58 protein-coding genes, 1 tRNA gene and 1 other RNA gene (1 of these 60 only partly in view) are annotated in these 53,615 nt (G+C 69.7%); 30 read left to right on the top strand and 30 right to left on the bottom strand.

The annotated features are described in order from the left end of the window. A protein-coding gene (miaA, locus tag FVE89_RS24070; RefSeq protein ID WP_161392715.1) for a tRNA (adenosine(37)-N6)-dimethylallyltransferase MiaA crosses the window boundary here: on the bottom strand, positions 1 to 807 show its 5' portion. Its footprint begins 114 nt before the window's first position; 807 of the gene's 921 nt are visible here — the first part of the coding sequence; the start codon lies at positions 805 to 807; its stop codon lies beyond the left edge, outside the window. A 14-nt stretch (positions 808 to 821) separates the two neighbouring features. Here miaA and serB point away from each other — a divergent pair, with 14 nt between their 5' ends. Continuing rightward, positions 822 to 1,715, top strand: a complete 894-nt coding sequence (gene serB / locus FVE89_RS24065) for a phosphoserine phosphatase SerB (RefSeq protein WP_161392714.1) — start codon at positions 822 to 824, stop codon at positions 1,713 to 1,715. A 4-nt stretch (positions 1,716 to 1,719) separates the two neighbouring features. Here the strand turns inward: serB and FVE89_RS24060 are convergent, their stop codons facing one another. The 7 genes from FVE89_RS24060 to FVE89_RS24030 form a co-directional block, all read right to left on the bottom strand. Beyond that, entirely contained in the window at positions 1,720 to 2,094 is a 375-nt protein-coding gene (locus FVE89_RS24060; RefSeq protein WP_161392713.1) for a hypothetical protein, read from the bottom strand. Between the two features lie 143 nt (positions 2,095 to 2,237). Next, positions 2,238 to 3,770 carry a DegQ family serine endoprotease gene (locus FVE89_RS24055; RefSeq protein ID WP_161392712.1) on the bottom strand — a complete coding sequence of 511 codons (1,533 nt, stop codon included), beginning with the start codon at positions 3,768 to 3,770 and terminating at the stop codon, positions 2,238 to 2,240. A gap of 109 nt (positions 3,771 to 3,879) precedes the next feature. Further along, positions 3,880 to 4,845: a protease modulator HflC gene (locus tag FVE89_RS24050; protein ID WP_161392711.1), complete on the bottom strand. Its 966-nt coding sequence runs from the start codon at positions 4,843 to 4,845 to the stop codon at positions 3,880 to 3,882. Continuing rightward, a complete protein-coding gene (gene hflK, locus FVE89_RS24045) occupies positions 4,842 to 6,017 on the bottom strand; it encodes an FtsH protease activity modulator HflK (protein WP_161392710.1) in 1,176 nt (391 codons plus the stop codon). The genes FVE89_RS24050 and hflK overlap by 4 nt, the downstream gene beginning before the upstream one ends. 295 nt (positions 6,018 to 6,312) lie before the next feature. Next, the gene (locus FVE89_RS24040) at positions 6,313 to 6,801 is read right to left on the bottom strand and encodes a dihydrofolate reductase (protein ID WP_161392709.1); all 489 of its coding nucleotides are present in this window, start codon (positions 6,799 to 6,801) and stop codon (positions 6,313 to 6,315) included. Next, the gene (locus tag FVE89_RS24035) at positions 6,798 to 7,592 is read right to left on the bottom strand and encodes a thymidylate synthase (RefSeq protein WP_161392737.1); all 795 of its coding nucleotides are present in this window, start codon (positions 7,590 to 7,592) and stop codon (positions 6,798 to 6,800) included. The genes FVE89_RS24040 and FVE89_RS24035 overlap by 4 nt, the downstream gene beginning before the upstream one ends. A gap of 77 nt (positions 7,593 to 7,669) precedes the next feature. After that, positions 7,670 to 8,527, bottom strand: coding sequence for a CPBP family intramembrane glutamic endopeptidase (locus FVE89_RS24030; RefSeq protein WP_161392708.1), 858 nt, complete (start codon positions 8,525 to 8,527; stop codon positions 7,670 to 7,672). On the opposite strand from FVE89_RS24030, the gene ssrA reads away from it, so the two are divergent. The 4 genes from ssrA (at position 8,519) to FVE89_RS31595 (ending at position 10,033) form a co-directional block, all read left to right on the top strand. After that, positions 8,519 to 8,901, top strand: a transfer-messenger RNA (tmRNA) gene (ssrA, locus tag FVE89_RS24025). The genes FVE89_RS24030 and ssrA overlap by 9 nt on opposite strands. A gap of 66 nt (positions 8,902 to 8,967) precedes the next feature. Beyond that, positions 8,968 to 9,594, top strand: a complete 627-nt coding sequence (locus FVE89_RS24020) for a ClpXP protease specificity-enhancing factor SspB (protein ID WP_161392707.1) — start codon at positions 8,968 to 8,970, stop codon at positions 9,592 to 9,594. A 40-nt stretch (positions 9,595 to 9,634) separates the two neighbouring features. Beyond that, positions 9,635 to 9,829, top strand: coding sequence for a hypothetical protein (locus tag FVE89_RS24015; RefSeq protein ID WP_161392706.1), 195 nt, complete (start codon positions 9,635 to 9,637; stop codon positions 9,827 to 9,829). A 69-nt stretch (positions 9,830 to 9,898) separates the two neighbouring features. Then, a complete protein-coding gene (locus FVE89_RS31595) occupies positions 9,899 to 10,033 on the top strand; it encodes a hypothetical protein (protein ID WP_267358045.1) in 135 nt (44 codons plus the stop codon). Positions 10,034 to 10,180: 147 nt separating this feature from the next. On the opposite strand, the gene FVE89_RS24010 is transcribed toward FVE89_RS31595, so the two are convergent. Continuing rightward, complete coding sequence (locus FVE89_RS24010) at positions 10,181 to 10,459, bottom strand: hypothetical protein (RefSeq protein ID WP_161392705.1); 279 nt, start codon at positions 10,457 to 10,459, stop codon at positions 10,181 to 10,183. 85 nt (positions 10,460 to 10,544) lie between these two features. Next, positions 10,545 to 11,939, bottom strand: a complete 1,395-nt coding sequence (locus FVE89_RS24005) for a cytochrome P450 (RefSeq protein WP_161392704.1) — start codon at positions 11,937 to 11,939, stop codon at positions 10,545 to 10,547. Positions 11,940 to 12,060: 121 nt separating this feature from the next. On the opposite strand from FVE89_RS24005, the gene fumC reads away from it, so the two are divergent. From fumC to FVE89_RS23985, 4 genes are all read left to right on the top strand, one after another. Further along, positions 12,061 to 13,470 carry a class II fumarate hydratase gene (gene fumC / locus FVE89_RS24000; protein WP_161392703.1) on the top strand — a complete coding sequence of 470 codons (1,410 nt, stop codon included), beginning with the start codon at positions 12,061 to 12,063 and terminating at the stop codon, positions 13,468 to 13,470. A gap of 54 nt (positions 13,471 to 13,524) precedes the next feature. Next, positions 13,525 to 13,722 carry a DUF4169 family protein gene (locus FVE89_RS23995; RefSeq protein ID WP_161392702.1) on the top strand — a complete coding sequence of 66 codons (198 nt, stop codon included), beginning with the start codon at positions 13,525 to 13,527 and terminating at the stop codon, positions 13,720 to 13,722. 346 nt (positions 13,723 to 14,068) lie between these two features. Beyond that, entirely contained in the window at positions 14,069 to 14,299 is a 231-nt protein-coding gene (locus FVE89_RS23990; protein WP_161392701.1) for a ribbon-helix-helix domain-containing protein, read from the top strand. 81 nt (positions 14,300 to 14,380) lie between these two features. After that, complete coding sequence (locus FVE89_RS23985) at positions 14,381 to 14,998, top strand: ParB-like protein (RefSeq protein WP_161392700.1); 618 nt, start codon at positions 14,381 to 14,383, stop codon at positions 14,996 to 14,998. On the opposite strand, the gene FVE89_RS23980 is transcribed toward FVE89_RS23985, so the two are convergent. Further along, entirely contained in the window at positions 14,999 to 15,382 is a 384-nt protein-coding gene (locus tag FVE89_RS23980) for a PRC-barrel domain-containing protein (protein WP_161392699.1), read from the bottom strand. 106 nt (positions 15,383 to 15,488) lie between these two features. On the opposite strand from FVE89_RS23980, the gene mepA reads away from it, so the two are divergent. Continuing rightward, positions 15,489 to 16,415: a penicillin-insensitive murein endopeptidase gene (gene mepA, locus FVE89_RS23975; protein ID WP_161392698.1), complete on the top strand. Its 927-nt coding sequence runs from the start codon at positions 15,489 to 15,491 to the stop codon at positions 16,413 to 16,415. 49 nt (positions 16,416 to 16,464) lie between these two features. Then, a complete protein-coding gene (locus tag FVE89_RS23970) occupies positions 16,465 to 16,650 on the top strand; it encodes a hypothetical protein (RefSeq protein ID WP_161392697.1) in 186 nt (61 codons plus the stop codon). A gap of 6 nt (positions 16,651 to 16,656) precedes the next feature. Here FVE89_RS23970 and msrA read toward each other — a convergent pair whose 3' ends face one another. Further along, a complete protein-coding gene (gene msrA, locus FVE89_RS23965; RefSeq protein ID WP_161392696.1) occupies positions 16,657 to 17,313 on the bottom strand; it encodes a peptide-methionine (S)-S-oxide reductase MsrA in 657 nt (218 codons plus the stop codon). Between the two features lie 175 nt (positions 17,314 to 17,488). On the opposite strand from msrA, the gene FVE89_RS23960 reads away from it, so the two are divergent. Beyond that, complete coding sequence (locus tag FVE89_RS23960) at positions 17,489 to 17,983, top strand: PAS domain-containing protein (RefSeq protein WP_161392695.1); 495 nt, start codon at positions 17,489 to 17,491, stop codon at positions 17,981 to 17,983. Between the two features lie 16 nt (positions 17,984 to 17,999). On the opposite strand, the gene FVE89_RS23955 is transcribed toward FVE89_RS23960, so the two are convergent. Further along, positions 18,000 to 18,320: a PetM family of cytochrome b6f complex subunit 7 gene (locus FVE89_RS23955; protein ID WP_161392694.1), complete on the bottom strand. Its 321-nt coding sequence runs from the start codon at positions 18,318 to 18,320 to the stop codon at positions 18,000 to 18,002. A gap of 158 nt (positions 18,321 to 18,478) precedes the next feature. On the opposite strand from FVE89_RS23955, the gene FVE89_RS23950 reads away from it, so the two are divergent. Next, positions 18,479 to 19,162, top strand: a complete 684-nt coding sequence (locus tag FVE89_RS23950) for an HAD family hydrolase (protein ID WP_161392693.1) — start codon at positions 18,479 to 18,481, stop codon at positions 19,160 to 19,162. Between the two features lie 394 nt (positions 19,163 to 19,556). Beyond that, on the top strand, positions 19,557 to 19,859 hold the full coding sequence (locus tag FVE89_RS23945) for a hypothetical protein (RefSeq protein WP_202131036.1): 303 nt from the start codon (positions 19,557 to 19,559) through the stop codon (positions 19,857 to 19,859). Positions 19,860 to 19,930: 71 nt separating this feature from the next. On the opposite strand, the gene FVE89_RS23940 is transcribed toward FVE89_RS23945, so the two are convergent. Then, positions 19,931 to 20,653: an invasion associated locus b family protein gene (locus FVE89_RS23940; RefSeq protein ID WP_161392692.1), complete on the bottom strand. Its 723-nt coding sequence runs from the start codon at positions 20,651 to 20,653 to the stop codon at positions 19,931 to 19,933. 106 nt (positions 20,654 to 20,759) lie between these two features. Next, the gene (locus tag FVE89_RS23935) at positions 20,760 to 21,041 is read right to left on the bottom strand and encodes a hypothetical protein (RefSeq protein ID WP_161392691.1); all 282 of its coding nucleotides are present in this window, start codon (positions 21,039 to 21,041) and stop codon (positions 20,760 to 20,762) included. Positions 21,042 to 21,483: 442 nt separating this feature from the next. On the opposite strand from FVE89_RS23935, the gene FVE89_RS23930 reads away from it, so the two are divergent. Together FVE89_RS23930 and FVE89_RS23925 are read left to right on the top strand one after the other, a co-directional pair. After that, positions 21,484 to 22,371, top strand: coding sequence for a hypothetical protein (locus tag FVE89_RS23930; RefSeq protein WP_161392690.1), 888 nt, complete (start codon positions 21,484 to 21,486; stop codon positions 22,369 to 22,371). Positions 22,372 to 22,486: 115 nt separating this feature from the next. After that, a complete protein-coding gene (locus FVE89_RS23925; protein ID WP_161392689.1) occupies positions 22,487 to 22,717 on the top strand; it encodes a hypothetical protein in 231 nt (76 codons plus the stop codon). Positions 22,718 to 22,857: 140 nt separating this feature from the next. Here FVE89_RS23925 and argH read toward each other — a convergent pair whose 3' ends face one another. Beyond that, positions 22,858 to 24,237 (bottom strand): argininosuccinate lyase, encoded by a 1,380-nt coding sequence (gene argH, locus FVE89_RS23920; protein WP_161392688.1) that lies wholly within the window; start codon positions 24,235 to 24,237, stop codon positions 22,858 to 22,860. 42 nt (positions 24,238 to 24,279) lie between these two features. Between argH and FVE89_RS23915 the strand changes: the two genes are divergently transcribed. After that, positions 24,280 to 24,921 (top strand): TlpA disulfide reductase family protein, encoded by a 642-nt coding sequence (locus tag FVE89_RS23915; RefSeq protein WP_161392687.1) that lies wholly within the window; start codon positions 24,280 to 24,282, stop codon positions 24,919 to 24,921. A gap of 13 nt (positions 24,922 to 24,934) precedes the next feature. On the opposite strand, the gene FVE89_RS31590 is transcribed toward FVE89_RS23915, so the two are convergent. Further along, on the bottom strand, positions 24,935 to 25,066 hold the full coding sequence (locus FVE89_RS31590) for a hypothetical protein (RefSeq protein WP_281409009.1): 132 nt from the start codon (positions 25,064 to 25,066) through the stop codon (positions 24,935 to 24,937). A gap of 684 nt (positions 25,067 to 25,750) precedes the next feature. Here FVE89_RS31590 and FVE89_RS23905 point away from each other — a divergent pair. The 3 genes from FVE89_RS23905 (at position 25,751) to FVE89_RS23895 (ending at position 29,183) form a co-directional block, all read left to right on the top strand. After that, positions 25,751 to 26,011: a hypothetical protein gene (locus FVE89_RS23905; RefSeq protein ID WP_161392686.1), complete on the top strand. Its 261-nt coding sequence runs from the start codon at positions 25,751 to 25,753 to the stop codon at positions 26,009 to 26,011. A 154-nt stretch (positions 26,012 to 26,165) separates the two neighbouring features. Continuing rightward, complete coding sequence (gene nhaA, locus FVE89_RS23900) at positions 26,166 to 27,368, top strand: Na+/H+ antiporter NhaA (protein WP_161392685.1); 1,203 nt, start codon at positions 26,166 to 26,168, stop codon at positions 27,366 to 27,368. A 57-nt stretch (positions 27,369 to 27,425) separates the two neighbouring features. Further along, complete coding sequence (locus FVE89_RS23895) at positions 27,426 to 29,183, top strand: carbamoyltransferase C-terminal domain-containing protein (protein ID WP_161392735.1); 1,758 nt, start codon at positions 27,426 to 27,428, stop codon at positions 29,181 to 29,183. Between the two features lie 284 nt (positions 29,184 to 29,467). On the opposite strand, the gene FVE89_RS23890 is transcribed toward FVE89_RS23895, so the two are convergent. Genes FVE89_RS23890 through FVE89_RS23880 form a run of 3 tightly spaced genes read right to left on the bottom strand, consistent with a single transcriptional unit; the run spans position 29,468 to position 32,046 of the window. Continuing rightward, complete coding sequence (locus tag FVE89_RS23890) at positions 29,468 to 30,355, bottom strand: NAD(P)-dependent oxidoreductase (RefSeq protein ID WP_281409011.1); 888 nt, start codon at positions 30,353 to 30,355, stop codon at positions 29,468 to 29,470. Between the two features lie 13 nt (positions 30,356 to 30,368). Beyond that, positions 30,369 to 31,859, bottom strand: a complete 1,491-nt coding sequence (locus FVE89_RS23885; RefSeq protein ID WP_161392683.1) for a sodium:solute symporter — start codon at positions 31,857 to 31,859, stop codon at positions 30,369 to 30,371. Beyond that, positions 31,849 to 32,046 carry a DUF3311 domain-containing protein gene (locus FVE89_RS23880; protein ID WP_160536759.1) on the bottom strand — a complete coding sequence of 66 codons (198 nt, stop codon included), beginning with the start codon at positions 32,044 to 32,046 and terminating at the stop codon, positions 31,849 to 31,851. Before FVE89_RS23880 ends, FVE89_RS23885 begins: the two co-directional genes overlap by 11 nt. A 214-nt stretch (positions 32,047 to 32,260) precedes the next feature. Between FVE89_RS23880 and FVE89_RS23875 the strand changes: the two genes are divergently transcribed. From FVE89_RS23875 to FVE89_RS23855, 5 genes are all read left to right on the top strand, one after another. Further along, on the top strand, positions 32,261 to 34,321 hold the full coding sequence (locus FVE89_RS23875) for a carbon starvation CstA family protein (protein ID WP_160536758.1): 2,061 nt from the start codon (positions 32,261 to 32,263) through the stop codon (positions 34,319 to 34,321). Positions 34,322 to 34,325: 4 nt separating this feature from the next. Beyond that, positions 34,326 to 34,547 carry a YbdD/YjiX family protein gene (locus FVE89_RS23870; protein WP_160536757.1) on the top strand — a complete coding sequence of 74 codons (222 nt, stop codon included), beginning with the start codon at positions 34,326 to 34,328 and terminating at the stop codon, positions 34,545 to 34,547. A 73-nt stretch (positions 34,548 to 34,620) separates the two neighbouring features. Next, positions 34,621 to 34,821, top strand: coding sequence for a DUF3606 domain-containing protein (locus tag FVE89_RS23865; protein WP_160536756.1), 201 nt, complete (start codon positions 34,621 to 34,623; stop codon positions 34,819 to 34,821). Positions 34,822 to 34,904: 83 nt separating this feature from the next. After that, the gene (locus tag FVE89_RS23860) at positions 34,905 to 35,339 is read left to right on the top strand and encodes a tellurite resistance TerB family protein (RefSeq protein ID WP_160536755.1); all 435 of its coding nucleotides are present in this window, start codon (positions 34,905 to 34,907) and stop codon (positions 35,337 to 35,339) included. Positions 35,340 to 35,479: 140 nt separating this feature from the next. Then, complete coding sequence (locus FVE89_RS23855) at positions 35,480 to 38,752, top strand: efflux RND transporter permease subunit (RefSeq protein ID WP_160536754.1); 3,273 nt, start codon at positions 35,480 to 35,482, stop codon at positions 38,750 to 38,752. Between the two features lie 213 nt (positions 38,753 to 38,965). On the opposite strand, the gene cynS is transcribed toward FVE89_RS23855, so the two are convergent. Continuing rightward, on the bottom strand, positions 38,966 to 39,454 hold the full coding sequence (gene cynS, locus FVE89_RS23850; protein ID WP_160536753.1) for a cyanase: 489 nt from the start codon (positions 39,452 to 39,454) through the stop codon (positions 38,966 to 38,968). A 274-nt stretch (positions 39,455 to 39,728) separates the two neighbouring features. Here cynS and tsaE point away from each other — a divergent pair, with 274 nt between their 5' ends. From tsaE to FVE89_RS23835, 3 genes are all read left to right on the top strand, one after another. Next, on the top strand, positions 39,729 to 41,261 hold the full coding sequence (gene tsaE, locus FVE89_RS23845) for a tRNA (adenosine(37)-N6)-threonylcarbamoyltransferase complex ATPase subunit type 1 TsaE (protein WP_246731161.1): 1,533 nt from the start codon (positions 39,729 to 39,731) through the stop codon (positions 41,259 to 41,261). A gap of 19 nt (positions 41,262 to 41,280) precedes the next feature. Continuing rightward, positions 41,281 to 42,033: a nucleotidyltransferase family protein gene (locus FVE89_RS23840; RefSeq protein ID WP_160536751.1), complete on the top strand. Its 753-nt coding sequence runs from the start codon at positions 41,281 to 41,283 to the stop codon at positions 42,031 to 42,033. A 116-nt stretch (positions 42,034 to 42,149) separates the two neighbouring features. After that, positions 42,150 to 42,226: transfer RNA gene (locus FVE89_RS23835), tRNA-Arg, on the top strand. On the opposite strand, the gene FVE89_RS23830 is transcribed toward FVE89_RS23835, so the two are convergent. The 4 genes from FVE89_RS23830 to FVE89_RS23815 form a co-directional block, all read right to left on the bottom strand. Continuing rightward, positions 42,197 to 42,397 (bottom strand): hypothetical protein, encoded by a 201-nt coding sequence (locus FVE89_RS23830; protein ID WP_160536750.1) that lies wholly within the window; start codon positions 42,395 to 42,397, stop codon positions 42,197 to 42,199. The genes FVE89_RS23835 and FVE89_RS23830 overlap by 30 nt on opposite strands. A 558-nt stretch (positions 42,398 to 42,955) precedes the next feature. Next, positions 42,956 to 43,216: a hypothetical protein gene (locus FVE89_RS23825; RefSeq protein WP_202131035.1), complete on the bottom strand. Its 261-nt coding sequence runs from the start codon at positions 43,214 to 43,216 to the stop codon at positions 42,956 to 42,958. A gap of 409 nt (positions 43,217 to 43,625) precedes the next feature. After that, positions 43,626 to 44,468, bottom strand: coding sequence for a factor-independent urate hydroxylase (gene pucL, locus FVE89_RS23820; protein WP_160536749.1), 843 nt, complete (start codon positions 44,466 to 44,468; stop codon positions 43,626 to 43,628). A 24-nt stretch (positions 44,469 to 44,492) separates the two neighbouring features. After that, positions 44,493 to 45,920, bottom strand: a complete 1,428-nt coding sequence (locus tag FVE89_RS23815; protein ID WP_160536748.1) for a nucleobase:cation symporter-2 family protein — start codon at positions 45,918 to 45,920, stop codon at positions 44,493 to 44,495. A gap of 267 nt (positions 45,921 to 46,187) precedes the next feature. Between FVE89_RS23815 and uraD the strand changes: the two genes are divergently transcribed. Beyond that, positions 46,188 to 47,093 carry a 2-oxo-4-hydroxy-4-carboxy-5-ureidoimidazoline decarboxylase gene (gene uraD, locus FVE89_RS23810; protein WP_246731155.1) on the top strand — a complete coding sequence of 302 codons (906 nt, stop codon included), beginning with the start codon at positions 46,188 to 46,190 and terminating at the stop codon, positions 47,091 to 47,093. A gap of 428 nt (positions 47,094 to 47,521) precedes the next feature. Then, positions 47,522 to 47,791, top strand: a complete 270-nt coding sequence (locus FVE89_RS23805; RefSeq protein ID WP_160536746.1) for a hypothetical protein — start codon at positions 47,522 to 47,524, stop codon at positions 47,789 to 47,791. Positions 47,792 to 47,843: 52 nt separating this feature from the next. On the opposite strand, the gene FVE89_RS23800 is transcribed toward FVE89_RS23805, so the two are convergent. From FVE89_RS23800 to FVE89_RS23780, 5 genes are read right to left on the bottom strand one after another with little or no spacing between them, the layout of a single operon-like run. Further along, the gene (locus tag FVE89_RS23800; RefSeq protein WP_160536745.1) at positions 47,844 to 48,908 is read right to left on the bottom strand and encodes a BMP family ABC transporter substrate-binding protein; all 1,065 of its coding nucleotides are present in this window, start codon (positions 48,906 to 48,908) and stop codon (positions 47,844 to 47,846) included. A gap of 28 nt (positions 48,909 to 48,936) precedes the next feature. After that, the gene (locus tag FVE89_RS23795) at positions 48,937 to 49,863 is read right to left on the bottom strand and encodes an ABC transporter permease (RefSeq protein WP_160536744.1); all 927 of its coding nucleotides are present in this window, start codon (positions 49,861 to 49,863) and stop codon (positions 48,937 to 48,939) included. Next, positions 49,860 to 50,936: an ABC transporter permease gene (locus FVE89_RS23790; protein WP_160536743.1), complete on the bottom strand. Its 1,077-nt coding sequence runs from the start codon at positions 50,934 to 50,936 to the stop codon at positions 49,860 to 49,862. The genes FVE89_RS23795 and FVE89_RS23790 overlap by 4 nt, the downstream gene beginning before the upstream one ends. Continuing rightward, entirely contained in the window at positions 50,926 to 52,539 is a 1,614-nt protein-coding gene (locus FVE89_RS23785; RefSeq protein ID WP_160536742.1) for an ABC transporter ATP-binding protein, read from the bottom strand. The genes FVE89_RS23790 and FVE89_RS23785 overlap by 11 nt, the downstream gene beginning before the upstream one ends. Positions 52,540 to 52,580: 41 nt before the next feature. Then, positions 52,581 to 53,588, bottom strand: coding sequence for a hypothetical protein (locus FVE89_RS23780; RefSeq protein ID WP_160536741.1), 1,008 nt, complete (start codon positions 53,586 to 53,588; stop codon positions 52,581 to 52,583). Between the last annotated feature and the right edge of the window lie 27 nt (positions 53,589 to 53,615).

The raw sequence follows: 53,615 nt of genomic DNA, 5'->3' as shown, positions 1-53,615 counted from the left end.
ATGGATCGCGTCTTCGAGACGGATCGCCCCGTCGAGGTGAGCGATCAGGCCCGGCACGCCGTGGGCCCGCATCACCGGCAGCATCGGATCGAGCCTTCGGGACCGCAGGCGCGCGACCTCGTCCAGCGCACCCTCCGCGATCATGGTCCGGAACCGGGCGTCGATACGGGCCCGCAGCTGTTCGCGGTCGGGCGCCAGGAAGATTCTCTTGAGATCCCATCCGGCCAGCGGACCGGGAACGGGATCGCCGTAGAAGCTCGCGATCGGGCGTCCCGTGGCGAGGACGATTTCAAGGGCGCGCATCACCCGCATCCGGTCGCTCGGGCGCAGGCGGGCCGCGCCTTCGGGGTCGTGTCGGGCGAGGTCGGCGTGCAGCGCCTCGGTGGGACGCCCCTCGGCCGCCTCCCGCACCTGCGCCCGCACCGCCTCGGGCACGGGCGGCAGCTCCGAAAACCCCTGCTCCAGCGCCCGGAAGTACAGGCCGGTGCCGCCGACGAAGACCGGCAACCGCCCGTCGAGCGTCCGGAGCAACGCTGCCGCATCCCGCGAGAAATGCCCCAGCGAATAATTCACGGCGCCGTCGACATGGCCGTAGAGCCTGTGCGGCACCCGGGCTTCCTCAGCCGGATCGGGCCGGGCGGTCAGGCGGCGCAGATCCGCGTAGACCTGCATGGAATCGGTGTTGATGACCACGCCGCCATGGCGCTCCGCCAGCCGGGCGGCGAGTGCCGACTTGCCCGACGCGGTGGGCCCTGCGATGAGGATCGCCGCCGGGCGCCCCCCGGATTCCTCCCGGTCTGACGGCAAGGCGAACCTCCACGATGCTGGTCGCGGTCCTGATAGCAAACCCGGATCGGCCGTCCATCACCGACGCGGTGCTGGCCGAGACGCGCGCCGTGCTGCGGACGGAGCACCAGCCCCGGATCCTGCACGGGGAGGTCGCGGCCGAGCTGCTGGCCCCGGGCGAGCCCGCCTCCGCGGCGGCACTCACCGACACGCTCCGGACGGCGCTCGCCGGCGAGCCGATCGACCTCGCGGTGCTGCCCGCCGACGCGCATCGGCGCAAGCGCCTGTTCCTGGCCGACATGGATTCCACCATGATCGAGCAGGAATGCATCGACGAACTCGCCGGGACGCTCGGCCTCAAGGATCATGTGGCGGCGATCACCGAGCGTGCGATGCGCGGCGAGATCGCCTTCGAGCCGGCGCTCCGCGAGCGCGTGGCGCTCCTGAAAGACATCCCGGTTGATACGATCGACGGGCTGATCGCCGAGCGGTTGAGCCTCACGCCGGGCGGTCCCACGCTGGTGCGGACGATGCGGGCCCACGGTGCCCGGACCTGTCTCGTCTCGGGCGGCTTTACCCTGTTCACCGGCCCGATCGCCGCGATGATCGGCTTTCACGAGCACCGGTCCAACGTGCTGGGCGTGGCGGGTGGCCGCCTGACCGGCACCGTCGCGGATCCGATCGTCGGCAAGGCCGAGAAGCGCGCTACGCTGATCGAGCTCCGCGGCACGCTCGGCCTCGGCCCCGCGGACACGCTGGCGGTCGGCGACGGCGCCAACGACCTCGACATGCTGGCCGAGGCCGGCCTCGGCGTGGCGTTCCGGGCCAAGCCCGCGGTCGCGGCCGCGGCGCAGGTCCGGGTCGAGCACGGCGACCTGACGGCGCTGCTCTATCTCCAGGGCTACGCGGCGGCGGAGTTCGTGGGGTGAGCGCTCAGGGGAGGGTCCGGGTCAGGGCCACCACGGCGCCCAGCACGGCCAGCGTCTGAAAGCCGATCGCGCCGACAAGCGAGCGCACCGTCTCGACCTTGGCGGAGGCGATGGCGCCCTTTACCGCTTCGCTATCGGCTTTGGTTGTGAGCCGCAGCGCCTCGATGTCTGCCCGGGTCTGAACCTTTAAGGTCTCCACCTCACGGCGAACGAGTTGGATATCGGCCTGAACGTCGCGGATGTCGGCTTTCGTGGCGAGATTTCCGTCGAAGACATCGACCAGAGCGTCGGCCAAGCCTTCGGCCTGCTCGGGCGACAGCTTCGCCTTCTCCCGCAGGGCGCGGGCGAACTTCAAGGTATCGAAGGCGACGGCCGTCATAGGTCCGGGATCGTTCGAGTCACCCTGACTCGCCGCGTGAGTGTGACCGCCCGCGGCTCCGCGTCGATGCTCTGTCCCGATAACAGAAAGGCCGCCGCTCCTCGCGAAGCGACGGCCTGAGATTGTTCGTCCGATGGTGCCGCTCAGTCCAGCCCAAGGGCCACGAACCGCACGTCGCCGGTCGCGCTCGCCACCAGCAGCAGCACCGATTTGCGCCCGTCCTTCTTCAGGGCATCGATCCGCTTGGTGACGTCGGCCGGGCTGTTCACCGCCTCCTGGCCGACCTCCACGATCACCTCGCCGGGCTGGATCCGCTTGTCGGCCGCCGTCGAGTTCGGATCGACCCGGGTGACGACCACGCCCTTCACGGTATCCTTGATCGCGTACTTCTTGCGCAGATCGTCGGTCATGCCGGACAGGTTGAGGCCGAGCGCCTGACGCGTGGCGCTCTCGGGCTCCGGCTGGCGCAGGTTGGCGAACTGCGGCTTGTCGCTGTCTTCCAGGCGACCGAGGGTGACGGGCTTCGTCACCTCCTCGCCCTTGCGCATGACGACCACATCGACCTTCTGGCCCACGGGCGTCGAGGCCACGATCCGCGGCAGGTCGCCCGAGGCCTTCACGGGGGCGCCGTTGAACTTCAGGATCACGTCGCCGACCTCGATGCCGGCGGTCTTGGCTGGGCCCTTCTCGTCGACCCCCGCCACCAGGGCGCCGCGCGCGCCGCCCTTGAGGTTCAGGGCCTCGGCGGTGGCATCATCGACGTTCTGGATACGCACGCCGAGCCAGCCGCGGCGGACCTCGCCGTAATCGCGCAGCTGGTCGATGACGGGCTTGGCCGTGTCGGACGGCACCGCGAAGCCGATGCCGACCGAGCCGCCGGTGGGCGACAGGATCGCCGTGTTGATGCCGATCACCTCGCCGTCCATGTTGAACAGCGGGCCGCCCGAATTGCCCTTGTTGATCGCCGCATCGGTCTGGATGTAGTTGTCGTAGGGTCCGGACTCGATGTTCCGGCCCCGGGCCGAGACGATGCCGGCCGAGACCGAACCGCCGAGGCCGAACGGGTTGCCGATGGCGATCACCCAGTCGCCCGGCCGCATCTTGTCCGAATTGCCGAACGGCACGGCCTTGAGCGGGTGATCGGCCGGCGGCTTCACCCGAAGCACCGCGAGGTCGATCTTCGAATCCTTGCCGACGATCTCGGCCTTCAGCTTGGTGCCGTCGTGCAGGATCACCTGGATGTCGTTGGCATCGCCGATGACGTGGTTGTTGGTCACCACGAGGCCGGCGGCGTCGATGATGAAGCCCGAGCCGAGCGAGTTCGACTTTCGCTGCTGGCGCGGCATGTCGCCATCGCCGCCGCCGCGTCCGCCGCGGCGGTTGAAGAACTCCTCGAACAGATCCTCGAACGGGGTGCCCGGCGGCACCTGCGGCATGGCGCGGCCGCCCCGGGCCTCGACCGTGGTGGAGGCCGAGATGTTCACCACCGCGTCGGTCACCTGCTCGGCGAGGTCGGCCAGCGAGGCCGGACCCTTGGCGAAGGCCGGGACCGGCAGCGCCGCCGTCATCACGGAGGTGCCGACCAGGATCGCCGCCATCAGGCTGCGGGCGCGGGAACGGGGCTGCGCCTTCGCGCGGCCGAAGGGCGCCTCGGGGGTGCGCGCGACGGGGTGCATGATCGACCTCTTCAAGACCGCGTTTCCGGCTCCGCGGATCCCCGACCGAAGATCGGGGTCCGCATGGTGTCGCACAAGAGAGTTCCCGGGCGCCGGGGCGCCAGCACGCTCAGCGTGCGGCGCCGGCGGTGGAGCCGGTGGTGGCGCTCGGATCGACCGGCCCGCGCGGGGGCCGCGCCGCCGCCGCAGCGGCCCGGCCCTGCGGGTCGCTGAAGTAGCGGAAGAAATCCGTGTTCGGGCTGATCACCAAGCGCGTGTCCGACCCTTTCAGCCCCGTCTCGTAGGCCTGCATCGACCGGTAGAAGCTGAAGAAGTCCGCATCCTTGCCGAACGCCTCGGCGAGGATCCGGTTCTTGTCGGCGTCGCCCTGGCCGCGCAGCTGCTCGGATTTCTGGGTCGCCTCGGCCAGGATCACCGTGACCTCGCGGTCGGCCTTGGCGCGGATCGTGGCGGCGATCTGGTCGCCGTTGGCGCGGATGTCGGCGGCCTCGCGCTCGCGCTCGGTCTTCATCCGCTTGTAGACCGCGGCCGAGTTCTGCGCCGGAAGGTCGACCCGGGTCATGCGCAGGTCGACGATCTCGATGCCGAGCGCCTTGGCCTGCCGGTTCACGTCCTCCTGGATCTGGTGCATCAGCTGGCCGCGATCGGTCTTCACGATCGCGTCGCGGGTCGAGCGGGCGAGCACGTTGCGCAGGCCGGAATTGGTGAAGCTCGCGAGCCGCTGGTTGGCCAGGCCGATATTGCCCACCGCCTGGTAGAAGCGCAGCGGATCGAGGATCCGGTAGCGGGCGAAGGCGTCCACCTCCAGGTTCTGGCGGTCGGCCGTCAGCACCGTCTGGACCGGCAGGTCGAGGTCGAGCACGCGCTTGTCGAAGATGACCACGTTCTCCATGAACGGGATCTTGAAGTAGAGGCCGGGCTTGTCCTCGCCGGTGGCGTTGAGGACGGCGCGGACGCGGCCGAATTGCAGCACCAGCGCCTGCTGCATCTGGCCGACGGTGAAGATCGACGCGTAAAGGCCGATCGCGACGATCGCGGCGACCGCGATCAGGCCGGTGCGGAGCGCCTGCTTCATCGGCCGGCTCCCGTCTGGGTCTGGGCCCGGGCGCCGAACTCCGAGAGCGGTAGCACCGGCAGCACGCCGGCCGCATTCGCGTTGCCCGGCTGTGTCCCGTTCTGGTCGATGATCACCTTGTTCACGGAGCCCAGGACCTTCTCCATCGTCTCCAGGAAGATCCGCTCGCGGCTGATCGCCGGGGCGGCCTTGTAGGAGGCGTAGACCTCGCTGAAGCGCGCCGCCTGGCCGGTGGCGTCGGCGGTCGCCTTGGTCCGGTAGGCCTCGGCCTGCTGGACGATCTGGGACGCCTTGCCGCGGGCCTGCGGCACCTCGCGGCTCGCGTAGGTCTTGGCCTCGTTCTGCGCCGTGTCGGCGTCCTGCTGGGCCGCGTTCACGTCGATGAAGGCGGGGCGCACCTCCGGCGGCGGGTTGACCGAGACGAGCTGCACCACCTCGATCCGCACGCCGGCGCCGTACTCGTCGAGCGCCTTCTGGACCATTTCCTTCACCTCCTGGGCGATGCTCGACTGCTCGTTGGTGAGGATCGCCTGGATGTTGCGGCGGCCGATCACCTCGCGCATCGCGCTCTCGGAGATCGCCTTGATGGTGCCCTCCGGATTCTGGAGGTTGAACACGAAGTCGGACGCCTTCAGCGGGTTCACCCGCCACTGAACCTCGAAATCGAGATCGACGATGTTCTCGTCGCCGGTGAGCATCAGGCTCTCGTCCGGCACGTCGCGGTTGCGGCTCTGACCGCCCGGGCCGGCGCGGAAGCCGATCTGGATCGAATTCTGCGAGCCGACATCGGGCTTGACCACGCCGCCGATCGGATAGGGGAAGTTGTAGCGCAGGCCCTCGCCCTTGGTGCCGACGTAGCGGCCGAAGATCGTCTCAATGCCGACCTGCCGCGGGTAGACGGTGTAGAAGCCGGTGGCGAGCCAGACCGCGATGGCGAGGGCTGCGATCACCGCCGCGCTGCGGCCACTGCCGAGGCCGGTCGAGCCGCCGCCGCCGTAGCCGCCGGTGCCGCCGCCGCCCGGGATCAGGCCGCGCAGCCGGTCCTGCCCGCGCCGGAGCAGATCCTCGAGGTTCGGCGGCGTCTTGCCGCCGTTGCCCCACGGGCCACCGCCGCCGTTGCCGCCGGGCCGGCCCCAGGGGCCTCCGCCGCCGCTCTGATTGCTCCAAGGCATCCTAGCCGTCGTCTCCCGCCTGTCCGCGCCCAACCGACATGCCGGCCGGCGCCCCGATCAGTGCCCCTTGCCTGAACGGCCACGCTCGCCCGCCTAGTCCCGTCCGTCTGGGCAGATCGCCGTGCCGTCCGGCCTGGATGGAGGCCTAAACACTTGCACGGGCGCCTCTTCCCGCAGGACGCGCAAGCCCGACGTGAGCACGCGCACCCGACAGGCACCTGCGGGCGCATGCCCCGTGCTGTCAAGGCTGGCAGGTGGGCATGCAGGGCGCAGAAGGCAAATGCGGCGGCGCGCCTCAGCGCACGCGTTCCCAATCGACGAATGCGAAAGCGTGCTCGTCGCGGGGACCGGCGGTGTGCGCCTCCCGCAACGTCTCGCGGAACTGGGCCTGGTCGAAGGCCGGAAACCGTACGTCGCCCTCGGGCTCGGCCGCGACCTCGGTCAGGTGGAGGCGATCGGCCTGCGGGAGTGCGAGGGCGTAGATCTCGGCGCCGCCCACCACCATCAGTTCCGCGCCGGCGGCGGCCAGCGCAGCCTCCCAGTCGTGGACGGTCTCGGCGCCCTCCGCCCGGAAGGCGCGGTCGCGGGTCAGCACCAGCGTGTGGCGCCCCGGCAGCGGCCGGCCGATCGAGTCCCAGGTCCGGCGACCCATCAGCATCGGCTTGCCCAGGGTGAGCGCCTTGAACCGCTTCAGGTCGCTGGACAAATGCCATGCGAGGCCGTTGTCGCGCCCGATCACGCCGTTGCGGGCGACCGCCGCCACCAGGGAGACGATCGGCTTCATACCGCCACCGGCGCGGCGATGGCGGGATGCGGGTCGTAATTCTCGATTGTGATGTCCTCGTACCGGAAGGCGAAGAGGTCGCGCACCGCCGGATTGAGCCGCAGCTGCGGCAGCGGGCGGGGTGTCCGGCTCAGGAGGGTTCGGGTCTGCTCAAGGTGGTTCCGGTACAGATGCGCGTCGCCGAAGGTGTGGACGAAGTCGCCGACGCCGAGGCCGGTCACCTGCGCGATCATGTGGGTCAGGAGCGCGTAGCTCGCGATGTTGAACGGCACGCCGAGAAAAGCGTCGGCCGACCGCTGGTAGAGCTGGCAGGAGAGCCGCCCCTCGCTCACGTAGAACTGGAACAGGCAGTGGCAGGGGGCGAGCGCCATCTTGTCGAGGTCGGCCGGGTTCCAGGCCGAGACGATCAGGCGGCGGGACTCCGGGTTGCGCCGGATCTCGTCGAGCACCCAGGCGATCTGATCGACGGTGCCGCCGTCGGGTTTTTGCCAGGAGCGCCATTGCTTGCCGTAGACGGGTCCGAGGTCGCCGTGTTCGTCGGCCCACTCGTCCCAGATCGTCACGCCGTTGGCCCGGAGCGCGGCCACGTTGGTGTCGCCGGCCAGGAACCAGAGCAGCTCGTGGATGATCGAGCGCAGGTGCAGGCGCTTCGTGGTGACCAGCGGAAAGCCGGCCGACAGATCGAAGCGCATCTGGTGGCCGAACACCGAGAGTGTCCCGGTGCCGGTGCGGTCGTCCTTGGCGGCGCCCGCGTCGAGGATGCGCCGGAGCAGGTCGTGGTAAGCGTCCATCCGCCATTCCTGCGCGTCGGCAGGCCGCCCGGCAAGTTCGACGCCGACATATGCACCGCCGTCGCGCATCATGGTGATCAGCCCGGCCACAGCAGGTAGGTCACGAGGGCGAGGTTCGACCAGCCGTGGAGCGCGATGCCGGGCCAGAGGCGACCGGTCCGCCAGCGCAGCCAGCCGAGGGCGAAGGCCAGGGGCAGCAGCGAGACCGGCCGGGCGAGCCCCCAGGCCGAGATGTGGGCGGCCGCGAAGATCAGAGCGGTGACCAGGATCGCCCCGACCGGCCCTACGGCCGATTGAGCGCGAGCGAAGGCCTCGCCGCGCAGCAGCAGTTCTTCCGCGACGGGGGCGAGGATCGTGAGGTAGGCGAGCCACGCCGCCACCGCGGCCTGACTCATGAACGGCGACAGCCGCACGTGCTGGCCGAAGCTCGCGCCGAACAGCTCCGCCGTGCCGGTCACCCAGGCGATGTGCAGCACCGGCCAGACCAGGAGGATCCCCAGCAGGATGACGGGCCGCATCCCGTTCGGGTGCTCCCGGTCGAGGGCGAGGCGGCGGCGCCAGCCGGTCCGGTCCCGCCACCACGCCCCGCCGATGACCAGAACGGCGAGGAAGACCTGCCGCAGCGCATCGACCGCGAAGGCCCGGTGGGCGAGTTCCACCGCGCCGAGGAACGGGCGCCGCTCCGGCGGCAGGAACGGGTCGATCCCGTTCCACAGGTCGAACCCGACCCGTACGGCGGCGAGCGACAGCAGGCTCGCCGCGCCGAGATAGAAGACCACGAGGCCGATCAGGGCGCCGAGGCGCCAGGTCGTGGCCCAGAGCCGGTCGAGACGGGTCCGTTCGTCCGGCGTGGGGCCATGGGACTGCGCACTTCCGGCAACAGCCTCGCCCGGAGGCGCGATAAGAGGCGGCGGCGCGACACGATCGGGCTTCAAAACCGGACCGATCCCCTCTATATCTCGGGAGCCGGTCGCGAGGCCGGCTATGGCGATAAACGTTCTTCGCAATAAACCTATCGGACCCGGGGGCGGTACCCGGCGCCTCCACCCGAACCCAGGACATGCTGCCGCAAGGCGCGTGACCGCGAGCCTGGGTTCCGGCGGGGGCGAAATAGGATCGACGAGGGCGTAAAGGTTGGACTTTCGCTCGGCATGGTTCCGCCGTTATCGGGCCTTTGCAATAGTTGCCAACGACAACTTTGCTCCGGTGGCGGTGGCCGCGTAAGCGGTCCCCAAAACCGACCTAAAGTCCTAGCGGGTAGCACCGCATAGGCGGGGTTCGGAGGCACCTGGCAACAGAAGCCTCCACTTCCAATTCCTCGGTCCGGCCATCCGCGGCGGGGCGCCGGGCAGACCGGGCGAGAGCGCGACCGCAGATGGCAGACGACCTGATCCGCTACGATCTTCTGGTGCAGGACGCCCTGCGCGGCGTGGTGCGCAAGGTGCTGACCGACGCGGCCCGCGAGGGGCTGATGGGCGAGCACCATTTCTACGTCTCGTTCCGGACGGAGGCGCCCGGCGTGCGGATGTCGCAGGCCCTGCGCGAGAAGTACCCGCAGGACATGACGATCGTCCTGCAACACCAGTTCTGGGACCTCAACGTCACCGAGCACGCCTTCGAGGTCGGCCTGTCCTTCTCGGGCGTGCCGGAGCGGCTGCTGGTGCCGTTCGACGCCCTGTCGGGCTTCTTCGATCCTTCCGTGCAGTTCGGCCTGAAGTTCGACCTCAGCGAGGCCGGCGAGGCGCCCGAGGAGGCGAACGCCGCCCCGGCCAAGGCCGGCCCGCGCGGCGCGGGTTCCGAGCCCGGCGAGGTTCGGCCCAAGGGCGCCGGGCTCGCCACGATCGGCGCGGCTGCGCCGAAGGGCTTGCCGGCTCCCGCGGCGGCGAGCGACAAGGGCTCGCCCAAGCCGGACGAGAAGGCGCCCCGCCCCGCCGCCAAGAAGGAGGGCGAGGAGGCCGGCGCCGAGGTCGTGAGCCTGGACGCGTTCCGCAAGAAGAGCTGAAGTCTTCCGAGGCCGAATCGACGGCCCGGGGATTTCAGGGGTGGATGAAGGGGTCGCGCAGCCGGGTCTGTCGGCGGGCGAGCGGAAGCACCGCGCCAAGCGCTTCAACGAGGGGCTGAAGCTGGCTGCGAACCTGTTCAATTCGTCGGCCATCGCCACGATCGGCATCGCGGTCATCAACCCCTCGCGCAACGGCATCTGGATCTGTTCTCAGATGGCGGTTGGACTTTGCTGATCGCCGCGATCGTCCTACATTTGATAGGTCAGATCATGATCAGATTCCTGCGTTCGCAGGATTGATCGCATGACCCAAGCTTATGCCAATCAGATTCTCGCGCTGGCGCTTGGGATGTCGGCACTCGGCCTCGGCGGTGTCTTCATTGCGTCACGGCTCTACGACCGAAAAACTCGTCAGCTTGAGGCGCGGCGGGGCGATTAGAGTACGTCCGAACGAAACGGATCCGATTGCCGGCATCGACCGAGCTGAACGACCTGCTCGATGATCGACCAGCGAGCTGACACGCAGCGCAGGCAGGATTTCGGATCACGCCATCGGCTCATCAGCCTGTCGTGACCCTGTAGACGGTCATGGGCTCAGCAGTTTAACGAACGCGGCGCCCGCGCCAAAGAATGCGGCCGCTGCCGCCATGCCGGCAAAAGCGATGGAGAGCGGCGCCAAGATGTGGTCTCGACCGAGCTTCAGTGTCTCGGCGTGCAGCTTCGCCGCCTCGGCCTGGAGCTTGGTCTGTTCGTCGATCAGCTTACGTTGCTCGGCGACGAACTTTTCCGTCTCCGCATTGGAGCGCAGGACGCGGGCAACCTGCTCGGCGTAGTCCAGCGTTGCGGGAGCAGCGGTATCGGCCATCGCGATTCGTGCCTGATTCCAGCCGGGGCGACTCTCTATGCGCGCGTCAGCAATGTGAGAACGCACGGGGAACCCGTCAACCCGCTCACGCCCGCCCCTCGGCCTCCATACGCAGCCCGTGCTCCGGCCGCAGCGTCACCCGGTGCAGCGGCGTGACCGGCGGGTGATCGGCCGGCAGGTGGAACCGCACCGCCCGCACGATATGCGCCAGCAGGATCACCGCCTCCTGCACCGAAAAACTTTGCCCGATGCAGACCCGCGGCCCCGCCCCGAACGGCAGGTAGGTGAAGCGCGCGATGCTGTCGCGGTTCTCGGGCAGGAACCGTTCCGGCACGAAGGCCTCCGGGTCGTCCCAGAGCAACTGGTGGCGGTGGAGCACCCAAGGCGCCACCATCACCAGCGAGCCCCGCGGCACCTTGATCCGCCCGAACCGGTCGTCCCGCACCGCCTGCCGGCTGAGGAACGGCACCGGCGGGAACAGGCGCATCGCCTCCTCGATCACCGCCCGCGTGTAGGGCAGCCGCTCCACGGCAAAGCCCCCCGGCCCGGCGGCGTCGATCTCGGCCTCAAGCCGCGCCTGGGCGGCGGGATCCTGCGACAGGCAGTAGAGGGTCCAGGTCAGGGAATTGGCGGTGGTCTCGTGGCCGGCCGCGATGAAGGTGACGATGTTGGCCTTCACGGCGAGGTCCGAGAGGCCGGTGCCGGTCTCGGGGTCCTGCGCGGCGAGCAGCAGCGTCAGCAGATCCCGCGGCGCCTCGCCCTGCGCCATCAGCGCCTTGCGCCGGGCGATCAGTTCGTCGACCACCTCGGCGAAGAAGCGCCCCGCCGGCCGCGCCCGCAGGCGGCCGATCCGCGGCACGAAATCGGGCACGCCGAACACGTCCAGCGGGTCGATCGGCCCCACCGCCTCTAAAAACCGGGTGATCGCGCGCCCGAGGGCATCCGGATCGCTCGGCAAGCCATGCGTGAAAATCGTCCGCTCCAGCACGTCCAGCGTGACGCGGGTCATCTCCAGCGCGACATCGACCTGTTTGCCGGCCCGGCGGGCGAGGCGCCGGCCGAGGCGCGCGCCGGCGGCGTTCATCGCGTCGGAAAAGCCCTGGACCGTGCGGGCGTTGAAGATCGGCGCCAGCGTCCGGCGCTGGAGCCGCCACTCGTCGCCCTCGGCGCTGAGCAGGCCGTTGCCGAGCCCGGGCGCCAGGACGCGCCGCTGGAGATCGTCCTTGCGGTAGTTCTCGGCCTTCTCGATCAGCACGGAGCGAATCAGCGCCGGGTCGCTCACCAGGGTGATCCGGCCCATCGCGCCCTCGGCGGCCACGACCGGCAGCTTGAAATGCGCGTCCATCCAGGTGGTGATCGGGTTCTTCCGCGCCGCCCGCAGGAACGCGAACAGGCCGAGCGGTTCCGTCAGCGGAGGCGGCACGGTCGGGCGGAACCGGGCGGCGGCCTTCGGCTCGGAGAGATCGATCGTCGCGCTCATCGGCTCCTTGTCCGGCGGAACAGAGCCCCGCTCTTGTCGGTGCGCCGGGGCAAACCGGCATCGCGATTCACCCGCGCCTCATTTAAGTAGGCACCGCACTGCACCAGACGTAGAGGCCACGATGTCGCCCACCGAGACCGCCACCCGCACCGAGTCCGACACCTTCGGTCCGATCGAGGTCCCGGCGCATCGCTACTGGGGCGCGCAGACCCAGCGCTCGATCCAGAACTTCAAGATCGGCACCGACCGGATGCCGGCGCCGCTCGTCCACGCGCTCGGCCTCGTGAAGCAGGCCGCCGCCCTGGTGAACAAGGATCTCGGCGCCCTCGACGCGAAGCTCGCCGACGCCATCGCCGCCGCGGCCGCCGAGGTGGTGGAGGGTCGCTACGACGACGAGTTCCCCCTCGTCATCTACCAGACCGGCTCGGGCACCCAGTCCAATATGAACGCCAACGAGGTGATCGCGAGCCTCGCCAACGAGCGCCTCGGGGGCCAGCGCGGCGGCAAGTCGCCGGTCCACCCGAACGACCATTGCAACCGCGGCCAGTCCTCGAACGACACCTTCCCCACCGCCATGCACATCGCGGTGGCCCGCGAGATCCAGGGCCGCCTGCTTCCGGCGCTCTCCCACCTGCACGGGGCGCTCGACGCCAAGGCCAAGGCCTTCGACTCGATCGTCAAGATCGGCCGCACCCACCTGCAGGACGCGACGCCGGTCTCCCTCGGCCAGGAATTTTCGGGTTATGCCGCCCAAGTGGCGCTCGGCGGCTCGCGGGTCGCCGCGACCCTGCCGGGGGTGCTGGCGCTCGCCCAGGGCGGCACCGCGGTCGGCACCGGGCTCAACGCCCATCCGGAATTCGCCGAGCGCTTCGCCGCCAAGGTCGCGGAGCTGACCGGCCTGCCCTTCACCTCCGCCGAGAACAAGTTCGAGGCGCTGGCCACCCACGACGCCCTCGTGTTCACGCAGGGCGCGCTGTCGGCGCTGGCCGCCGGCCTGTTCAAGATCGCCCAGGACATCCGCTTCCTCGGCTCGGGCCCGCGCTCGGGCCTCGGCGAGCTGTCGCTCCCTGAGAACGAGCCCGGCTCGTCGATCATGCCCGGCAAGGTCAACCCGACCCAGTGCGAGGCCCTGACCATGGTCTGCGCCCAGGTCATCGGCAACGGCACCACGGTGAGCTTCGCCGGCTCCCAGGGCAATTTCGAGCTCAACGTGTTCAAGCCGGTGATCGCCAACGCGGTGCTGCAATCGATCCGCCTGCTGGCCGACGCGGCGATCAGCTTCACCGACAATTGCGTGGTCGGCATCAAGGCCAACGCGGACAAGATCGCCGACCTGATGAGCCGTTCGCTCATGCTGGTGACCGCGCTCGCCCCCTCGATCGGCTACGACAAGGCCGCCGAGATCGCCAAGACCGCGCACAAGAACGGCACCACCCTCAAGGAGGAGGCCCTGCGCCTCGGCTACGTGACCGAGGAGGAGTTCGAGCGTGTGGTCCGGCCGGAGACCATGCTGGCGCCGAGCGCCGATTAGCTTTTTGGGACTTGCCGGCGCGGGGTCCCCCGCGCCGGTCACGGGAGGCGATCCATGGCTGAGATCATCAACCTGCGTCAGGTCCGCAAGGCGAAGGCCCGCGCGGTCGAGGACGCGAAGGCCGAGTCGAACCGGATCGCCTTCGGCCAGCCGAAGAAAGCCAAGACCCTCCAGCAGCGGCGCAAGGCCCTGGAGACCGAGCGCCACGAGGGTCACCGCCTCGAACGGCCCGATACCGATCCGGCGGAATGAGGGTCGACCGTAGTCCTTTCGAGGTGTTTGGCCGAGGCGCGGCGCGCGATCCGCACCACCGGGTCATGCCGCGCGCCCTTTCCCGGACAGGTGGAGCGCAGCGGAACCTGATCCGGGATCCAGCACGAAAAGCGCCGCGTCAGCGGCACAGGTCGATCCAGTTCGACGCTTCGCGACGTCCTGTGCCGGATCCCGGGTCGCATTCCGCTGGCGCTCCATACGCCCGGGAAAAGGCAGCGTTCCGGATACGAGGGCCGGCGCCGAACCGGCTCGACGCCCCGTCTCGGGTCTTGGGCCGATACCCTGAAACGGCTGGCGTCAGCCTCTTCGGCGGTGCGCGCTCGATATGAGCGCCGGCCTCACCAAGCATTCCGTGATGATCGCGGGCCACCGCACCAGCGTGTCCCTGGAGGATCCGTTCTGGACGGCCCTGCGCGAGGTCGCGGAGGCGCGGGGCCAGTCGGTCCAGGCGCTGATCGGCGCGATCGATGCCGGGCGCGGCGGCCAGAATCTCTCCTCGGCGATCCGGGTCTTCGTGCTGGAGGCGGTGCGCAGGCCGGTGATCCAGCAAACGTGAGCGCGGGCACCCCGGCTTGACCTTCCGACCGGCTGCACTTTGTGACATCTGCGTGACAGAACCCCGTAGGACCTGCGACTCATGACCACACGCGAACCGCTGCTCAAGCCCATCCCGATCGCCGAGCTGCGGCCGACCCAGATGACGGTGGGCTACCGGGAGGTGCAGGAGAAGCGCCGGCGCTGGCGCGCCTATGACGGCGAGAAGAAGCGGGAATTCCTCGGCGCCCACATGATCCCGACGGTGCTGGGCCCGAAGAAGCGCCACTACGTCGTCGACCATCACCACCTCTCCCGCGCTTTGCAGGAGGAGGGCGTCAAGGACGTGCTGGTGACGGTGATCGCCGACCTCCACCATCTCGAGAAGGATGCCTTCTGGACGGTCTGCGACCACAAGGCGTGGGTCTATCCCTACGATGCCGAGGGCGTGCGCCGCGACTTCAAGGACCTCCCGAAGGCGATCGCCGACCTCGCCGACGATCCCTTCCGCAGCCTCGCGGGCGAGTTGCGCCGGGCCGGCGGCTTCGCCAAGGACACGACGCCGTTCAGCGAGTTCCTGTGGGCGGACTTCCTCCGGCGCAACATCAAGGAGAAGCGGGTCGAGAACGATTTCTCCGCTGCCCTGGAGAAGGCCATGGCGCTGGCCAAGTCCAAGGATGCCGGCTACCTCCCGGGCTGGTGCGGTCCTTCGGAGGGCTGATCAGATCCCCCAATAGGGCGCCGCGTCGTAGTAGCGGTGGATCTGCTCCTCCCAGGCGCCGTCCGCGGCCGGATCGGTGCCCTCGGGGGTGCGGGCCGGGGCGGCGCGGAGCTGGTCCTCCGTGATGTCGAGCACGTAGGCGTCCTGCCGGGGCTCGAACCGGAGCACCGACCAGGGCAACGTGTAGAAATCCTCGCCGAGGCCCAGGAAGCCGCCGAAACTCATCACCGCGTAGGCGACCCGGCCCGAGACCTTGTCGAGCATCAGCCGCTCGATCCGGCCGACCCGGGTCCCGTCGGGCCGGCGCACATCGGTGCCGATGACCCGGTCGCTGGCGATCAGGCGGCGGGGTTCCCGCAGGGCGGGCTGATCGGTCGCTGACATGGGCGCCTCCCGATATGTCGCGTGTCTGCCCGAAAAACGCCCCGGGCGTGGCCCACGTTCCGGCCCGCACCCGCGCCCGCCCTCTCAGACGGACGACCCTCAACGCATGCCGCGCCCCGCCTCGTCCCTGGCCCAGAGCCTCGCACTCGCCGCCCTGCTCCTGCCGGCCGCCGCGCAGGCTCAGGATCGCGGCAGCGTCAATCCAAAGCCCCTGCCGCCGCTTGAACATCCGGACGCGCCTTCGACGCCCGCCAAGGCGCTGTTCGGCCGGGTGACGAAGGCTTCGGCCGGGCCAGCCCATATCTACGGGTTCTACGCGAAGGGCTGCTTCGCCGGCGGTGAGGCGCTGCCCCTCGACGGGCCGAACTGGCAGGTCATGCGCCCGTCCCGCAACCGGATGTGGGGCACGCCCTACCTCGTCGACTTCATCGAGCGCCTGTCGCAGAAGGCCACCCGGGTCGGCTGGCCGGGTCTGCTCGTCGGCGACATGGCCCAGCCCCGGGGCGGCCCGATGATCACCGGCCACGCCTCGCACCAGATCGGCATCGACGCGGACGTCTGGCTGACACCGATGCCCGATCACCGCATGAGCCGGGCGGAGCGCGAGGAGACCTCCGCCACCGACATGGTCCGGCCCGACCGCCTCGACATCGACCCGGAGGTCTGGACGCCGACCCACCTGCAACTGATCAAGCTCACCGCCGAGCAGCCGGAGGTGGAGCGCATCTTCGTCAACGCGGCGATCAAGAAGGCGCTGTGCCGCGAGGCCGCGGGCAGCCGCTGGATGTCCAAGGTGCGCCCGATGTACGGGCACAACTACCACTACCATATCCGGCTCGCCTGCCCGGCCGGCCAGGAGGATTGCCAGCACCAAGCCCCGCCGCCCGGCGGCGACGGCTGCGACGACCTCGGCTACTGGTTCTCGGACGCGGTGCTGCATCCGAAGCCCCCGAAGGTGCCGCCGAAGCCCAAGCCCGCCATGACCATGGCGGCGCTCCCCGCGGCGTGCCGGGCGGTGTTGAAGGCGCCCTGAGGCGAACGGAGGCGGTTCGCGAACCGGCGCGATGTGCTAACGCCCCGGGATGCCCCGCTGGCTCTTCCTCATCCTCGCCGCCGCCGTCGCCCTCTCGGTGCTGGGCAGCGTGCTGATCGTGCTGCGCAGCCCGAACAGCACGCCCCAGCTCGGCGGCAATTTCCTCGCCCCCGGCGCGCCGGGCATGCAGCCCAAGCCCGGCAGGGCCCAAGATTCATCGGGCGGCAAACCCTGACACCAATCAGGCGGCGACGCCGGTCCCCACCGGGCAGCTGACGCCGGTGCCGCCCAGGCCGCAATAGCCGCCCGGGTTCTTGGCGAGGTACTGCTGGTGGTAGCCTTCCGCGAAGTAGAAGTGCTCCAGCGGCTTGATCTCGGTGGTGATGTCCGGGAATCCCCGCTGACGCAGCGCCTCGGCATAGGCTTCGCGCATTGCCCGGGCCGTCGCCTCCTGCGCCGGGCCGTTCGTGTAGATGCCTGAGCGGTACTGCGTGCCGACATCGTTGCCCTGGCGCATGCCCTGGGTCGGATCGTGGCTCTCGAAGAAGGTCCGCAGCACCGCGTCCAACGGCAGCACCGCCGGGTCGAAGGCGACCAGCACGACCTCGTTGTGACCGGTCTGGCCGGTGCAGACCTCCTCGTAGGTCGGGTTCGGGGTGTAGCCGCCGGCATAGCCCACGGCGGTCACGAACACCCCCTCGGGCAGTTGCCAGAACCGGCGCTCGGCGCCCCAGAAGCAGCCGAGACCGAGGACGATCGTCTCGGTGCCGGCCGGATAGGGACCTTTCAGCGGGTTGCCGTTGACGGAATGGGTCTCGGCCGTCGGGAGCGGCGTCGGGCGACCCGGCAGGGCCTCGGCGGGGCTCGGCATCTCGGGGCGCTTGCGGAACAGGAACATCGGCTTGCCTTCGGGTCTTACGGGTTACCCCAATATGGGAGCGCCCCGGCCGGCGAAAAAGCTTCGGTCCCTGTCCGGGCACGAAAGCTTGACGCGGGACTGGACCTCGCCGCCAATTTACGGCTTGTAGTTGCACAAGAGCGGCTTTCCGGCCGCCATGCGAGGGCAGAGCGGGATGGAAACGGGCTGGACCGCCACGAGTCACGTGCCGGACAACCTGAAACCTGGGTCGCATCGGGGCGATCCGTTCGCCGCGGCGGTGCGGGCGACCCGGATGCCGATGATCATCACGGATCCGAGCCAGTACGACAATCCGATCGTCTTCGTGAACGACGCCTTCCTCAAGCTCACCGGCTACACGCGGCTCGAAGTGACCGGCCGCAACTGCCGCTTCCTGCAGGGCCCCGGGACCGACCCGGCCGCCATCGACCGCCTCCGTGCCGCCATCCGGCAGGAGAAGGACATCCGGGTCGATCTGCTCAATTACCGCAAGGACGGCTCGACCTTCCACAACGCCCTGTTCGTCGGGCCGGTGCGGGATGCCGAAGGCAAGGTCGTCTACTTTTTCGCCTCGCAGCTCGATGTGAGCGAGCATCACGCGCTGATTGCCGAGATCGAGCGGCTGGAAACCGAGCTGGCCGAGGCCAGGGCCAAGCTCGCCGGTCGATAGGGGCGACGGAGCGCGCTCAGGGCTTCGTCAGGAAGCCGATCGGCTCGCGGCCCGGCTGGCCGAGCCAGAGCAGGACCGCGCCGAGGCCGAGCCCGATCAGCGAGGCCGGCGCCAGGGTGAGCGGCAGGCCCAGCACGTGCCAGAGCCAGGGCGCCGCCCCCTCGACGCTGCCCTGCAGGGCGCCGGCCCGGTCCTTGAACAGGGCGGCGATCACCTCGGAGAGCGGCGTCACCCGCAGGCCATTGTTGGCGATCGAGCGGGCGCCGTCATAGACCAGCGCGACGAAGCCGCCGGCCATCAGCAGGAAGCCCAGGACGCGGACCAGGAAGCGGAACATCGCGGACGTCTTCGAAGCCTTGCGCGCCCGGCTGGCGCCCGCCACGGCAGTATGGGGCCGGGCCGCCGGTTGCAACCATCGTAAACCCCCGGTTGCCGCTCCGGGGCACCCGTGCCACAGGCAGCGGGCGGCGGCGGGCCGTGCGGGAACGGTCGGCCTTGGACGCGCACGCGACGACATACCCCCTCGGCCTCGTGATCTTCGATTGCGACGGCGTCCTGGTCGATAGCGAGCCCCTGAGCCTCGCCTGCCTCACGGCCGGCCTCAACCGGATCGGCGTGGCGATCGACTTCGCCACCGTGCGGGCGCGCTTCACCGGCACCGCCATGCCCTCCATCATGGCGCATATCGCCCGGGATTACGGGGTTGCGGCGCCCGAGGGCTTCGTCGAGACCGTCAAGGCCGAGACCCTGGCGCTGTTCGATACCGAGCTGCGCGCGATGCGCGGCGTCGCCGGGGCGGTGGCGGCCCTCGGCCTGCCGATCTGCGTGGCCTCCAGCAGCGATCCGGTGCGGCTGCGCCATTCCCTGACGCTGACCGGGCTGCTGCCGCTGTTCGGAGAGCGCGTCTTCTCCTCAACACAGGTGCAGCGGGGCAAGCCCGAGCCGGACCTGTTCCTGTTCGCCGCCGAAAGGATGGGGGTCCCGCCCGCGGCGTGCCTGGTCATCGAGGACAGCGTGCCCGGCGTCACCGCCGCCCGGAGCGCCGGCATGCGGGTCGCCGGCTTCACCGGCGGCGGCCACTGGGGCCACGACCCCGCGGGGGCCGACCTCGTGCGCGCCGGCGCCGCCCGGATCTTTTCGGACTTTTCCGATCTCGCCGCGGTGATCGCGCAGGCCTGACGGGTCCCGTCTCCGGGGAGCAGAACCGGGGCCGCTTCCTGCCAGGTACGGCCCCGAAAACGGAAATCGCTTCCGTTGACGGGCCGGGGCGGCATCGCCATCTTCAGTAGTGCCGTTGCGGGGTCGTTCCCGCGTCGGTCGCGGTGATTTGAGAAGCGTAGCTTGCGCCGCGTCATCAAACGCTAAAGCACTGCGACGGCCCACGCGCCGCGCGGTCCTTCGGTCTGGAGGACATCCGATGTCGAAGCGATACCCGTTCGACACCCACACGCTCCCGAACGTGCCCTGCTGCCGCGCCCAAGGTCGGCGCTGTCGACGCTAGCGCGTCGACCATCATCCAGCAGTCATCGCGATCCGGCATGGCTTCACGCCGGCCCAGGGAGTTTCAAGTGCCATGCACAGTCTCGTTGCAGAGTTCCCGCCCGGAGAGGGCCTGACGGCGGCCGATCCGGCCTCCATACCGTTGCCGGGCCCGGCCGGGCCGCCGCGGGTGATCGAGATCGGCGAGATCACCGCCGGGATCGCCGTCCCCGAAGGACGCGGGGTCCGGTTCTTCTCATCCGCCCGTGATTTCGACGGCCTCGACGGCACCCTCTTCCGCACCGCCGAGCAGGCGACCCGCGCGGCCCGGGCGCGCGTGCGTGCCCGGGCGCATGCCGGCACCGGGCCGGATCAGGCCCGCCTCCGCCGCGCCTGACCGGTGCACCCAAAAACCCTCTGCCGAGGCGGCCGGCGCTTCGGCAGAGGGTCGCGCATCCGATCGGCGGCCTACCGCCCGCATTCCTCGCGCGTGCGCTTCATGGCCTCGGCGAAGCCGCCCAGCGCGTATTCATCGCTCGTGGGATTGCCGCGCATCGAGGTGGTCTTGATGATCAGCTTCGGATTGCGGGCGCTCATCTCCGACACGACCCGGGCCTCTTCGGCCGGGTTCTGCAGCCACGCATTCCCGTCCTTCACCACGAGGCCGTAGCGGCTGCTGCCGAGGTTGAGGCTCGGGTCGGTGGGCGCGGCGGCCGAGCCGGGCTTGATCTGGGAGGCCGCGGGCTTCGAGGGGAAGCCCAGCATCACCGCCACCTCGTTCTGGACGTTCTCACCCTTGCGCACACTCACGAACAGGTAGGCGGTGTCGCGCTTCAGGGTCTTGGGCGAACGCGTCTGCGGCTGCGCGATCGCGTAGCAGAGCTTGTTGCGGCCGTCGCCGTTCACGAACACGTTCCAATCGCCGAAAATCGCCACCGGCGTCGCCTGCTGCATGCCGGGGGGCGTCGCCGCCTTCTTCTCGGTGCGGGCCGGCCGCTGACGGCCGCGCCGACGTCCGCGCGAAGCCGGCGCCGCATCGTCGCCGCTCGTATCGACGGCGGCGTCCTGCGCCCATGCGCGCGCAGCGGACAGGCCCGGCGCGCCGATGAGCGCGCCGAAAACACCGGTGAGAAGCCCGGATGAGAGCAGGACGAGGGCTCCGACCGGGAGCAGACGTGGAACGCGGACCATCTTCACTTCCTGACGACGGGCAGCCCTCTCAAGGGCCGCACCGGGGTTCAGGATTAGTGAAGCTTGCGTAAAACGTCGGCAAGATGGCGGGATAGCACCGTCCGCGTCAGATCGCGCGTGCTTCCGCGGCCTGGGCGGCGATCACGACGGCCGCCGATGCGACCGGTTCGACCGCCTCACCGATGGCCGCCGGCACGGCGTTCGGCTGAGCCGGCACGGCGCGCCTGCGGGGCGGATCGTTGTAGGGGGTGTTGTAGCCCTTGCGCACGGCAGCCCAATAGGACTCCCGGGTCAGGCCAGAGCCGGTCAGGGCGGCATCAATCATCGCCGTCGCCCGTGCCGCGAGATCCGGCACCTCTTCCGGCTTCAGCCAACTCTCGACAGGCATCCTGCGCACTCCGTTCCAAACGGCGAAGCTTCTAGCGGATCGGACTTAGCCAGAGGGTGAACGCGTCAGGCGGCAGATGGTTGCGCTGCACAATTCCGGGTCCGGCCTGTGGGTAACTCGGCTCCGATGGCGCCGGACCGGGGGGCGATCCGGGCTGGAACCGGACGCGTTCCGACGCCTCCGATCGGCAGGAAACGCAGATGGAATGACCCGCCAATGTTCGACCATACGATCAAGCTCGATCCATCATCGCTTCTGAGGCAGGTACCGCCATAAGTGTTTGGTTTTCAGGCGCTCGAATGACTGGCCGCTTGCTTTCGGTTAATTTGCGGCGACGGCTGTTTTCATTCGCAAAACCGAGAACGATCTGGCACCTTTTCTCTCTGCGTCGCGTGATTCTCTGGTCGAGACAGGGGCCGCCCTCAGGAGCGGTGAGGCCGCCATGGTGGAAGCCGTGAACAGGATTGCGCCGGCCGTGGTGGCGCAGCGTCAGACCTCGGCTGTCCGAACCCCGGAGTCAGGCACCCGTGTCGCACGTACGGAGAACCGCACTTCGTTCGACGCCGCCTCGGAAATCCTGCGTCGCGCCAAACGGGCCGAGACGGAGAGCCTGTTGGCTTCCATGGCGTCGGCGCCCCCCGGTGCCGACAGGATGGCGGCTCACATCCTGCAGGAGGCGGAGCGGAAGCTCGTCCGGTTGAAGGCGGAGGCCCGGGCGGCCGCGGCCTCCGGCGATCGGAGGGCGGCGCGCGCCATCGCCCGGGACCTGGCCGTGCTCGCCCGCCAGATCGCCGATGCCGCCCAGGATTACGCCGTCGCGCAGGCGCGGCCGGACGTGGTGTCGCCCGCCCTGGCCAAGGCCGCCGCGCGGATGAACGCCGCCGCTGCTCCGCCTGAGGCCGGAGGCGCAATCGATGCGGGGGCCATGGTCGGAGAGGCCGCGGCGGCGGCAACCGAAGTGGCGGAGGTCGCCGCAGCACCGGAGGAGCGGGACACGGCGCGGCCGGATTTCAACACGATCGATGGCGAGAACGGCCAGGTCCAGCAGCCGGCGGACCAGGGTTTCGCCCCCCTCCCGCTGCCTCCGTCCGGTGGTTCGGGCGGCGCGCCCGAGGAGGGCATCTTGGTCAAGGCCCACAGGCTGTTCGAAGACGCCGTGGATCTGTTGCGCGCCATGGAGGCATTGGCCAGCCGGCGGTCATTCTGGGCCGGCCGCATCGGGCTGGCCGCTCCGACCGTGCTGCCGGTCTGGCCCGTCGCGGTCGCATCCGCGGGCGCAGGGCAGCCGGTCGTCAGCGCCCCGCCTTCGGTGGTGGCTCATGGGCGGTGAAGACCAGCGTGAAGCCTTCCTCCGGCGCGGCGCATCGGGATGGGGACAGGCGATCCGCGCCGTCCGGGCGCCCTGAAGTTTGAAACCCTCGACGAAGACCCCGGGAGACGACACCATGGACAAGATTAACGCGGCAACCGCCCATTCCTCCGCGCATCAATCGTCCCATGTCGAGAAGGCGCATAAGTCCGACCCGAACAAGGACGCCGAAGCTCAGGCGAGCAAACGCTCGGAGGAGGCTGAGCGCGCCAAGAAAGTCATCGATAGCCGGCCGTCGCAGGCGCGTCTGAAATTTCAGCACTCGTTAAATGCGGCACACGGCGCATCCGACGTCGAAAATTCCTGACCCAACGCTGCGCATTGCCGGGGCTCAGGACCGCGCCCTGAAAAAACATCGGGCGGCCCTGCCCGCGCAACGGCAGACTGTTCCCAGCCTCGACCGAACGTCACCATCCGGTCGAGATCGGGATGTCGAACGGTCGGTCGTCAGGCCAGTCGTTCGATCCAGCCCTGCGCCTGCTGACGCACGTTGTCGGGCGCGGTGCCGCCGTAGCTGGTGCGGCTCGCCACCGAATTTTCGACGCCGAGGACCGCATAGACCGCGTCGGTGATGCGCGGCTCGGCCTCCTGCATCTCGGCCAGCGACAGCTCCTCCAGCCCGACGCCCCTGGCGGAAGCCACGCCGACGAGGCGGCCGGTGACGTGGTGCGCCTGCCGGAACGGCAGGCCGAGTTCGCGCACCAGCCAGTCGGCGAGGTCGGTCGCGGTCGCGTAGCCGGAGCCGGCGGCCCGGGCGAGCACCTCGGCGTTGGGCTCCAGGTCCTTCACCATGCCGGTCATGGCGGCGAGGCAGAGGGAGAGCGCCTGGAGGGCGTCGAACGTGCCCTCCTTGTCCTCCTGCATGTCCTTCGAATAGGCGAGCGGCAGGCCCTTCATGACGATGAGCAGGCCGGTCAGCGCGCCGATGATCCGACCGGACTTGGCCCGCACCAGCTCGGCGGCGTCGGGGTTGCGCTTCTGCGGCATGATCGACGAGCCGGTGGTGAACCCGTCCGAGAGCCGCACGAAGTTGAACTGGGCCGAGGTCCAGACCACCAGCTCCTCGGCGAAGCGCGACAGGTGCACGGCGCAGATCGAGGCGGCCGCCAGGGATTCCAGGGCGAAGTCGCGGTCGGCCACCGAATCCAAAGAGTTCGCGGTCGGCCGGTCGAAGCCGAGGGCCGAAGCGGTGGCATGCCGGTCGATCGGGAAGGAGGTGCCGGCGAGCGCCGCGGCGCCGAGCGGGCACTCGTTGAGCCGCGCCCTTGCGTCGCGGAACCGGCCCCGGTCGCGGGCCAGCATCTCGACATAGGCGAGGCAATGGTGGCCGAAGGTCACCGGCTGGGCCGATTGCAGATGGGTGAAGCCCGGCATCACGGTGTCGGCGTGCTTCAGCGCCTTGTCGGCCAGCGCCCGCTGCAACGCGGCGGCCTGCTCGTCGAGGGAGTCGAGGGTGTCGCGCACCCAGAGCTTCATGTCGGTGGCGACCTGATCGTTGCGCGAGCGCGCCGTGTGCAGGCGCCCGGCCGCCGGGCCGACGATCTCGGTCAGCCGGCTCTCCACCGACATGTGGATGTCTTCGAGCTCGCGCTTGAACGTGAAGGTGCCGGCCTCGATCTCGTCGCGCACGGACTTGAGCCCGGCCTCGATCGCGGCCACATCCTCCGCCGGCAGGATGCCGGCTTGACCCAGCATCGCCACATGCGCCAGCGAGCCGCGGATATCCTGGGGCGCGAGGCGCTTGTCGAACCCGATGGAGGCGTTGATCTCCTCCATGATCTCCGCCGGGCCGCTCGCGAAGCGGCCGCCCCACATCCGGTTGCTCATGTCGATCCTTCCGCGCCCTGAACGCCCCGGCAGGCAAAGCTGATGCCCGGCCGCACACCCATCCTGGCCGGCGCGGGGCTCGCCGCGCTCGCCGTCCTCGGGATCGCCCTATACGGGAGCGGTCTCCTGCCCGGCAACACGGGCGGCGCCCTTCAGCCCTGCGCCGCCGCGAAGCCGGCCCTTGCCCGGGTCGATGCGGCCGCCACAGGCGAGGTCGCCGCCATGCAGGCGCCCGCCCAGGCCCGGCCCGCCCCCGAGATCCGGTTCAAGGGTCCGGACGGGGCCGAGACCGGGCTCGTCGACCTCAAGGGGAAGCTGCTGCTGGTCAATCTGTGGGCGACGTGGTGCGCCCCCTGCAAGGCTGAGATGCCGGCGCTCGACCATCTCCAGGCGCAGCTCGGCGGGCCGGATTTCCAGGTCGTCGCCATCAACGTCGACACCCGCAACCTGGAGAAGCCGCCGGAATGGCTGAAGCAGGCCGGCATCCACGACCTCGCCTTCTATGCCGATCCGGGCGGGCGGGTCCTGCCGACGGTCCAGCGCGACACGCAATCACCCGGCCTGCCGACCACGATGCTGATCGACGCGCAGGGCTGCACCATCGGGGTGATGAAGGGGCCGGCGGCGTGGTCGAGCCCGGACGGGCTGGCGCTGATCCGCGCGGCTCTGGGGCGGACGTCGTGAGAACAGAGAACACTCACGTCCGCTCGTAGAGGACGAACCGACCCTCCGGCGCGAGTTGCTGGATGAGATCGAAGTCGTCGCGGTTTGCCGTCAGCACCGGAAGACCGGCCCGGGTCGCCGTGAGGAAGATGAGCGCGTCCGCCAAGCAGGCGGTGCGCTGATGACTCTGATAGCCTTGGAGCCAGCCCTTTTAAGGTGTTTGCGGAAGCAACGAGACAGGGGCCAAGCGCACTCTCCTCCCCCTTGTGGGGAGGAGTTGGAGGTGGGGGTGGTGCAGACGGCACCGCTGCGCCTCATCCTGCACCACCCCCACCCCTGGCCCCTCCCCACAAGGGGGAGGGGAAAAGGCGGTGCTCTTCCAGGATGTTAGAGCCACGACTTGCGATTTTCGCAGCTAGCCCAAACACCTTAAAAGGGCTGGCCTTGGAGCCTTCCTAACGTGCCGGCCAAAATGCCGGCTTCCGCGAAGGTCTGAGCGTCTGGTGTCAGAAGACGCGGATCGGGGATTTGCGCGAACAGCTCGGCGTAGTGATCACGCAATGCGTTCCAAGCTGGCCCGTGAGGATCGGCTGCGGCAATCCCGACGGCCAGTTCGGCCAGCGCAACCGCACAGTGGAACACAAGGCGCGATCGAGAAGACGACCCAGGTCCGGGGGCAACCGCCCGGCGGCGCTGTGGATGTAGACACCGGTATCGAGCACGAGGGCGATGGGCGCAGCCTCGCTGTAGACAGTCCAATCGGCGAGTTCATGCCGCGGACGCGGGGAAAGGCGCCTTCGACGCTTATCCGGCTTACGCCGTCGAAGGGCAGCGCGCAGATCCACGCTCAGTGCGCACCGGTATCGAGATCATGGTCGGGTCCGAGGCGGCCGGCGGTACGGCGGAGAAAATCCGCGACCGGATCCGTTTGTGCCAGAAGCGCCAGTGCAATCGTGCCGAGTTCATCCGTGGAGGTGATTCCAGCCTCGCGCTTGGCGGCTTCCACCAGCGCCGACGGTACACGCAAGCTCACCGACTCGGATTTCGGATCGTCGAGCAGGCCGGATTTCCTGGCCTCCTCAAGGACGGCGGCATGGACCCGCGCAGTTGAGCGCGGGGCTCCTGTCCGCTGGGGGGGGGGTGAATTTCGGCGCGGCCATCCTCCGCTCTCCATTGAAAGGATCGCCCCGAGTCGCGGGCGCGAACGGTGCGGTCTCCGTGGATAGCCTTGCCCCCGCCCACAAGGCACGGCAAGCCCTGCCGCGATGACATCGCCCTCCCCCAACCACACCCCGCCGAGGCGCGGCCCGCGCCCCCTCTCGGCCATCCGCACGCTGCTCGCCAGCGAGGCGGCGGGCGGGCTGATCCTGATGGGCGCGGCGGCGCTCGCCCTTGTCGTCGCCAACGGGCCGCTTGCCGAGGCCTACGCACACGCGCTCCACGCCGCCCTCGGGCCGATGAGCGTGCAGCACTGGATCAACGATGGCCTGATGGCCGGGTTCTTCCTGCTGGTCGGCCTGGAGATCAAGCGCGAGGCCCTCGACGGGCGGCTGCGCACCTGGCCGGACCGGATGCTGCCGGGCTTCGCGGCGCTCGGCGGCATGGCGGTGCCGGCCGGATTCTACGCGCTCGCCAATCTCGGGTCCCCGACCCAGCGCGGCTGGGCGATTCCGGCCGCCACCGACATCGCCTTCGCGCTCGGGGTCCTGGCGCTCCTCGGGTCCCGGGCGCCGGTCTCGCTCAAGATCTTCCTCAGCGCGGTGGCGATCATCGACGACCTCGGCGCCGTGCTGGTGATCGCGCTGTTCTACAGTTCCGACTTCGACCTCACGATGCTGGGGCTGGCCGCCCTGGTGGTCGCCGGCCTCTACGGCCTCAACCGGGCCGGCGTGTCGTGGCTTCCGGCCTATCTGACCCTCGGCCTCGTGCTCTGGGTCCTCGTGCTGCGCTCGGGGATCCATGCGACGATCGCGGGCGTGCTGCTGGCGCTCACCATCCCGATCCGGGTCAGCCCGGGCCGGCCCGAGGACGCGCAGTCGCCGCTGCACCGGCTGGAGCACGCGCTGGCCCCCTGGACCACCTATCTCGTGGTGCCGATCTTCGGCTTCGCCAACGCGGGCGTGGACCTGACCGGCCTGACCGGCGACGCGCTGCGGGAGCCCGTGACGCTCGGCATCGCGGCCGGCCTGTTCCTGGGCAAGCAGGCGGGCGTGTTCGCGAGCCTGCGGCTCGCCGTCGCACTCGGGCTGGGGCAGCGCCCGTCCGGGGCGAGCTGGGGACAGGTCTACGGCGTCGCGGTGCTCTGCGGCATCGGCTTCACCATGAGCCTGTTCATCGGCGGTCTCGCCTTCGCGGACCCGGATCACGGGACCGCCGTGAAGCTCGGCGTGCTCGCGGGCTCCGCCCTGTCGGGGCTCGTCGGCGCCGCGATTCTCCTCCTCGCCCGCCCCCGCGTGGCGAAGACCTGACCCCACGCGCGGCTCCGGCTTCGCCGCACGCGGCGAAATGCGCTACCCCGCTTGCGTATGCGCTACTATCTCGGCCTCGCCACCACCTTTCACGATCCCGCCCTCGCCCTGGCCGGGCCCGACGGGACCCTGCTGTTCGCCGAGGCCGCGGAGCGCCACCTCCAGTACAAGCGCGCGCCGAATTGCGAGCCGGACGCCCCGTCGCAGGTGGCCGCACTGCTGAAGGAGCACGTGCCGCCGGGCTCGGAACTCGTCATCGCCTCGACCTGGGGCCCGCAATTCACCGACTTCCTGCGGGGCCAGGCCGGGGCCGGCGCCTTCGACCTGATGGCGCTTTCCGCCCACACCACCGCGCTCAACCGCTCCTTCGTGCCCGAGCAGGCCGAGCGGGTGTTCATCGCCGATCTCCACGGCGCGCAGGAGCGGGCCGGCCACGGCACGTTGCTCGCCCTGAACCAGGAGGCGCGGGTCACCGGCGCAGCGCCACGGGCGGCGATCGCCGGGCAGCGGCGCTATCCGCACCACCTCTGCCACGCCGCCTACGGCCTCTGGGGCAGCCCCTTCACCGAAGCCACCGCCCTCGTGGTCGACGGCATGGGCGAGACCGGCGCGGCCGCGCTCTACCGGCTGGAGGCGGGCCGGATCAGCGAGCTGCGCCGCCACCGCGGGCGCGGGTCACTCGGCTTCCTGTACGGGCTGATCACCGATCTCGCGGGCTTCGATCAGGTGAAGGGCGAGGAATGGAAGATCATGGGGCTCGCCCCGTACGGGCACCCCGATCCCGAGCTCAGCGCCCTGCTCGGCCGGCTCTGCACGGTCGCGGATGGCCGCCTGCACTACGCCGATGCGGAGACGATCCGGGCCGTCGCCACGGAGATCCGTGCGCGCCGCCCAGCCGATGCCCTGGAGAACGGCTGGCCCGACCTCGCCCGCTGCGGCCAGGATCTTTTTGGGACTTTGATGGATGCCCTTGTGGCCGAGGCCTGGGCGCTGGCGCCCTCCGAAAACCTCGTGATCGCCGGCGGCTGCGGGCTGAACTCGTCCTATAACGGCCGCGTGCTGGGCCGCTCCGGATTCTCCCGGCTGCACGTCCCCTCGGCCCCGGCCGACGACGGCAACGCGGTCGGCGCCGCCTGGCTCGCCTACGCGGAGGACCATCCGGACTGGGCCGGGCCGCCGGCCGAGATGCGCCCGCTCACCCCCTATCTGGGCTCGCGGGTCGCCACGGGCCCGATGGAGCGGCTCGCCGAGCAGGAGCCCCGCGCCAAACGGGTCGGCCATGCGGAGGCGACCCAGGCCGCGGCCCGGATTTTGGCGGAGGGCGGCCTCGTCGGCTGGGTGCAGGGTCGGGCCGAATTCGGACCCCGGGCGCTCGGCAACCGCTCGATCCTGGCCGACCCGCGGCCGGAGGGCGCCAAGGACGCGCTCAACGCCAAGGTGAAGTACCGGGAGGCCTTCCGGCCCTTCGCGCCCTCGATCCTGGCGGAGGCCGGGCCGGACTGGTTCGAGGACTACGCCGACAGCCCCTACATGGAGCGGACCCTGGTCTGGCGGGAGGCGGTCCGCGCCCGCGTGCCGGCGGTGGTGCACGAAGACGGAACCGGCCGGCTCCAGAGCGTCACGGCCGAGCGCAACCCCGCCTATGCGGCCCTGATCGCGGCTTTCGCGGCGATCACGGGCGTGCCCATCCTGCTCAACACGAGCTTCAACGTGATGGGCAAACCAATCCTCCACAGCGCGGAGGACGCGATCCTGATGTTCTACACCACCGGCCTCGACGCCCTCGTGGTCGAGGATTGGCTGGTGGTGAAATGAAAGGCCTGTTCGAGGCTTGGACATCGCTGTCCCCGGCATCGCCGCCGTCGCCCGGATCGAGACCCGGCCTACCACCGCACGCGCCCGGGACGATCCGTCCCTCTTCGGTCTCTTCGCTTTCTTGGCGCGAAGGCGACAGCCCGGCCCGCAGGGGGACGGAGAAATGCGCCGCCTTCCCGAGCCCTTGACGCTCAGCTGAGCCGCATGAGTCCGAGATCCGCAGGGACGGAGAGGGCGCGGTGCCGTCTCCGCCCCTTACGGACCGCGACAGGGGGAGGGGTCTCTCAGCGCTCCAGCCGCGCCACGAGGCTCGACGTGTCCCAGCGGTTGCCGCCCATGGCCTGAACCTCGGCGTAGAACTGGTCGACGAGGGCCGAGACCGGCAGCTTCGCGCCGTTGCGGCGGGCCTCGTCGAGCAGGATGCCGAGATCCTTGCGCATCCAGTCGACCGCGAAGCCGAAGTCGAACTTGCCCGCATTCATGGTCTTGCCGCGGTTCTCCATCTGCCAGGAGCCGGCGGCCCCCTTGGAGATCACGTCGAGCACCGCCTCCACGTCGAGGCCGGCCCGCTTGGCGAAGTGGACGCCCTCCGACAGGCCCTGGACCAGACCGGCGATGCAGATCTGGTTGACCATCTTGGTGAGCTGGCCCGCACCCGCCGGGCCCATCAGCCGGCAGGCCCGGGCATAGGCGCCGATCGCGCCCTCGACCTTGCCGTAGGTCGCCGCGTCGCCGCCGCACATCACGGTGAGCACGCCGTTCTCGGCGCCGGCCTGGCCGCCCGAGACCGGGGCGTCGATGAAGCCGAGCCCCTTGGCCTCCGCGGCCGCGGCGAGTTCCCGCGCGACCTCGGCCGAGGCCGTGGTGTGGTCCACGAAGATCGCGCCGGGCTTCATGCCGGCGAGCGCCCCGTCCGCGCTCAGCACGACGCTGCGCAGGTCGTCGTCGTTGCCGACGCAGGCGAACACGATCTCGGCGCCCTCGGCGGCCTGCCGGGGCGTCGGCGCGAAGGCGCCGCCATAGGTCTTCACCCAGGCTTCCGCCTTCGGCGTGGTGCGGTTGTAGACGGTGACGTCGTGGCCCCCCTTCTTGGCGAGGTGGCCCGCCATCGGGCCGCCCATCACGCCGAGACCCAGGAATGCGACCTTCGCCATTGTGCTCTCCTCGAACAGGATCCAGGCGGGCTCAGCGGCCCGCCGCGACGGCCGGATTCCGGCCGCCCAGGGTCAGCACCGCGTTCACCACCACCGCCACGACGATGTTCACGGCGAGCGCCAGGAGCCCGGTATAGAGCGTGAGCTTCGCGTCGCCGACGGTGAGCGTGTGCAGGGGCTTCAGCCCGTCCGACCACGCGATGAGGCTGCCGGTCACGAAGCCGACCGCCCAGCCCGCCAGCAGCGCCGGCGCGCGGAACCACGAAACGTAGAGGCCGAAGACCAGGGCCGGCAGGGTCTGCAGGATCCACAGACCGCCGAGCAACTGCAGGTCGAGGGCGAACTGCGTCGGCAGGACCAGGATCGCCACCAGGGCGCCGATCTTGACCAGCATCGAGGTGATCTTGGCGACCTGCGCCTCGCCCGACGGGGTGACGTTCGGGTTGACGTAGGCCTTCCAGACGTTGCGCGAGAACAGGTTGGCCGCGCCGATCGACATCACCGCCGCCGGCACCAGGGCGCCGATCGCGATCGCCGCGAAGGCGAAGCCCGCGAACCAGCCCGGGAACAGGGTCTTGAACAGGGCCGGCACGACGTCGTTGTTGCTCGTCACCTTCAGGCCGGCCGCGTGGCCCATGTAGCCGAGCATCGCGAGCAGGCCGAGGAGCAGCGTGTAGGCCGGCAGCAGCACCGCGTTCTTGCGGATCGTGTTGCTGCCCGAGGAGGCGAAGATGCCGGTGAGCGTATGCGGGTACATGAAGGCCGCGAGCGCCGAGCCGAGCGCGAGCGACGCGTAGGGCAGGATCTGCGCCGGGCTCAGCAGGATGCCGCCCGAGCCCTTGGCCTTGAAGGCGGCGTCGGCCGCGTCGAACACCGCGCCGTAGCCGCCGAGCTTCGAGGGCACGATCGCCACCGCCACCAGCACCACGACGTAGATCATGATGTCCTTGACGAAGGCGATCAGCGCCGGCGCGCGCAGGCCCGACGAGTAGGTGTAGAAGGCCAGCACCAGGAAGGCGAGGATCAGCGGCACCTCGCCGTGCAGCCCCAGCGCCTTGATGGCCACCTCCATGCCGATCAGCTGGAGCGCGATGTAGGGCATGGTGGCGACCACGCCGGTGAGCGCGACCGCGAGTTCGAGCGTGCGCGAGCCGTAGGTGCCGTACACGACGTCGCCAGCCGTGACGTAGCCCTTGTCCTTGGCGGCCTGCCACAGGACCGGCATCACCGCGAAGACGAACGGATAGACGATGATCGTGTAGGGCAGCGCGAAGAAGCCGTAGGCGCCGACCGCGTAGACGAGCGCCGGCACCGCGATGACCGTGTAGGCGGTGTAGAAGTCGCCGCCGATCAGGAACCACGTGATCCAGGTGCCGAATTTGCGCCCGCCCAGGCCCCATTCGTCGAGATGGGCGAGCGTCTCGGGCCGGCGCCAGCGCGCGGCCACGAAGCCCATCACGGTCACCAGCAGGAAGAAGAAGACGAAGACCGACAGTGCCGGAATGTCGAGATCAGCGGTCATCGCGCACGGCCCGGTAGACGACGTAGAGGATCAGCGAGGTCAGCGGCACCCAGGCCAGCTGGTACCAGTAGAAGAACGGAAAGCCGAACAGCATCGGATCGTGCTGGTTGTAGAACGGCACCCAGAGAAGCCCCAGGAAGGGCAGCAGGAGAAGCCACATCAGCGGCGAGCGGCGTCGGGTTTCCATGATCCGGCCCGGTGAGGAGAACAGGTCCGTGACGAATGTCCGCTGTTACAGGCAGCGGTCATCGTGCGGTCTGGATCGCTGCATCACAGCTCAGATCGCTTGCGTCAACGGGAGGTGAATAGGATAAACTGAAGCTGTCGCACGGGATCCACGAATCCCGGCCGGGGGCTCGGGGGAGCCGCCCGAGTCCAAGGCGGCAATCTGGGAGGAAACGATGGGTACGGCGGTCAGCAGGCATGGGCCCTGGGCCCTGGTGGGCGCGCTCGGCGCCGCGGCACTGGCGATCGTGGCGAGCCAGCGGGGCGAGACGATCAACGCCCTCTGGATCGTGGTCGCGGCCGTCTGCGTCTACCTGATCGCCTACCGCTACTACGCGAAATTCATCGCCGACAAGGTGATGCGGCTCGATCCCAAGCGCGTGACGCCGGCCGTGCGCCACAATGACGGGCTCGATTACGTGCCCACCAACCGCGGCGTGCTGTTCGGCCACCATTTCGCGGCGATCGCGGGGGCGGGCCCGCTGGTCGGCCCGGTGCTCGCGGCCCAGATGGGCTACCTGCCCGGCATGCTCTGGATCCTGGCCGGCGTGGTGCTCGCCGGCGCCGTGCAGGACTTCATGGTCCTGTTCGTGTCGATGCGCCGGGACGGCCGGTCGCTCGGCGAGCTGATCCGGGCCGAGCTCGGCACGATTCCCGGCATCATCGCCCTGTTCGGCACCTTCCTGATCATGGTGATCCTGCTCGCCGTGCTGGCGCTGATCGTCGTCAAGGCGCTCGCCGAGAGCCCCTGGGGCACCTTCACGGTGATGTCGACGATCCCGATCGCCATGCTGATGGGCGTCTATTCCCGGTCCATCCGCCCCGGCCGGATCGGCGAGGTCTCGATCCTCGGCTTCGTCCTGCTGATGCTGGCGATCGTGGCCGGTGGCTCCGTGGCGTCGAGTCCGGTCTGGGGGCCGGCCTTCACCTTCACGGGTCCGCAGCTCTGCTGGATGCTGATCGGCTACGGCTTCGTCGCCTCGATCCTGCCGGTCTGGCTGCTGCTCGCCCCGCGCGACTACCTGTCGACCTTCCTCAAGATCGGCACCATCGTGGGGCTCGCGCTGGGCATCGCCTTCGTTGCCCCGCACGTGCAGATGCCGGCGATCACCAAATTCGTGGACGGCACCGGCCCGGTCTGGGCGGGCAGCCTGTTCCCGTTCCTGTTCATCACCATCGCGTGCGGTTCCGTCTCGGGTTTCCACGCGCTGATCTCGTCCGGCACCACGCCGAAGCTGATCGCCAGCGAGGCGGATGCCCGCTTCATCGGCTATGGCGGCATGCTGATGGAATCCTTCGTGGCGATCATGGCCCTGGTCTCGGCCTGCGTGATCGATCCGGGCGTCTACTTCACCATGAACGCGCCCGCGGCGCTCATCGGCACCACGCCGGAGACGGCAGCCGCGGCCGTGACCAAGCTCGGCTTCGCCACGACGCCCGAGATCATCACCCAGACCGCCGCCGATGTCGGCGAGCGCACCATCATCTCCCGCGCCGGCGGCGCACCGACGCTCGCGGTCGGCATGGCCCACATCATCTCGTCGGCCATCGGCGGCAAGGCGATGATGGCCTTCTGGTACCATTTCGCGATCCTGTTCGAGGCCTTGTTCATCCTCACGGCCGTGGATGCGGGCACCCGCGCCTGCCGGTTCATGGTGCAGGACCTCGTCGCGCTGGCGGTGCCGTCGTTCAAGAACACCACGTCGTGGGGGCCGAGCATCGCGGCCACCGCCATCTCGGTGGGGGCCTGGGGCTACTTCCTGTACCAGGGCGTGACCGACCCGCTCGGCGGCATCAACACCCTGTGGCCGCTCTTCGGCATCTCGAACCAGATGCTGGCCGCGGTGGCGCTGACGCTCTGCACGGTGGTGATCTTCAAGATGAAGCGCGAGCGCTACGCGTTCGTGACCATCATCCCGACCGCGTGGCTGTGCCTGTGCACCCTCACGGCGGGCTGGCAGAAGATCTTCTCCGCCGACCCGAAGATCGGGTTCCTGGCCCATGCCGAGCGCTACGCGGGGGCCGCCGCCGAGGGCAAGATCCTGGCGCCGGCCAAGAACGCCGACCAGATGAGCCAGATCATCCTCAACGACCGGATCGACGCGGTGCTGGCGGCCCTGTTCATCGGCCTCGTCGTCGCCATCGCGGGTTTCGGCATCGCGGCCTGCCTGAAGGCGTGGCGCGCCGATCGCTGGACCGCGCTGGAGACCGAGCCGCGCCTGGTCGCGGCGGAATAGGCGCATGCTGCAGCCGTCGAACCTGCGGGACCGCCTCCGGACGCTGTCCAAATGCGTCTGCGACGGCGCCCGGCTGATGGTGGGCCAGGGGGATTACGCGGCCTATGCCGAGCATATCCGCCGCACCCATCCCGACCGGGCGCCGATGACCGAGCTGGAGTTCTTCCGCAATCGCGAGAATGCCCGCTTCGGGGTCGGCAACACCTCGGGCTTCCGCTGCTGCTGATCCGGACCCGATCGGCCCCGGTCGGCGTTTGTCACGCCGGGGGCCATCAGCCCTCGCGAGACGCGGAGGGCCGATGGCCGACGAGAGCGTGCAGGAACCGGCCGAGCCCAGGGCCGTGAACGTCGCCCATGCCTGGGAGCGGGCCTACTGGGCGCGCCGGTTCATGGTGCCGGTGGAGCAGGTCGAGGCCGCGGTGGCGGCGGTCGGCGACGATCCGGCCCGCGTGGCGGCCCATCTCGGACGGGACTGGCCGGGGCACGAACCCGCCACCTGAGACCGGCATCCCCGATACAAGCTCGGCCACATCTTGACTCGGCGGCCACAATATCCGCCATTTCCGACCGGACGGGAGTCGGCATGAGCATTTTCCAGGACGCCATCCTTCGGTTCGGCCGCACGATCATGTCGTATGCGGGCGACGCCGTCTTTCTGCAGGCCGCGGTCTCGTCCGCCGCCAACGTCATCGTGGCGGATGGCGACGTGGCCGAGGAGGAGATCGAATCGGCCATCAGCGGGATCCGCGCCAACCCGATCCTCGAGAAATCCTACGACACCCTGCGGGTCGAGCAGGAACTCTACGAGGCGATCGCCCGGGCCAAGACCCGGGCCGGCCGGCTGGAGAACCTGCGCCTCGTCGGCGCCATCGCGGAGCGGCCGATCGAGCAGCGGCAGGACGTGTTCCTGATCGGCGCCGACGTGGCGGACATCGACGGGATCAGCGCGGTCGAGCATACGGCGCTCGACGAGATCGCCGGGGCGCTGCAGGTCGACAAGTCCGCCCTGCTGCGCTGATCCGCCCGCCCCCGCGACGCCCTGCGGCGTCACGGCCCGCACCTTGCCTGCCCGGACGTGATAGCGAAACAGTCCGGGTGTAACGGCTCGCCGGTACACAACGCGGAATTGCCGGCCCCGTGCCGGCCGGCGGAGACCGCATGGGCCTCGTCCTCTACGCCCTGAAGTTCCGGATCACGACCTACGTGCTCGCGGTGCTGATGATGCTGGGGGGCATCGGCGCGATCATCGTCACGCCGAAGGACGTGCTGCCGGTGGTCGACATCCCGGTGGTCGTGGTCGTCTGGACCTATACCGGCCTGTCGGCGCCGGAGATGGAACAGCGCATCACCACCTATGCCGAGTACGGCATCTCCAACAACGTCAACAACATCCGCCGCGCCGAATCGACCACCCTCCAGGGCACCGCGGTCCAGCGGATCTACTTCGACCCGTCGGTAAGCCTCGATCTCGCGATCGCCCAGGTGGTCTCCTCGACCAACTCGATCCGCGCCGTGATGCCCCCCGGCACCCAGCCGCCGGTGATCGTGCGCTACTCCGCCTCCTCGGTGCCGGTGATCCAGCTCGCCCTGACCTCGGCCAAGCAGAGCCTCAACGAGGTCTACGACTACGCCCAGTACCGGATCCGCCAGACGCTCGCGCAGGTGCCGGGTTCGACCCTGCCGGCTCCGTTCGGCGGCGCGCCCCGGCAGATCATGGTCGATCTCGACCTCAACGCCCTCCAGGCGCTGGGCCTCACGCCGCTCGACGTCACCAACGCCATGACGGCCCAGAACCTGACGGTGCCGTCCGGGCTCACCAAGATCGGCGAGCAGCAATATCCGGTCCAGCTCAACGCCACTCCGCCCTCGATCGAGACCCTGAACCTCGCGCCGATCAAGGTGGTGGCCGGCCAGCCGGTTCTGGTGCGCGACGTCGCCTATGTCCGCGACGGCGGCCCGCCGCAGATCAACGTGGTGAGCGCCGACGGCAAGCAGGCCGTGCTGATGCAGGTGATCAAGAACGGCACCGCCTCGACGCTGAACGTCGTGAACAACGTCAAGGCCGCGATGCCGACGATCCGGGCGGCGGCGCCCGAGGGCCTGTCGATCCAGCAGCTCTTCGACCAGTCGGTCTTCGTCTCGAACGCCATCGAGGGCGTGCTGCACGAGGCGCTCACCGCAGCGGCGCTGACCGGCCTCGCGATCCTGCTGTTCCTCGGCTCCTGGCGCTCGACCATCATCGTGCTGATCTCGATCCCGCTCTGCGTGATGACCTCGCTGGCGGTGCTGGCGGCGCTCGGCGAGACCATCAACGTGATGACGCTGGGCGGCCTCGCGCTCGCGGTCGGCATCCTGGTGGACGACGCCACGGTGGCGATCGAGAACACCTACCGGCTGTTCGAGGAGGGCGAGGCGTTCCGCGAGAGCGTGGTCCACGGCGCCGCCGGCATCGCGAAGCCCGCCCTGATCTCGACCCTGTCGATCTGCGCGGCCTTCACGGCGGTGTTCGCGCTGACCGACACGCCAAAGTATCTGTTCACCCCGCAGGCGCTCGCGGTCGTGTTCGCGATGCTGACCTCCTACCTGCTGTCGCGCACCCTGGTGCCGCTGCTGATCGACGTGATCGTGGCGCCGGAATACCGGCAGAAGCACGCCAGGGATCGGGAGCGGCAGGAGCCGCCCCGCCGGGGCCGGATCGCGCGCGCCGTCGGCCTCGCCGGTGCTCCGCTGATGCGCCTTGCGGGCCGCATCCACGGCGGCTTCGAGCGCGGCTTCGCCCGGTTCCACCGGGGCTATGTCGGCCTGCTGCACGCGGTCCTGCGCCACCGGATCGTGACCCTCGGCGTCGTCGGCGGGGTGCTCGGGATGACCGGATTGCTGTTCGTCTTCGTCGGCCAGGATTACTTCCCGCAGATCGAGGCGAGCCAGATGACCATGCATCTGCGCACGCGCACCGGCATGCGCATCGAGACCACGCAGCAGGTCTTCGCCGAGATCGAGGACACGGTCCGCGACGTGATCCCGGCGGGGGAGATCGAGCAGATCCTCGACAATATCGGCCTGCCGTCAATTAACTACAATTTCGCTTTCTCGGACGGCTCGTTCGTCTCCTACAACGACGGCCAGATGCTGATCAGCCTCAAGGAGGGCCACGGCTCGGTGGCGGGCTACACGAAGCGCCTGCGCGCGGAACTGATGAAGCGCTTCCCCGACGTGACGGTGTATTTCCAGCCCGCCGACATGATCACCCAGATCCTGAATTTCGGCGTCATCACGCCGATCGACGTGCAGGTCTCCGGCCGGCACAAGGAGAAGGATCTGGAGGTCGCCCAGCGCATCGTCCAGCGGCTGAAGCACACCAAGGGCCTCGTCGACGTCCATCTCCAGCAGATCGTCAACGAGCCGCAATTCTACGTCGACGTCGACCGGCGTCTCGCCTCCGAGCTCGGGCTGACCGAGCAGCAGGTGGCGCAGAACATGAACATCTCGCTGTCCGGCAGCTATCAGGTGACGCCGAACTTCTGGCCCGATCCGAAGACCGGCATCCCCTATCAGCTCTGGGTGCAGACGCCCGAATACCGCAACAGCTCCCTGAACGACCTGCGCAACACGCCGATGTTCGTGCGCGCCGCCGCGACCTCGGGCTCCGGCCCCGGCGTTCTGACCCTGCTCTCCAGCCTCGCCGACCTGCGCCGGACGCCGACGCAGACCATGATCAGCCACGTCAACATCCAGCCGACCTTCGACATCTTCGCCTCGGTGCAGGACCGCGACCTCGGCTCGGTCGCCCGCGACATCGATGCGATCGTGCAGGACGAGCAGACGAATCTGGAGGCGCCCGACAGGATCGCGGTGCGCGGCCAGATCGAGAACATGCGCTCGGCCTTCTTCCGCCTGGAGATCGGCCTCGGCATCGCGCTGATCGCCGTCTACCTGTTGATGGCAGTGAACTACCAGAGCTGGGGCGACCCGTTCGTGGTGATCGCCGCCCTGCCGATGGCCTTCTGCGGCATCACCTTCGCGCTGTTCATCACCGGGACCGCCTTCTCGATCCCGTCGATCTTCGGGGCGATCATGTCGGTGGGCATCGCCTCGGCGAACTCGATCCTGCTCGTGACCTTCGCCAAGGAGCACCGGGAGGCGACGGGCTGCAGCGCCGTGGAGGCGGCGATCACCGCGGGCGAGACGCGGCTGCGCCCGGTGCTGATGACCGCCTCGGCGATGTTTTTGGGGCTGATCCCGATGGCGCTCGGCACCGGGGAGGGCGGCGAGCAGAATGCGGCTTTGGCCCGCGCCGTGATGGGCGGCATCGCCTTCGCGACGCCGGCGACGCTGCTGCTCGTGCCGTTCCTCTACGTGCTGATGCGTAACGGCCCGGCGCAGCCGGTGCAGGATTACCTGGAGCCGGAGGGCCAGCCGGCGGCGGCATAGGGCGATACGGCGTCCGCGCGTCTCCCTCCCCCCTCTGCGGGGGAGGGTGGCCCGCGAAGCGGGTCGGGAGAGGGGAGCGACGGCGCAGAACGAGGCGCTGACCTTCATGAAGGGCGCCCCACATCCGGAAGCCGGGTTCCCCTCTCCCGACCCCTGCTGACGCAGGGGCCACCCTTCCCCGCAAAGGGGGGAGGGGGAGCTCCTTTTGCTCGCTCAGCCCTCCTTGAAGCCGTATTCCGGCGTCTCGTCGTCGTTGCCGTAATACTTGTACGGCAAGAACTTGCCCGACATGGTGAGCCGCACCCGGTCGCCCTTGTTGTTGGCCTCCCGGGCCATCTCCATGTTGAAGTCGATCGCCGACATGATGCCGTCGCCGAACTCCTCCTGGATCAGCTCCTTGAAGGTCGTGCCGTAGACCATCACCAGCTCGTAGAAGCGGTAGATCAGCGGATCGGTGGGCGGCATCGACGGGATCGAGCCCCGGTAGGGCGCCTCGTTCAGCATCCGCTCCTCGGCCGCGGAAAGCCCGAACAGCTCGGCGGCCCGCTTGGCCTGGGCCTTGGGCAGCTTCATCTGGCCCATGCAGGCCGCGGTGATCAGGAACGGCGACAGGCCGCCGATCGCGTCGTGGATATGCTTCCAGCTCCAGCCCTTCTCGCGCTTGATGTCGAGAAGCTTCTCGGTGAGGTCCTCACGCTTCATCGTTTCCTCCCTGCTTGATGGTTCCGCCGGATCGGGGGCCCGGACCGGCGGTGCGGCCGCGCCCCCTCGGCAAGCCGTATGCCAATCGGGACGGCCAAAGGCCCGCGAGCGTGCTTTCAATGCACCGGATGGGCGGGAAGCGCACAACCGCGGCCGGAAACCCTTGCATCCGGAGCGTGTTTTCGGACCATGCGTCTTCGGGTCTCGGAGGCGGGTTTTGGGCGGAGACGATCGGGACGGGCAGAGGGCCAGCGGCCCGGCGGACGCATCTGCGCTGCCGGCGCCGTGGGAATTCGTGCTGCCGGAGGAACCCGCCACCGAGGATCTCGGCCTGTTCCTGTCGGAGTTCCTGCTCCCCGGCGACATCGTGGCGCTCTCTGGCGGCTTAGGCGGCGGCAAGACCACGCTGGCGCGGGCGATCATCCGGGAACTCGCCGGCGATCCGCGCCTGGAGGTGCCGAGCCCGACCTTCACGCTGATCCAGCCCTACACCGCCCGGGACGGGCGGCCGATCATCCACGCCGACCTCTACCGCCTGCGCGACGCCGACGAGCTGGTGGAGCTCGGTTTCGACGAGATGGCCGAGGAGGCCGTCACCCTGGTCGAGTGGCCGGACCGGATGCCGCCCCGCGACGGCCCGGTTCTGACCATCGATCTCTCCCTGCGGGCGGAGTTCGGCCCCGGGGCGCGGCTCGCCCGGATCGACGGCTCCGGCGGCATGCGCGCCCGGCTCGACCGGGCCCGGGCGGTGCGCCGCCTCCTCGACCGCAGCGGCTGGGACATCGCCGAGCGCGTGCTGATGCAGGGCGACGCCTCCTCCCGCGCCTACGAGCGGCTGACCAAGCCCGACGGCACCAGCGCCGTGCTGATGATCGCGCCGCCCCGGCCGGACGGGCCGCCGGTGCGCGACGGCAAGCCCTACAGCGCGATCGTGCATCTGGCCGAGAGCGTCCACGCCTTCGTGGCCCTCGACCGGGGCCTGCGGGCGCTCGGCTTCTCGGCGCCGAAGATCTACGGCGAGGATCTCGCCGAGGGCCTGCTGATCCTGGAGGATCTCGGCAGCGAGCCCGTCATCGAGGCCGGCGCCCCGCGGCCCGAGCGCTACGCCGAGGCGGTGCGGCTGCTCGCCAAGCTCCACGCCACCCCGCTGCCCGCGACCCTGCCGGTGGCGGACGGAATCGACCATGTCCTGCCGCCCTACGATACGGAGGCGCTGCTGTTCGAGGCGGAGCTGATGCCCGAATGGTACGCCCCCGCGATCCGGGACGTCACCCTGTCGGCTGAGGCGCGGTCGGACTTCGTGGATCTGTGGCGGGCGGCGCTCCAGGGCGCGATCCCCGAGCGGCCGACCTGGACCCTGCGCGACTACCATTCCCCCAACCTGATCTGGCTGCCCGAGCGGGACGGGCTGGAGCGGGTCGGGCTGATCGATTTCCAGGACGCCGTGATGGGCCACCCGGCCTACGATGTCGCCTCGCTGCTGCAGGATGCCCGGGTCGATGGCAGCGCCGAGTTCGAGCTGCGGCTCCTCGGCCTCTACGCGCGGGAGCGGCGCGGCCGGGACCCGGCCTTCGATGTCGGCGCCTTCGCGACCGCCTACGCGCTGCTGGCCGCCCAGCGGGCCACGAAAATCCTCGGCATCTTCGCGCGCCTCGACCGGCGCGACGGCAAGCCCGGCTATCTCGCCCACCTGCCGCGGATCGAGGGCTACCTCGCCCGCAACCTCGCCCATCCGGCACTTGCCGGGCTGCGGGCGTGGCACGCGCAGCATCTGCCGGGCCTCGTCGCGCCGGCCCCCGAACCCTGACCACCGGATCCGTCCCCGCATGAGCGACCCCGAGCCCGCCGTCAGCCGCGCCTTCGTCCTGGCCGCGGGCCTGGGCAAGCGCATGCGGCCGGTGACCGCCACGGTGCCCAAACCCCTGGTGGAGGTGGCCGGCAAGGCGCTCCTCGACCACGCCCTCGACCGGGTCGCCGAGGCCGGGATCGGCACTGCGATCGTCAACGTCCATTACCTGCCCGACCTGATCGAGGGCCACCTCGCCCGCCGGGCCGAGCAGCCGGGCCGCGGGCCCGTCACGATCGTATCCGACGAGCGCGCGGCGCTGCTGGAGACGGGCGGGGGCATCCGCAAGGCGCTGCCGCTCCTCGGCGGCGCGCCCTTCGCGGTTCTGAACTCGGATTCGTTCTGGCTGGAGGGTCCGGCCTCGAACCTGCGCCGGCTGATCGAGACCTGGGACGGGTCGCGCATGGACGGCCTGCTGCTGGTTGCGCCGACCACCACCAGCCTCGGCTACGAGGGCGCAGGCGACTTCGTGATGGAGGCGGACGGGCGCCTGGAGCGCCGCGGCGAGCGCGCGGTGGCGCCCTTCATCTACGCAGGCGTGGCGATCCTGAGCCCCAGCCTGTTCGCCGACACGCCGGAGGGTGCCTTTTCGCTGAACCTCCTGTTCGACCGGGCGATCGCGGCCGGGCGGCTGTTCGGCATGCGCCTCGACGGCCAGTGGCTGCATGTCGGCACGCCGGAGGCGATCCGGGCCGCGGAGGAGCGGGTGAAGGCGAGCGCCCGGGTGCTGTAGGAGGGCGGCCGATCGATGCGGTTTGAAAGTCTTGCGACGGGGTGTCTTGCCAAGCCCGATCCGAGCCTCTAGAAGCCCCCTCACACCGGCGGGCCAAGACCCCGCCGCCGTGTCAGGCGCCCGTAGCTCAGCTGGATAGAGCACCAGACTACGAATCTGGGGGTCAGAGGTTCGAATCCTTTCGGGCGCGCCATTTCCGCACAGAACAGCGAACACCGGGCGTAACGACGCCGCCTGAGCGGGCCAGGGCAGTATCCAGATTCGTTTTGTCGGCGACGATGCGGATCACGTTCATTTCAGCCTCGACGCGATCAACGATCGCCTGAAGCCACGCCTTTTCGCGCGGGATTGCACGCGACGCCACGTTCTCGCGTAGCAGGCGACCGAACCGCTCAATCAGTTCGGAGCGCGTGTCGAAGCTCCTCTGCCCACATCGATCCGATTCGTCGGCTCGACCCCGTCGGTCTCCTCCGCGACGCGCTCCACCTCGGTGATCTCGACGCCGCTCAAGCCCTTCAAGCCCTTGGCGGCCTGAGCATGGCTTGGTGATAGCGATAATCGTCCCTCGGGCCGACAGAGATGATGCCGACCGTGAGGCGTGTGGCGGCTTGCACCCAGAACTGAGTGACGGTTCCAAGGCCAACGCGGGCCACCGTGCCCAGCAAGCGCCTGCGCGTGACGGGAGGACGTGCCACCCGCAGGTCGCCTCCAGCCGCCCGGCGGCGGCGACTGGAGGCGAAGTGTAGGTGGAGACTCGCCAACCGCGACGCCGAGATTTTCGGCAAACGCGTCGGTCCATCTGCGAAGCAGTCGTCTAAAAGCGCCCGATAGGCGACATCAGCATGGCCAAAACTGAGCCATGCCGCCGTTACACGCGACACACACCTGCGGAGACTGAGGCCAATCCGTTCAAATCACGGCCTCAGCGCAGGCCGCCGGCCCGCTGCGGCGTGTGCGACCGGCTCACGGAGCCTGTCGTCAGGTCACCGACCGAGACCTCAACATTCGTGCCATAGGCACTCACGTTCCGCGCGGCCGCCAGATTCGCCGCAGCCGCCTGACCTTCGAGGCCGCCGGGCGCCGTCACGGCAGGGATTCCGGCCGGGGCGGTGTAGCTCTGTGCTGATGCGGCTGTCGTCAGCGCGAGACCGAGGGCGGCGGTGGCAAGGAAGCGGGAGATCATCGAACTCATCCATCGAACAGGGCGGCCCGCCAAACGGCCGAGCCGAGCGCCCGTTCCTATAGATTGGGCACGCATGCCTCCCGATCCAACAGGATCAGCTTACTCTTTGTGCGGATTCACACGACGTGATCGACGGGCCTCGGATCGACATGCCGCAGGGCGGCGGCGATCCGTCAAAAAGAACACTCTTCGCAATGGCTTGACAAAAACAGCCGCTTCCGTCCGCTTTCGGAGCGCATGGCACGGATTTTTCCCGGTGGTTCCGCTCGGTCCGGATCGCTGCACCTGTGCCAGGCCGCCGTGATCCGCGCCGCGACGAGATACGCCGGCCGGTCCAGAGCGGATTGTGCCCGTTGGGTCAGCGCCATCGCCTGGGTCACCGCCGCGGCATTCCGCAGCGCGACCGCGCTCAGGCGACGCGGCCGATCGTAGCCTCGATCTGGCCGTGTGGCTCGTCGGTCGGCAGGAATACGGTGCCGGGATTGTCGAGGCCGAAGGGCTGGAGGTCGATCGGGATGTAGTGCTTGTTCGGCATGGCGAAGGCAATCTCGGCGACCTCAGGCATCGCCGCCAGCACCGCCTCGCCCATCCGGTACATGCTGTCCTGCACGCCGTAGCTGTAGGTGCTCCCGAACACCGCGATCAGCGTCTCCAGGATACGGGCATTGGCCTCGCCATAGTCGGCCGGCGTGCCGGACCACGTCCAGGTGGCGTCCATGCTGGTCGCGGCGATCCGATCGGTCGTGTCCGGCAGCGTCCGATATTGATCGTCGACGAAGTCAGACCAGCCCGACTGCGTGGTCTTCATGAAGGTGAAGCCCCGCAGGCCCGAGCGGAGCTCGGCCCCGTCCCGGCCGGCCACGAGGCGGACATAGCCGACGCCGTTGCCGTCGAGCGTGAAGGTGTGGCCGTGCGGCGCACCGGCGATCGCGTGGCGCAGCCAGCGCGTCTCGGTGGCCTCGATCGTCACGGTCTCCACCTGCGGGTAGGTGTCGAGGATGACCCGCGCCACGGCCCCGACGAACGCCTCCTTGTCGAGGGAGACGTTCCGGGCCGCCGTGACGTTGACGATGTTCTTGACGCTGTCGGTGGCCACGCAGGCGCGGTTGTCGCCCTCCGTCCAGGCGGCGTCGAAGCGACCTTGCATGAGCACGGTCAGCGTCAGTTCGCGGGGCGTGTGGTGATCGCCGTCCCGGGTCAGACGCATCACCCGAACCCGGCTCTTGCCGTATCGCGAAGCCATCAGGGCCATATGCATCTCCGGGTTGGGACGGGTTCAGTGAGCTTCGGCGGCCCGGGCCTGCCGGACGGCGTCCGCCCGCGCTGCGCCCACCGTGTCGAGACCATTGAAGAACAGGTTCAGGATCACGGCCGAGAGGGCGCAGAGCAGGATGCCCGATTCGAGCAGCGGGTGCAGCGCGCGCGGCATCTCCTTGAAGAAGGCGGGAGCCACCAGCGGGATCATGCCGAAGCCGACCGAGACGGCGACCACGAACAGGTTGTTGCGGTTGCCGGCGAAATCCACCGTGCCGAGGATGCGCACGCCGGTGGCGCCGACCATGCCGAACATCACGAGACCCGCACCGCCGAGCACGCATGGCGGGACCGCCTCGACCAGGGCCGCCAGCTTCGGAACGAGCCCGAGCCCCAGCATGATCACGCCGCCGACGACCGCGACGTAACGGGTCCGGACGCCCGTCACGCCGACGAGGCCGATGTTCTGCGAGAACGATGTGTAGGGGAAGGTGTTGAAGAGGCCGCCGATCACCGTTCCGAGCCCGTCGCCGCGCAGGCCCTGAGTCAGGCGCGTCTCGTCGACCGGGTCCGCGCAGATCTCGCTCAGCGCGAGGAACATGCCGGTCGACTCGATCAGCACGACGATCATCACGATGCAGAGCGTCACGACCGAGACGGGATCGAAGGTCGGCAATCCGAACGCGAAGGGTCGGACGAGGTCGAACCACGGTGCGCGCGCGACGTGGCCGAGGTCGACCAGCCCGAAGAACCCGGCCACGGCCGTCCCGATCACGATGCCGATCAGGACCGAGGCCGAGTTGACGAAGCCGGTCCCGAACCGCGTGATGGCCAGGATCACGCAGAGCACGAAGGCCGCGATGGCGAGGTTGAGCGGCGCTCCGTAATGGGAATTGCCGATCCCGCCGGCCGCCCAATTCACGCCGACGCGCATCAGCGAAATGCCGATCACGAGGATGATGGTGCCGGTCACCACCGGCGGGAACAGCGGCAGCAGCCGTCCGATCAGCGGCGCCACCGCCAGCGCGAACAGGCCGGCCGCGATCACGGCGCCGTAGATGCCCGTCAATCCGATGTCGGGGCTCGCGCCCATGGCGATCATCGGCGTCACCGCCGCGAAGGTCACCCCCATCATCACCGGCATGCGCACGCCGATACCGGGCAGGCCCCAGCTCTGCACCAGCGTCGCGAGGCCGCCCGCGAACAGGTCCGCGCTCACCAGCATCGCGACCTGATCCGGGGGCAGCTTGAGCGCCCGGCCGACGATCAGCGGCACCGCTACGGCGCCGGCATACATCACCAGCACATGCTGAAGGCCGAGCAGGCCGAGCGCGAGGGGGCCGACCTGGGTGATCGGCGCCGTGGCGGCTTCGAGCGGGACGGAGCCGCCTACCAGGGCCGCGTCTGGCCGGGGACTCGCGGGAGCCTCGGATCGGGTGGCGCTCGGCATGGCGGGATCTCTCCAGCGGGCGGGCCGGTCGACCATGAAGACCGCAGATCCGCGCGCCACAGCGCCGATCGCGCAAGGTATATGCCAAGTGTTGGTTGCGGCGTCCCGGAGACATCGCAAGAGTGTCGGGCGCCGAAGCGGGCGTCGCGCTGGAATCAATCCCCGCGCGGAGGTCGGTTGGCCTGTTGCCTGCAACCGCGAACAGGCCGGGGACCGGCGTCGATTCGGCGTGGTCCCGGTGCCGGTGAAGCGGCCCCAGGACGGGGCATGCCGAAGAACGGGGTGGCGATGAAAATCCCTCTCACGGACCTCAACACCATGCCGGAGGCCGACTTCGTGGCGGCGCTCGGCGCCGTCTTCGAGCACGCGCCCTGGGTTGCCCGGGCCGCGGCCCAGCGCCGGCCGTTCGACACCGTGGCCGCGCTCCACGCGGCTTTGTGCGCAGCCGTGACGTCGGCGCCCGACGATCTGCGCCGCGCGCTGCTGACCGGGCACCCGGAACTCGCGGGTCGTGCGGCCCGTGATGGGCGGATCGCCGCCGACTCGATCGTCGAGCAGGCGGCGGCCGGCCTGGATCGCCTCTCCGACTCGGAATACGCCCAGTTCGAGGCCCTGAACGCGGCCTATCGCGGCCGCTTCGGCATCCCGTTCATCCTCTGCATCGGGCGCCACGGCCGTGCCTCGCTTCTGCGGGCGTTCGAGGAGCGCCTCGGATCCGATCCGGAGACGGAAATGCGTACCGCGGAGGCCGAGGTATTCCGCATCGCCGCGCTCCGCCTCGGCCGCGCGGTCGAAGCGGACGGGACGCTCCGCACCACCGGCCGGATCTCCACGCATGTGCTCGACACCGTGCTCGGCCGGCCGGCCGCGGGCGTTGCCGTGGAACTCGTCGAAGCCGTCACCGAGGCCGAGGCCGTGTGCGTCGCGCGCGCCGTCACCAACGCGGACGGGCGCACCGACGTCCCGCTGATCGCCGGGCGGCCGGTTCCGATCGGGGTCTACGAGATCCGGTTCGCCCTCGGCGACTATCATCGAGGCCTCGGGATGAGCCTGCCGCAGCCGCCCTTCCTCGATGTCGTGCCCCTGCGCTTCGGCGTGGCCGATCCGGAGGCGCATTATCATGTGCCGCTGGCGGCGACGCCCTGGAGCTACCAGACCTATCGCGGCAGCTGAGACCCGCAGCGGGTGATGGGCCACGTGACTTGCTGCGGTTCCGGCGGCCGTTCCGGATCGCGGGGGAGGGTGAGATGCGCTGCGTCCGGGCCGGATGGATCGCCGTTCTGGCTGTGGGCGCGTCGCCGGGCCTCGGGGCCGGGTTCACGGGCGGGCGACTCACCGTTCCGATGCGGGCGGCCGCGCAGGGCACCGTGACGCCTCCGGCCGGTCAGCCTCGTGTCACCGCGCCGGGCGGTCTGCGCGGTCGCGCGGCGCGCCGGCATCGCGGGATCCACCGGCCTCGTGGACGGCGCTCGGTGTCGGTCTGACGAGAGCCAGGGGCAAAGGCGGCGTCGAATGAGCGATACTGCCGCATCGTCCTCATGGAACTTGTGGGCGTCTCCACCATTCGATCCGCTTACTGATGTCTCGACGATGGAGCCGCGATGCCACGGACGTTGATGGTGGTCATGGCCCTGGGCGGTCTTCTCGGCACGGCGGCGACCGCACAGGCCCAATCCTACAGTGCCCCTGCCGGCCGCGACCCCGCCACGGCCCCGGGCGGAACGGAGGGCATTGCCGGTCCTCGCAACGAATCGGAGGCGATCCGCTCGGGCGACGCGGTCGTGGTATCGCCACGAGGAGACGGCATCCCGGTTCAGGAACCGCCCGCCCCGCAGCCCGGCGGGCCGGCAGCACCGCTCGGCCGATACTGAAGGGTGCTGCCGGCCCCCTTTCCGCACCGTGCGGGAGATCGGCCGCGGAACCCTATTGCGGCAGCGTGTCGTCGATACCCTTCACGTACCAGTTCATGCCGAGGATCATCGGGTCCGGCGCGATCTCGCCCGCCTTCACCGCGACGCTCCCGTCCTGCTTCGTCACGGGTCCGGCGAAGGGGTTGACCTTGCCGGCGGCGATGGCCTTGACCGTATCCTCGGCCATGGCCTTCACGTCGGCGGGCATGTTGGTGAAGGGCGCCAGCACGACCATGCCGTCCTTGATCCCGCCCCAGGTATCGTGGCTCTGCCAGGACCCGTCGAGGACGGCCTTGGTCTCGCGGATGACGTAGCCGCTCCAGTCGTCCACGACGGCGGTCAGCTGCGCCTTCGGGGCGAAGCGGTACTGGTCCGAGGACTGGCCGAAGGCGAGCTTGCCCTGCTTCTCGGCCTCCTGGAGGGGCGCGGCGGAGTCCGTGTGCTGGGCCAGGATGTCGGCCCCCTGGGCGAGCAAGGCCTTGGCGGCTTCGGCTTCCTTGCCCGGGTCGAACCACGTGTTCACCCAGACGATCTTCAGCTTGACGTTCGGGTTGACCGACTGCGCGCCCAGCATGAACGCGTTGATGCCGCTCACCACCTCGGGGATCGGGAACGACGCGATGTAGCCGATCGTGCCCGTTTTCGTGAGCGTGGCGGCGATCTTGCCGCAGACGTAGCGGCCCTCGTAGAACCGCGCCGAGTAGGTCGAGACGTTGGCGGCGCGCTTGTAGCCGGTCGCGTGCTCGAACTTCACCTTCGGGAATTTCCGGGCGACCTTCAGGGTCGGCTCCATGAAGCCGAACGACGTGGTGAAGATCAGGCCCATCCCTGAGCGGGCGAGCTTCTCGATCGCCCGCTCGCTGTCGGATTCCGGCACGTTCTCGAGGTAGGTGGTCTCGACCTTGTCGGGCAGCGCTTCGGCGAGCGCCCTGCGGCTGAGGTCGTGCTGGAACGAGTAGCCGTAATCGGCGACGGGCCCGACATAGACGAAGCCGACCTTGAGCTTGTCTTCGGCGTGCGTCGGGGAGGCGAGGAGCAGAAGGGCGCCGAGACAGGCGCCGAGGGTGGTTCGCAGCATCCGGAATGTCCTCTGGGTAGCCGCACCGCTAGCGGTGCGGGGTGAAGTCGCGCCCGAGCGCGGCGGGGGCCAGCGAACCGCCCCGCCTCCGGCCGAGCGAGAGCAGGACGAGTGCCAGGATCGTCGCGACGTAGGGGAGCGCCGAGAGCAGCTGCCCGGGCAGGCCGATGCTCGCGGCCTGGGCGTGGAGCTGCAGCACGGTGGCGCCGCCGAACAGGGTCGCCCCCGCCACCACCCGCCCCGGCCGCCAGGAGGCGAAGACCACGAGGGCGAGCGCGATCCAGCCGCGGCCCGCGGTCATCGCGGGCGCCCAGAACGGCGTATAGGCGAGGGACAGATAGGATCCGGCCAGTCCTGCGCAGGCGCCCCCGAAAAGGACCGCGAAGAAGCGCACGCCGCGGACCGGCAGGCCCAGCGCGTGAGTCGCGGCGTGGTCGTCGCCGACGGCCCGCAGGATCAGCCCCGCCCGCGTCCGCCACAGGAACCACGCGATGCCCGCCGCCAGGCCGAGGCCGGCATAGACGAAGGCGTCCTGCCCGAAAAACAGGCGGCCGATCCCCGGCAAGTCGCTGAGCCCCGGCACGTACAGATGCGGGGCCGGCTCCCGTTTCTGACCGACATAGCCGGCCCCGACGAGGCCGGAGAGGCCGAGCCCGAGGATCGTGAGCGCGAGGCCGGAGGCCACTTGGTTGGCCGCGAGTCCCACGGTGAGCAATCCGAACACGGCCGCGAGCCCCATGCCGGCACCGGCACCGGCGAGCGCGCCCAGCAGGGTCGAGTTGGTCTCCACCGCGGCGGCGAAGCCGAGCGCCGCGCCGCACACCATCATGCCTTCGACGCCCAGGTTGAGGACGCCCGCGCGCTCGACCACGAGTTCGCCGAGGGCCGCGATGATCAGCGGGGTCGCCGCCGTCAGCACCGTGACCAGCACCATCTGGATCATGTCGAGGCTCATCGCGCCGCTCCGGAGACGAGCCGGATCCGGAAGCGCGTGAGCACGTCGGCCCCCAGGACGAGGCAGAGCAGCAGCCCCTGGAAGGCCCGGGTCAGGTCGAGGGGGAGCCGGAGATCGATCTGTGCCGCCTCGCCGCCGATGGTGGTGATCGCGATCACCAGGGCGGCGGCCAGGATGCCGAGCGGCGAGAGCCGTCCCAGGAAGGCGACGATGATCGCGGTGAACCCGTAGCCCGGCGAGATCGTCGGCTGGAGCTGGCCGATCCGGCCCGCGACCTCGGCGACGCCGGCAAGACCCGCCGCGCCGCCCGAGATCGCGAAGGCCGCGAGCGTCAACCGAACCTCGCTGAAGCCCGCGAACCGGGCGGCACGGGGGCTTTCGCCGACGACGCGCGTCGCGAACCCGAACAGGCTGCGGCCCAGGACAAGGGTCGCGATCACCGTCGCGGCGAGCGCCAGGAGCACGCCGGCATGCAGGGTCTCGCCCTCCATCAGGTACGGCAGGCGCGCGGCCGCGTCGAACGCGACGCTCTGCGGGAAGTTGAAGGCCGCCGGGTCGCGCAGCGGGCCGCGCGCCATGTAGTCGAGGAGCAGCTCCGCCACGTAGACGAGCATCAGGCTCGTCAGGATCTCCGAGACGTCGAGTTGGACCCGGAGGAGGGCCGGGATCATCGCGTAGGCGATGCCGGCGAGCGTCCCCGCGAGCAGCATCGCGGGCAGGATCCAGGCGGTGGAGCCCGCGCTCCCCTGGGTCGCGACCGCCACCCAGCCGCCGGCGAGTCCGCCGACGACGAACTGGCCCTCGGCCCCGATGTTCCACAGGTTCGCCCGGTAGCAGAAGGCGAGGCCCGTCGCGATCAGGGCGAGCGGCGCCGCCTTCACGGCGATCTCCTGCAGCGACCACAGCTCGGAGAGCGGGGTCACGAAATAGACGGCGAAGGCCGCGCCCGGCGAGACGCCGAGGAGCGAGACCGCCACGCCGCCGATCAGCACGGCCGTCACGAAGGCCAGGACCGGCGACAGGGCTTCGGCCAGGGGCGAGCGCCGCGCGCGCGGCACGAGATCAAGGCGCATGGGCAATCTCGGCTCGCGCGATGGCACCCGTTGGGTCGACGGGGCCGTCCTGCCCGCTGGGGAGCCCGCTCGATCCGCCCATCAGCAGTCCCACCGCCTCGCGCGTCGTTTCGGCCCGCGGCGCGGCGGCCGACAAGTGTCCGGCGTGCAGGACGGCGATCGATCCCGCGATCTCGAACAGCTCGTCGAGATCCTGGCTGATCACCAGGACCGCGCACCCGCGCGCGGCGAGGTCGATCAGAGCCTGCCGGATCCGCGCGGCCGCGGCGGCGTCGACCCCCCAGGTCGGTTGATCGACCACCAGGATCCCAGGCTCGGCCTGGATCTCGCGCCCGACCACGAACTTCTGCAGGTTGCCGCCCGAGAGCGTGCCGGCCGCCGGATCCGGTCCCGCCCCGCGAACGTCGAAGGCGTCGATCACCCGGGCCGCCAGCGCCTGGGCCGCGGCGCGGCGCACGAGGCCGAAGCGCGACAGCGGCGCCGTGGCCCGGCGCGTGAGGACGACGTTCTCGGACAGGCTCAGGCCGGGCGCGGCGGCGTGGCCGTTGCGCTCCTCCGGCACGAAGGCGGCGCCGAGCCGGCGGCGCGCGTTGATCCCGAGATGTCCGACGGAGGTCCCGTCGATCCGCACGGCCCCCGCCTCCGGCGCCGGGATTTCCCCGGACAGCGCGGCGAAGAGTTCCGCCTGACCGTTGCCGGCGACGCCGGCGATGCCCAGGATCTCGCCGCCGCGGATGCCGAGGCTGATGTCGCGCAGGGCCGTGGCGTGCAGGCCCGGAGCGGGCAGCGACAGGCGCTCCAGCCGCAGGCGCTCGTCCCCGCCGGGCGCGGCCGGGCGTGCGGCGACCTCCCGCACCTGTGCGCCGACCATGAGCGCGGCCAGCGACGCGGCGGTCTCCGAACGCGGGTCGCAGGTGCCGACGACCCGGCCGCCGCGCAGGATCGTGGCGCGGGCGCAGAGACGGCGCACCTCGTCGAGCCGGTGCGAGATGTAGAGCAGCGCCCGGCCCTCGCCGCGCAGGCGCTCCAGCACGGTGAACAGCAGCTCCGCCTCACCCGGCGTCAGCACCGAGGTCGGCTCGTCGAGGATCACGAGCTTCGGGTCCTGGAGCAGGCATCGCACGATCTCGATGCGCTGGCGCTCGCCGGCCGAGAGGGACCAGACCGGCCGGTCGGGTTCGAGCTTCAGGCCGTAGGTTTCCCCGAGCGCCGCGATCCGCTCCGCGAGCGCTGCGCGGCGCAGGCTCCGCTCCATGACCAGGGCGATGTTCTCGGCGACCGTGAGGTTCTCGCAGAGGGAGAAGTGCTGGAACACCATGCCGATGCCGAGCCGGCGCGCCGCCTCGGGGTTCCGCAGCCGGACCGCCGCCCCCCGATGCGTGACGACCCCCTCCGTCGGCTCGAGCAGGCCGTAGAGGATCTTCATCAGCGTCGACTTCCCGGCCCCGTTCTCCCCGAGCAGGGCGTGGATCTCGCCGGTGTGGATCTCGAGGTCGATGTGGTCGTTCGCCGTGAACGTGCCGAAGCGCTTCACGATGCCATAGGCGCCGAACAGAGGCCTCGGATCGTTCGCCGGCCCTGCCGATCCGGTGCCGCCTGCCATGGTCCGCCCGCTCCGCGATGCCTTTTGAGGGTCAGAAGCGATCAGAAGACGTGGAAGGCGAAGCCTGCGAGGAAGCTCTTCTCCTCGGTGCCCTTGAAGCTCGCGGTCTCCACGTTGCCGAACTTGTTCAGCCAGTACTGGAACCCGATGAAGACATCGACCCTGTTGGGTTGGTCGTAGATCAGCTTGCCGAGGTCGAGAACGAGGTTGGTGCGCGAGAGAAACTCCAAGCCGCGCTTGGGGTTGAAGGCGAAGTCGGCCACGTTCTGCACGCCGCGCCCCTTGGGCAGCACGATGTTGTTGAAGCCCGTGAGGCTGAGCGGGAGGTTGGTGAAGGCCAATGGGAAATTGTAGACGATCTCGAATTCGGGGACGACGTCGAAGCTCTGATCGCGATCCGGCTGAACGTTGAAGCCGTTGCGGTTCCATTCCTTGTAGGCGTGGGTGCTCAGGTTGAGGAAGCCCGCCGGAACGTCGAAGGCGAAGTTCAGGCCGCCGACGACGTCACGCTTCTTCGAGCCGAACGCGTCGTTCTGCGAATTCGCGTCGAAGCCGAAGGCGAGCGACACGTCCTTGACGAAGCCGGGGATCGCGAAGGCCTTCGAGTTTGTGAGCGCGTTCAGGCTGAGGGTGCCGCGATAGAGGCCGTAGGCTTCCGTGTTGCCGTAATCGGAGAAGGCCGGCGAGGCGATGCTCCCCGGCGGATTCGTCGTGCCGGCCGGGAGTTGGGAGCCCGACTTCAGGATGTCGAGGGCGAAGAAGTTCGTGCCGTAGGCCCAGGCATCCGCATGGGTGATGCCCAGGATCTGCTTGGGCGATTCCCGCGATACGAAGCTTCCGTCGGGCCGCCGGATCTGCACGCCGGGCGCGACCGCCGGGAATTGATAGCGATAGCTGATCTGGGTGTCCGAGAAGAGGAAGAAGGACGCATCCTTCACCGGCACGGACTCCGGGGCCTTGTCCGTCTTCGCGGTTTCCAGGTCTGCCGCGGATGCGGCCGCCATCGCCCAGAGCGACAAGGCCGCCGTCACCAGTACCCGCCCGATCATTGCGCCGTCCCCCCAATCCTGCTTGGC

It is taken from the genome of Methylobacterium sp. 2A (genome assembly GCF_009806555.1).
In the GTDB taxonomy this organism is placed as follows: domain Bacteria; phylum Pseudomonadota; class Alphaproteobacteria; order Rhizobiales; family Beijerinckiaceae; genus Methylobacterium.
The sequence above is the reverse complement of the archived record's forward strand: the minus strand, read 5'-3'. Positions and strand labels throughout refer to the sequence as shown.

Excerpts from the sequence above, each read along its gene's own strand:
- FVE89_RS24010 (WP_161392705.1), bottom strand. The coding sequence starts at position 10,459 with ATGGCCGATACCGCTGCTCCCGCAACGCTGGACTACGCCGAGCAGGTT.
- FVE89_RS23945 (WP_202131036.1), top strand. The coding sequence starts at position 19,557 with ATGCACAGTCTCGTTGCAGAGTTCCCGCCCGGAGAGGGCCTGACGGCG.
- FVE89_RS23855 (WP_160536754.1), top strand. The coding sequence starts at position 35,480 with ATGGGCCTCGTCCTCTACGCCCTGAAGTTCCGGATCACGACCTACGTG.
- FVE89_RS23870 (WP_160536757.1), top strand. The coding sequence starts at position 34,326 with ATGCTGCAGCCGTCGAACCTGCGGGACCGCCTCCGGACGCTGTCCAAA.
- FVE89_RS23990 (WP_161392701.1), top strand. The coding sequence starts at position 14,069 with ATGAGCGCCGGCCTCACCAAGCATTCCGTGATGATCGCGGGCCACCGC.
- FVE89_RS23930 (WP_161392690.1), top strand. The coding sequence starts at position 21,484 with ATGGTGGAAGCCGTGAACAGGATTGCGCCGGCCGTGGTGGCGCAGCGT.
- fumC (WP_161392703.1), top strand. The coding sequence starts at position 12,061 with ATGTCGCCCACCGAGACCGCCACCCGCACCGAGTCCGACACCTTCGGT.
- FVE89_RS23880 (WP_160536759.1), bottom strand. The coding sequence starts at position 32,046 with ATGGAAACCCGACGCCGCTCGCCGCTGATGTGGCTTCTCCTGCTGCCC.
- FVE89_RS23960 (WP_161392695.1), top strand. The coding sequence starts at position 17,489 with ATGGAAACGGGCTGGACCGCCACGAGTCACGTGCCGGACAACCTGAAA.
- FVE89_RS23985 (WP_161392700.1), top strand. The coding sequence starts at position 14,381 with ATGACCACACGCGAACCGCTGCTCAAGCCCATCCCGATCGCCGAGCTG.
- msrA (WP_161392696.1), bottom strand. The coding sequence starts at position 17,313 with ATGTTCCTGTTCCGCAAGCGCCCCGAGATGCCGAGCCCCGCCGAGGCC.
- FVE89_RS24040 (WP_161392709.1), bottom strand. The coding sequence starts at position 6,801 with ATGAAGCCGATCGTCTCCCTGGTGGCGGCGGTCGCCCGCAACGGCGTG.
- FVE89_RS23970 (WP_161392697.1), top strand. The coding sequence starts at position 16,465 with ATGCCCCGCTGGCTCTTCCTCATCCTCGCCGCCGCCGTCGCCCTCTCG.
- nhaA (WP_161392685.1), top strand. The coding sequence starts at position 26,166 with ATGACATCGCCCTCCCCCAACCACACCCCGCCGAGGCGCGGCCCGCGC.
- FVE89_RS23935 (WP_161392691.1), bottom strand. The coding sequence starts at position 21,041 with ATGCCTGTCGAGAGTTGGCTGAAGCCGGAAGAGGTGCCGGATCTCGCG.
- FVE89_RS24055 (WP_161392712.1), bottom strand. The coding sequence starts at position 3,770 with ATGCACCCCGTCGCGCGCACCCCCGAGGCGCCCTTCGGCCGCGCGAAG.
- FVE89_RS23955 (WP_161392694.1), bottom strand. The coding sequence starts at position 18,320 with ATGTTCCGCTTCCTGGTCCGCGTCCTGGGCTTCCTGCTGATGGCCGGC.
- FVE89_RS24020 (WP_161392707.1), top strand. The coding sequence starts at position 8,968 with ATGGCAGACGACCTGATCCGCTACGATCTTCTGGTGCAGGACGCCCTG.
- FVE89_RS23815 (WP_160536748.1), bottom strand. The coding sequence starts at position 45,920 with ATGCCGAGCGCCACCCGATCCGAGGCTCCCGCGAGTCCCCGGCCAGAC.
- FVE89_RS23860 (WP_160536755.1), top strand. The coding sequence starts at position 34,905 with ATGAGCATTTTCCAGGACGCCATCCTTCGGTTCGGCCGCACGATCATG.
- serB (WP_161392714.1), top strand. The coding sequence starts at position 822 with ATGCTGGTCGCGGTCCTGATAGCAAACCCGGATCGGCCGTCCATCACC.
- FVE89_RS23780 (WP_160536741.1), bottom strand. The coding sequence starts at position 53,588 with ATGATCGGGCGGGTACTGGTGACGGCGGCCTTGTCGCTCTGGGCGATG.
- FVE89_RS23980 (WP_161392699.1), bottom strand. The coding sequence starts at position 15,382 with ATGTCAGCGACCGATCAGCCCGCCCTGCGGGAACCCCGCCGCCTGATC.
- FVE89_RS24005 (WP_161392704.1), bottom strand. The coding sequence starts at position 11,939 with ATGAGCGCGACGATCGATCTCTCCGAGCCGAAGGCCGCCGCCCGGTTC.
- mepA (WP_161392698.1), top strand. The coding sequence starts at position 15,489 with ATGCCGCGCCCCGCCTCGTCCCTGGCCCAGAGCCTCGCACTCGCCGCC.
- FVE89_RS23840 (WP_160536751.1), top strand. The coding sequence starts at position 41,281 with ATGAGCGACCCCGAGCCCGCCGTCAGCCGCGCCTTCGTCCTGGCCGCG.
- FVE89_RS31595 (WP_267358045.1), top strand. The coding sequence starts at position 9,899 with ATGACCCAAGCTTATGCCAATCAGATTCTCGCGCTGGCGCTTGGGATG.
- pucL (WP_160536749.1), bottom strand. The coding sequence starts at position 44,468 with ATGGCCCTGATGGCTTCGCGATACGGCAAGAGCCGGGTTCGGGTGATG.
- FVE89_RS23790 (WP_160536743.1), bottom strand. The coding sequence starts at position 50,936 with ATGCGCCTTGATCTCGTGCCGCGCGCGCGGCGCTCGCCCCTGGCCGAA.
- FVE89_RS23795 (WP_160536744.1), bottom strand. The coding sequence starts at position 49,863 with ATGAGCCTCGACATGATCCAGATGGTGCTGGTCACGGTGCTGACGGCG.
- FVE89_RS23865 (WP_160536756.1), top strand. The coding sequence starts at position 34,621 with ATGGCCGACGAGAGCGTGCAGGAACCGGCCGAGCCCAGGGCCGTGAAC.
- FVE89_RS23885 (WP_161392683.1), bottom strand. The coding sequence starts at position 31,859 with ATGACCGCTGATCTCGACATTCCGGCACTGTCGGTCTTCGTCTTCTTC.
- FVE89_RS23800 (WP_160536745.1), bottom strand. The coding sequence starts at position 48,908 with ATGCTGCGAACCACCCTCGGCGCCTGTCTCGGCGCCCTTCTGCTCCTC.
- FVE89_RS23805 (WP_160536746.1), top strand. The coding sequence starts at position 47,522 with ATGCCACGGACGTTGATGGTGGTCATGGCCCTGGGCGGTCTTCTCGGC.
- argH (WP_161392688.1), bottom strand. The coding sequence starts at position 24,237 with ATGAGCAACCGGATGTGGGGCGGCCGCTTCGCGAGCGGCCCGGCGGAG.
- cynS (WP_160536753.1), bottom strand. The coding sequence starts at position 39,454 with ATGAAGCGTGAGGACCTCACCGAGAAGCTTCTCGACATCAAGCGCGAG.
- FVE89_RS23915 (WP_161392687.1), top strand. The coding sequence starts at position 24,280 with ATGCCCGGCCGCACACCCATCCTGGCCGGCGCGGGGCTCGCCGCGCTC.
- FVE89_RS24060 (WP_161392713.1), bottom strand. The coding sequence starts at position 2,094 with ATGACGGCCGTCGCCTTCGATACCTTGAAGTTCGCCCGCGCCCTGCGG.
- FVE89_RS23825 (WP_202131035.1), bottom strand. The coding sequence starts at position 43,216 with ATGATCTCCCGCTTCCTTGCCACCGCCGCCCTCGGTCTCGCGCTGACG.
- uraD (WP_246731155.1), top strand. The coding sequence starts at position 46,188 with ATGCCGAAGAACGGGGTGGCGATGAAAATCCCTCTCACGGACCTCAAC.
- FVE89_RS23785 (WP_160536742.1), bottom strand. The coding sequence starts at position 52,539 with ATGGCAGGCGGCACCGGATCGGCAGGGCCGGCGAACGATCCGAGGCCT.
- FVE89_RS23895 (WP_161392735.1), top strand. The coding sequence starts at position 27,426 with ATGCGCTACTATCTCGGCCTCGCCACCACCTTTCACGATCCCGCCCTC.
- FVE89_RS23940 (WP_161392692.1), bottom strand. The coding sequence starts at position 20,653 with ATGGTCCGCGTTCCACGTCTGCTCCCGGTCGGAGCCCTCGTCCTGCTC.
- hflK (WP_161392710.1), bottom strand. The coding sequence starts at position 6,017 with ATGCCTTGGAGCAATCAGAGCGGCGGCGGAGGCCCCTGGGGCCGGCCC.
- FVE89_RS23875 (WP_160536758.1), top strand. The coding sequence starts at position 32,261 with ATGGGTACGGCGGTCAGCAGGCATGGGCCCTGGGCCCTGGTGGGCGCG.
- FVE89_RS23995 (WP_161392702.1), top strand. The coding sequence starts at position 13,525 with ATGGCTGAGATCATCAACCTGCGTCAGGTCCGCAAGGCGAAGGCCCGC.
- FVE89_RS23925 (WP_161392689.1), top strand. The coding sequence starts at position 22,487 with ATGGACAAGATTAACGCGGCAACCGCCCATTCCTCCGCGCATCAATCG.
- FVE89_RS24035 (WP_161392737.1), bottom strand. The coding sequence starts at position 7,592 with ATGGACGCTTACCACGACCTGCTCCGGCGCATCCTCGACGCGGGCGCC.
- FVE89_RS24050 (WP_161392711.1), bottom strand. The coding sequence starts at position 4,845 with ATGAAGCAGGCGCTCCGCACCGGCCTGATCGCGGTCGCCGCGATCGTC.